66 protein-coding genes, 1 tRNA gene and 3 pseudogenes (2 of these 70 running past the window's edge) are annotated in these 51,085 nt (G+C 68.3%); 30 read left to right on the top strand and 40 right to left on the bottom strand.

The window, feature by feature from the left end:
* The 3 genes from pyrC to aroQ form a co-directional block, all read right to left on the bottom strand.
* Window positions 1–955 carry the 5' portion of a dihydroorotase gene (pyrC, locus tag BLQ49_RS01845; protein WP_091712810.1) on the bottom strand. 125 nt of this gene lie to the left of the window's left edge, so only the first 955 of its 1,080 coding nucleotides appear in the window; its start codon is at window positions 953–955; its stop codon lies beyond the left edge, outside the window.
* 11 nt (window positions 956–966) lie between these two features.
* A complete protein-coding gene (locus BLQ49_RS01850; RefSeq protein ID WP_091712812.1) occupies window positions 967–1,668 on the bottom strand; it encodes an orotate phosphoribosyltransferase in 702 nt (233 codons plus the stop codon).
* A gap of 142 nt (window positions 1,669–1,810) precedes the next feature.
* Window positions 1,811–2,260 (bottom strand): type II 3-dehydroquinate dehydratase, encoded by a 450-nt coding sequence (gene aroQ / locus BLQ49_RS01855; protein ID WP_091712814.1) that lies wholly within the window; start codon window positions 2,258–2,260, stop codon window positions 1,811–1,813.
* 173 nt (window positions 2,261–2,433) lie between these two features.
* Between aroQ and BLQ49_RS01860 the strand changes: the two genes are divergently transcribed.
* Window positions 2,434–3,276 (top strand): 3-oxoadipate:acetyl-CoA acetyltransferase, encoded by an 843-nt coding sequence (locus tag BLQ49_RS01860; protein ID WP_091712816.1) that lies wholly within the window; start codon window positions 2,434–2,436, stop codon window positions 3,274–3,276.
* 44 nt (window positions 3,277–3,320) lie between these two features.
* A tRNA-Gly gene (locus BLQ49_RS01865) sits at window positions 3,321–3,394 on the top strand.
* Window positions 3,395–3,596: 202 nt separating this feature from the next.
* On the opposite strand, the gene BLQ49_RS01870 is transcribed toward BLQ49_RS01865, so the two are convergent.
* The 3 genes from BLQ49_RS01870 to BLQ49_RS01885 all read right to left on the bottom strand — a co-directional run bounded on the left by BLQ49_RS01870 (window position 3,597) and on the right by BLQ49_RS01885 (window position 5,676).
* Window positions 3,597–4,316, bottom strand: coding sequence for a hypothetical protein (locus tag BLQ49_RS01870; protein ID WP_143012188.1), 720 nt, complete (start codon window positions 4,314–4,316; stop codon window positions 3,597–3,599).
* Window positions 4,317–4,626: 310 nt separating this feature from the next.
* Entirely contained in the window at window positions 4,627–5,184 is a 558-nt protein-coding gene (locus BLQ49_RS01880; RefSeq protein ID WP_091712821.1) for a hypothetical protein, read from the bottom strand.
* A gap of 6 nt (window positions 5,185–5,190) precedes the next feature.
* Window positions 5,191–5,676 (bottom strand): hypothetical protein, encoded by a 486-nt coding sequence (locus BLQ49_RS01885; protein ID WP_091712822.1) that lies wholly within the window; start codon window positions 5,674–5,676, stop codon window positions 5,191–5,193.
* 232 nt (window positions 5,677–5,908) lie between these two features.
* Between BLQ49_RS01885 and BLQ49_RS01890 the strand changes: the two genes are divergently transcribed.
* Window positions 5,909–6,292, top strand: a complete 384-nt coding sequence (locus BLQ49_RS01890) for a hypothetical protein (protein ID WP_143012189.1) — start codon at window positions 5,909–5,911, stop codon at window positions 6,290–6,292.
* Between the two features lie 112 nt (window positions 6,293–6,404).
* On the opposite strand, the gene BLQ49_RS01895 is transcribed toward BLQ49_RS01890, so the two are convergent.
* Genes BLQ49_RS01895 through BLQ49_RS01930 form a run of 8 tightly spaced genes read right to left on the bottom strand, consistent with a single transcriptional unit; the run spans window position 6,405 to window position 9,355 of the window.
* A complete protein-coding gene (locus BLQ49_RS01895) occupies window positions 6,405–6,713 on the bottom strand; it encodes a hypothetical protein (protein ID WP_091712825.1) in 309 nt (102 codons plus the stop codon).
* Window positions 6,713–6,907 (bottom strand): hypothetical protein, encoded by a 195-nt coding sequence (locus BLQ49_RS01900; RefSeq protein ID WP_091712827.1) that lies wholly within the window; start codon window positions 6,905–6,907, stop codon window positions 6,713–6,715. The genes BLQ49_RS01895 and BLQ49_RS01900 overlap by 1 nt, the downstream gene beginning before the upstream one ends.
* The gene (locus tag BLQ49_RS01905; RefSeq protein WP_091712829.1) at window positions 6,904–7,275 is read right to left on the bottom strand and encodes a hypothetical protein; all 372 of its coding nucleotides are present in this window, start codon (window positions 7,273–7,275) and stop codon (window positions 6,904–6,906) included. The genes BLQ49_RS01900 and BLQ49_RS01905 overlap by 4 nt, the downstream gene beginning before the upstream one ends.
* Window positions 7,272–7,613, bottom strand: coding sequence for a hypothetical protein (locus tag BLQ49_RS01910; RefSeq protein ID WP_091712830.1), 342 nt, complete (start codon window positions 7,611–7,613; stop codon window positions 7,272–7,274). Before BLQ49_RS01910 ends, BLQ49_RS01905 begins: the two co-directional genes overlap by 4 nt.
* Window positions 7,610–7,924, bottom strand: a complete 315-nt coding sequence (locus tag BLQ49_RS01915) for a hypothetical protein (RefSeq protein WP_091712832.1) — start codon at window positions 7,922–7,924, stop codon at window positions 7,610–7,612. Before BLQ49_RS01915 ends, BLQ49_RS01910 begins: the two co-directional genes overlap by 4 nt.
* Window positions 7,925–7,936: 12 nt before the next feature.
* Window positions 7,937–8,230 carry a hypothetical protein gene (locus BLQ49_RS01920; RefSeq protein ID WP_091712834.1) on the bottom strand — a complete coding sequence of 98 codons (294 nt, stop codon included), beginning with the start codon at window positions 8,228–8,230 and terminating at the stop codon, window positions 7,937–7,939.
* Window positions 8,223–8,915 (bottom strand): hypothetical protein, encoded by a 693-nt coding sequence (locus tag BLQ49_RS01925; protein ID WP_091712836.1) that lies wholly within the window; start codon window positions 8,913–8,915, stop codon window positions 8,223–8,225. Before BLQ49_RS01925 ends, BLQ49_RS01920 begins: the two co-directional genes overlap by 8 nt.
* A gap of 2 nt (window positions 8,916–8,917) precedes the next feature.
* Window positions 8,918–9,355 carry a hypothetical protein gene (locus tag BLQ49_RS01930; RefSeq protein ID WP_091712838.1) on the bottom strand — a complete coding sequence of 146 codons (438 nt, stop codon included), beginning with the start codon at window positions 9,353–9,355 and terminating at the stop codon, window positions 8,918–8,920.
* Between the two features lie 412 nt (window positions 9,356–9,767).
* Between BLQ49_RS01930 and BLQ49_RS29445 the strand changes: the two genes are divergently transcribed.
* From BLQ49_RS29445 to BLQ49_RS01960, 6 genes are all read left to right on the top strand, one after another.
* Window positions 9,768–10,280 (top strand): hypothetical protein, encoded by a 513-nt coding sequence (locus BLQ49_RS29445; protein ID WP_091712839.1) that lies wholly within the window; start codon window positions 9,768–9,770, stop codon window positions 10,278–10,280.
* Window positions 10,281–10,387: 107 nt separating this feature from the next.
* Window positions 10,388–12,040, top strand: coding sequence for an AAA family ATPase (locus BLQ49_RS01940; protein WP_091712841.1), 1,653 nt, complete (start codon window positions 10,388–10,390; stop codon window positions 12,038–12,040).
* A gap of 11 nt (window positions 12,041–12,051) precedes the next feature.
* Entirely contained in the window at window positions 12,052–12,288 is a 237-nt protein-coding gene (locus BLQ49_RS01945; RefSeq protein ID WP_091712842.1) for a hypothetical protein, read from the top strand.
* Window positions 12,285–12,647: a hypothetical protein gene (locus BLQ49_RS01950; protein WP_091712844.1), complete on the top strand. Its 363-nt coding sequence runs from the start codon at window positions 12,285–12,287 to the stop codon at window positions 12,645–12,647. Before BLQ49_RS01945 ends, BLQ49_RS01950 begins: the two co-directional genes overlap by 4 nt.
* Window positions 12,640–13,065 (top strand): hypothetical protein, encoded by a 426-nt coding sequence (locus BLQ49_RS01955; protein ID WP_091712845.1) that lies wholly within the window; start codon window positions 12,640–12,642, stop codon window positions 13,063–13,065. Before BLQ49_RS01950 ends, BLQ49_RS01955 begins: the two co-directional genes overlap by 8 nt.
* A gap of 571 nt (window positions 13,066–13,636) precedes the next feature.
* Entirely contained in the window at window positions 13,637–14,050 is a 414-nt protein-coding gene (locus BLQ49_RS01960; RefSeq protein ID WP_143012191.1) for a Thoeris anti-defense Tad2 family protein, read from the top strand.
* Window positions 14,051–14,238: 188 nt separating this feature from the next.
* Here the strand turns inward: BLQ49_RS01960 and BLQ49_RS30815 are convergent.
* Both BLQ49_RS30815 and BLQ49_RS30820 read right to left on the bottom strand, forming a co-directional pair.
* Window positions 14,239–14,364 (bottom strand): annotated as a pseudogene (locus BLQ49_RS30815) (DUF4113 domain-containing protein); the annotation flags it as partial.
* Between the two features lie 7 nt (window positions 14,365–14,371).
* Entirely contained in the window at window positions 14,372–14,656 is a 285-nt protein-coding gene (locus BLQ49_RS30820) for a DinB/UmuC family translesion DNA polymerase (RefSeq protein ID WP_425283960.1), read from the bottom strand.
* Between the two features lie 50 nt (window positions 14,657–14,706).
* Here BLQ49_RS30820 and BLQ49_RS30085 point away from each other — a divergent pair, with 50 nt between their 5' ends.
* Window positions 14,707–14,919, top strand: coding sequence for a hypothetical protein (locus BLQ49_RS30085; RefSeq protein ID WP_244507407.1), 213 nt, complete (start codon window positions 14,707–14,709; stop codon window positions 14,917–14,919).
* 105 nt (window positions 14,920–15,024) lie between these two features.
* On the opposite strand, the gene BLQ49_RS01975 is transcribed toward BLQ49_RS30085, so the two are convergent.
* The 7 genes from BLQ49_RS01975 to BLQ49_RS02005 form a co-directional block, all read right to left on the bottom strand.
* Window positions 15,025–15,237 (bottom strand): hypothetical protein, encoded by a 213-nt coding sequence (locus BLQ49_RS01975; protein WP_091712849.1) that lies wholly within the window; start codon window positions 15,235–15,237, stop codon window positions 15,025–15,027.
* Between the two features lie 8 nt (window positions 15,238–15,245).
* The gene (gene tetH / locus BLQ49_RS01980) at window positions 15,246–16,016 is read right to left on the bottom strand and encodes a thiosulfate dehydrogenase (protein WP_091712851.1); all 771 of its coding nucleotides are present in this window, start codon (window positions 16,014–16,016) and stop codon (window positions 15,246–15,248) included.
* Window positions 16,017–16,045: 29 nt separating this feature from the next.
* Window positions 16,046–16,978: a c-type cytochrome gene (locus BLQ49_RS01985; protein WP_244507388.1), complete on the bottom strand. Its 933-nt coding sequence runs from the start codon at window positions 16,976–16,978 to the stop codon at window positions 16,046–16,048.
* Complete coding sequence (locus BLQ49_RS01990) at window positions 16,975–17,628, bottom strand: c-type cytochrome (protein WP_244507389.1); 654 nt, start codon at window positions 17,626–17,628, stop codon at window positions 16,975–16,977. Before BLQ49_RS01990 ends, BLQ49_RS01985 begins: the two co-directional genes overlap by 4 nt.
* 437 nt (window positions 17,629–18,065) lie before the next feature.
* Window positions 18,066–18,164, bottom strand: a complete 99-nt coding sequence (locus tag BLQ49_RS01995; RefSeq protein ID WP_091712856.1) for a DUF2474 family protein — start codon at window positions 18,162–18,164, stop codon at window positions 18,066–18,068.
* Entirely contained in the window at window positions 18,164–19,174 is a 1,011-nt protein-coding gene (gene cydB, locus BLQ49_RS02000) for a cytochrome d ubiquinol oxidase subunit II (RefSeq protein ID WP_091712857.1), read from the bottom strand. Before cydB ends, BLQ49_RS01995 begins: the two co-directional genes overlap by 1 nt.
* A 12-nt stretch (window positions 19,175–19,186) precedes the next feature.
* A complete protein-coding gene (locus BLQ49_RS02005; protein WP_091712858.1) occupies window positions 19,187–20,611 on the bottom strand; it encodes a cytochrome ubiquinol oxidase subunit I in 1,425 nt (474 codons plus the stop codon).
* Window positions 20,612–20,840: 229 nt separating this feature from the next.
* Between BLQ49_RS02005 and BLQ49_RS02010 the strand changes: the two genes are divergently transcribed.
* Window positions 20,841–21,500: a peroxiredoxin gene (locus BLQ49_RS02010; RefSeq protein ID WP_091712860.1), complete on the top strand. Its 660-nt coding sequence runs from the start codon at window positions 20,841–20,843 to the stop codon at window positions 21,498–21,500.
* A pseudogene (locus BLQ49_RS02015) lies at window positions 21,500–21,769 on the top strand (ArsR/SmtB family transcription factor); the annotation flags it as partial. The gene BLQ49_RS02010 and the pseudogene BLQ49_RS02015, both read left to right, overlap by 1 nt.
* A gap of 283 nt (window positions 21,770–22,052) precedes the next feature.
* Here the strand turns inward: BLQ49_RS02015 and BLQ49_RS02020 are convergent.
* Entirely contained in the window at window positions 22,053–23,729 is a 1,677-nt protein-coding gene (locus tag BLQ49_RS02020) for a bifunctional protein tyrosine phosphatase family protein/NAD(P)/FAD-dependent oxidoreductase (protein ID WP_091712863.1), read from the bottom strand.
* A gap of 214 nt (window positions 23,730–23,943) precedes the next feature.
* Here BLQ49_RS02020 and BLQ49_RS02025 point away from each other — a divergent pair, with 214 nt between their 5' ends.
* The 4 genes from BLQ49_RS02025 (at window position 23,944) to BLQ49_RS02040 (ending at window position 27,030) form a co-directional block, all read left to right on the top strand.
* The gene (locus BLQ49_RS02025) at window positions 23,944–24,729 is read left to right on the top strand and encodes a sulfite exporter TauE/SafE family protein (RefSeq protein WP_091712865.1); all 786 of its coding nucleotides are present in this window, start codon (window positions 23,944–23,946) and stop codon (window positions 24,727–24,729) included.
* Between the two features lie 74 nt (window positions 24,730–24,803).
* Entirely contained in the window at window positions 24,804–25,016 is a 213-nt protein-coding gene (locus tag BLQ49_RS02030) for a YgaP family membrane protein (RefSeq protein WP_059407847.1), read from the top strand.
* Between the two features lie 37 nt (window positions 25,017–25,053).
* Window positions 25,054–25,953 (top strand): MBL fold metallo-hydrolase, encoded by a 900-nt coding sequence (locus BLQ49_RS02035; RefSeq protein WP_091712866.1) that lies wholly within the window; start codon window positions 25,054–25,056, stop codon window positions 25,951–25,953.
* A 33-nt stretch (window positions 25,954–25,986) separates the two neighbouring features.
* Window positions 25,987–27,030 (top strand): YeeE/YedE family protein, encoded by a 1,044-nt coding sequence (locus BLQ49_RS02040; RefSeq protein WP_091712868.1) that lies wholly within the window; start codon window positions 25,987–25,989, stop codon window positions 27,028–27,030.
* Between the two features lie 13 nt (window positions 27,031–27,043).
* On the opposite strand, the gene BLQ49_RS02045 is transcribed toward BLQ49_RS02040, so the two are convergent.
* Both BLQ49_RS02045 and BLQ49_RS02050 read right to left on the bottom strand, forming a co-directional pair.
* Window positions 27,044–27,400, bottom strand: coding sequence for an ArsR/SmtB family transcription factor (locus tag BLQ49_RS02045; protein WP_425283966.1), 357 nt, complete (start codon window positions 27,398–27,400; stop codon window positions 27,044–27,046).
* A 33-nt stretch (window positions 27,401–27,433) separates the two neighbouring features.
* On the bottom strand, window positions 27,434–27,775 hold the full coding sequence (locus BLQ49_RS02050) for a thioredoxin domain-containing protein (protein WP_208858997.1): 342 nt from the start codon (window positions 27,773–27,775) through the stop codon (window positions 27,434–27,436).
* 241 nt (window positions 27,776–28,016) lie between these two features.
* Here BLQ49_RS02050 and BLQ49_RS02055 point away from each other — a divergent pair, with 241 nt between their 5' ends.
* The 10 genes from BLQ49_RS02055 to BLQ49_RS02100 all read left to right on the top strand — a co-directional run bounded on the left by BLQ49_RS02055 (window position 28,017) and on the right by BLQ49_RS02100 (window position 36,215).
* Entirely contained in the window at window positions 28,017–28,592 is a 576-nt protein-coding gene (locus tag BLQ49_RS02055) for a thioredoxin family protein (RefSeq protein ID WP_059407841.1), read from the top strand.
* Between the two features lie 167 nt (window positions 28,593–28,759).
* The gene (soxX, locus tag BLQ49_RS02060; RefSeq protein WP_059407839.1) at window positions 28,760–29,236 is read left to right on the top strand and encodes a sulfur oxidation c-type cytochrome SoxX; all 477 of its coding nucleotides are present in this window, start codon (window positions 28,760–28,762) and stop codon (window positions 29,234–29,236) included.
* A 27-nt stretch (window positions 29,237–29,263) separates the two neighbouring features.
* Window positions 29,264–29,734: a thiosulfate oxidation carrier protein SoxY gene (soxY, locus tag BLQ49_RS02065; RefSeq protein WP_059407837.1), complete on the top strand. Its 471-nt coding sequence runs from the start codon at window positions 29,264–29,266 to the stop codon at window positions 29,732–29,734.
* A gap of 39 nt (window positions 29,735–29,773) precedes the next feature.
* Window positions 29,774–30,103, top strand: a complete 330-nt coding sequence (gene soxZ, locus BLQ49_RS02070; RefSeq protein WP_010682137.1) for a thiosulfate oxidation carrier complex protein SoxZ — start codon at window positions 29,774–29,776, stop codon at window positions 30,101–30,103.
* A gap of 59 nt (window positions 30,104–30,162) precedes the next feature.
* A complete protein-coding gene (gene soxA / locus BLQ49_RS02075; RefSeq protein ID WP_091712871.1) occupies window positions 30,163–31,026 on the top strand; it encodes a sulfur oxidation c-type cytochrome SoxA in 864 nt (287 codons plus the stop codon).
* A 15-nt stretch (window positions 31,027–31,041) separates the two neighbouring features.
* Entirely contained in the window at window positions 31,042–32,721 is a 1,680-nt protein-coding gene (gene soxB / locus BLQ49_RS02080) for a thiosulfohydrolase SoxB (RefSeq protein WP_091712873.1), read from the top strand.
* A 53-nt stretch (window positions 32,722–32,774) separates the two neighbouring features.
* Window positions 32,775–34,082 (top strand): sulfite dehydrogenase, encoded by a 1,308-nt coding sequence (gene soxC, locus BLQ49_RS02085; RefSeq protein ID WP_091712875.1) that lies wholly within the window; start codon window positions 32,775–32,777, stop codon window positions 34,080–34,082.
* A complete protein-coding gene (locus BLQ49_RS02090; protein ID WP_059407830.1) occupies window positions 34,066–34,743 on the top strand; it encodes a c-type cytochrome in 678 nt (225 codons plus the stop codon). Before soxC ends, BLQ49_RS02090 begins: the two co-directional genes overlap by 17 nt.
* A gap of 47 nt (window positions 34,744–34,790) precedes the next feature.
* Entirely contained in the window at window positions 34,791–35,690 is a 900-nt protein-coding gene (locus BLQ49_RS02095; RefSeq protein WP_244507390.1) for an MBL fold metallo-hydrolase, read from the top strand.
* 63 nt (window positions 35,691–35,753) lie between these two features.
* On the top strand, window positions 35,754–36,215 hold the full coding sequence (locus tag BLQ49_RS02100) for a DsrE family protein (RefSeq protein ID WP_091712878.1): 462 nt from the start codon (window positions 35,754–35,756) through the stop codon (window positions 36,213–36,215).
* Between the two features lie 28 nt (window positions 36,216–36,243).
* On the opposite strand, the gene BLQ49_RS02105 is transcribed toward BLQ49_RS02100, so the two are convergent.
* The 4 genes and pseudogenes from BLQ49_RS02105 to BLQ49_RS02120 form a co-directional block, all read right to left on the bottom strand.
* Entirely contained in the window at window positions 36,244–36,663 is a 420-nt protein-coding gene (locus BLQ49_RS02105; RefSeq protein WP_244507391.1) for a hypothetical protein, read from the bottom strand.
* 176 nt (window positions 36,664–36,839) lie between these two features.
* Window positions 36,840–37,560, bottom strand: a pseudogene (locus BLQ49_RS02110) (cytochrome c biogenesis CcdA family protein).
* Window positions 37,561–37,567: 7 nt separating this feature from the next.
* Window positions 37,568–37,957: a thioredoxin family protein gene (locus BLQ49_RS02115; RefSeq protein ID WP_059407815.1), complete on the bottom strand. Its 390-nt coding sequence runs from the start codon at window positions 37,955–37,957 to the stop codon at window positions 37,568–37,570.
* Window positions 37,958–38,000: 43 nt separating this feature from the next.
* Window positions 38,001–38,801 (bottom strand): pentapeptide repeat-containing protein, encoded by an 801-nt coding sequence (locus BLQ49_RS02120; RefSeq protein ID WP_091712879.1) that lies wholly within the window; start codon window positions 38,799–38,801, stop codon window positions 38,001–38,003.
* A gap of 185 nt (window positions 38,802–38,986) precedes the next feature.
* Here BLQ49_RS02120 and BLQ49_RS02125 point away from each other — a divergent pair, with 185 nt between their 5' ends.
* Window positions 38,987–39,661, top strand: a complete 675-nt coding sequence (locus BLQ49_RS02125; RefSeq protein ID WP_059407811.1) for a Crp/Fnr family transcriptional regulator — start codon at window positions 38,987–38,989, stop codon at window positions 39,659–39,661.
* Between the two features lie 29 nt (window positions 39,662–39,690).
* Here the strand turns inward: BLQ49_RS02125 and BLQ49_RS02130 are convergent, their stop codons facing one another.
* The 9 genes from BLQ49_RS02130 to dsbD form a co-directional block, all read right to left on the bottom strand.
* Window positions 39,691–40,077, bottom strand: a complete 387-nt coding sequence (locus BLQ49_RS02130; protein WP_059407809.1) for a rhodanese-like domain-containing protein — start codon at window positions 40,075–40,077, stop codon at window positions 39,691–39,693.
* Between the two features lie 11 nt (window positions 40,078–40,088).
* Window positions 40,089–41,000 carry an MBL fold metallo-hydrolase gene (locus tag BLQ49_RS02135; protein ID WP_091712881.1) on the bottom strand — a complete coding sequence of 304 codons (912 nt, stop codon included), beginning with the start codon at window positions 40,998–41,000 and terminating at the stop codon, window positions 40,089–40,091.
* Window positions 41,001–41,020: 20 nt separating this feature from the next.
* Entirely contained in the window at window positions 41,021–41,830 is an 810-nt protein-coding gene (locus BLQ49_RS02140; RefSeq protein ID WP_208858998.1) for a sulfite exporter TauE/SafE family protein, read from the bottom strand.
* Window positions 41,827–42,276 (bottom strand): DUF6691 family protein, encoded by a 450-nt coding sequence (locus BLQ49_RS02145; protein ID WP_091712882.1) that lies wholly within the window; start codon window positions 42,274–42,276, stop codon window positions 41,827–41,829. The genes BLQ49_RS02140 and BLQ49_RS02145 overlap by 4 nt, the downstream gene beginning before the upstream one ends.
* Window positions 42,277–42,279: 3 nt before the next feature.
* Window positions 42,280–42,705, bottom strand: coding sequence for a YeeE/YedE family protein (locus BLQ49_RS02150; protein WP_091712884.1), 426 nt, complete (start codon window positions 42,703–42,705; stop codon window positions 42,280–42,282).
* A 206-nt stretch (window positions 42,706–42,911) separates the two neighbouring features.
* Complete coding sequence (locus BLQ49_RS02155; protein WP_091712885.1) at window positions 42,912–43,379, bottom strand: DsrE family protein; 468 nt, start codon at window positions 43,377–43,379, stop codon at window positions 42,912–42,914.
* Window positions 43,363–44,169, bottom strand: coding sequence for a L,D-transpeptidase (locus tag BLQ49_RS02160; protein ID WP_091712887.1), 807 nt, complete (start codon window positions 44,167–44,169; stop codon window positions 43,363–43,365). Before BLQ49_RS02160 ends, BLQ49_RS02155 begins: the two co-directional genes overlap by 17 nt.
* The gene (locus BLQ49_RS02165) at window positions 44,169–44,798 is read right to left on the bottom strand and encodes a DsbA family protein (RefSeq protein ID WP_091712888.1); all 630 of its coding nucleotides are present in this window, start codon (window positions 44,796–44,798) and stop codon (window positions 44,169–44,171) included. Before BLQ49_RS02165 ends, BLQ49_RS02160 begins: the two co-directional genes overlap by 1 nt.
* Window positions 44,799–44,837: 39 nt before the next feature.
* A complete protein-coding gene (dsbD, locus tag BLQ49_RS02170) occupies window positions 44,838–46,619 on the bottom strand; it encodes a protein-disulfide reductase DsbD (protein ID WP_091712890.1) in 1,782 nt (593 codons plus the stop codon).
* A gap of 98 nt (window positions 46,620–46,717) precedes the next feature.
* On the opposite strand from dsbD, the gene BLQ49_RS02175 reads away from it, so the two are divergent.
* Both BLQ49_RS02175 and BLQ49_RS02180 read left to right on the top strand, forming a co-directional pair.
* Entirely contained in the window at window positions 46,718–47,380 is a 663-nt protein-coding gene (locus BLQ49_RS02175; protein WP_091712891.1) for a response regulator, read from the top strand.
* Window positions 47,377–48,693: an ATP-binding protein gene (locus tag BLQ49_RS02180; RefSeq protein WP_091712893.1), complete on the top strand. Its 1,317-nt coding sequence runs from the start codon at window positions 47,377–47,379 to the stop codon at window positions 48,691–48,693. Before BLQ49_RS02175 ends, BLQ49_RS02180 begins: the two co-directional genes overlap by 4 nt.
* 5 nt (window positions 48,694–48,698) lie before the next feature.
* Here BLQ49_RS02180 and BLQ49_RS02185 read toward each other — a convergent pair whose 3' ends face one another.
* Window positions 48,699–49,022, bottom strand: a complete 324-nt coding sequence (locus tag BLQ49_RS02185; protein WP_063111186.1) for an ArsR/SmtB family transcription factor — start codon at window positions 49,020–49,022, stop codon at window positions 48,699–48,701.
* Between the two features lie 597 nt (window positions 49,023–49,619).
* On the opposite strand from BLQ49_RS02185, the gene BLQ49_RS02190 reads away from it, so the two are divergent.
* Window positions 49,620–51,085: the 5' portion of a hypothetical protein gene (locus BLQ49_RS02190; RefSeq protein WP_091712894.1), read on the top strand. It continues 490 nt past the right edge of the window; 1,466 of the gene's 1,956 nt are visible here — the first part of the coding sequence; it begins with the start codon at window positions 49,620–49,622; the stop codon falls past the right edge of the window.

Consider the following 51,085-nt stretch of genomic DNA (forward strand, 5'->3'; position numbering starts at 1 on the left):
CCAGCCCGTGGAACCGCGCGCCGTTGAGCGACGCGAAGGCCTCGAACCGGCCCAGCGCCCCCTCCTCGTCGAAGACCTGCACGTAGGTCTGGAGCGCGGAGGGCCCGCAGAACACGCCGGCGCAGCCGCAGGACGCTTCCTTGGCGCCGCGGACATGCGGGGCCGTGTCGGTGCCGAGATAGAAGCAGGCCTCGCCCGAGGTTGCGGCCTTGCGCAACGCCAGACGGTGCCGTTCGCGCTTGGCCACCGGCAGGCAGTAGAGGTGCGGGCGCAGGCCCCCCTGGAAAATGTGGGTCCGGTTGATCACGAGGTGGTGCGGCGTGATCGTGGCCGCGCACCGGCTCCGGTTCTCGCGGACCACGTCGAGGATCTCCGCCGTTGTGGCGTGCTCCACCGTGACCTTCAGCCCCTGGTGGCGACCGAGCAGCGGAATCAGGCTGCCCTCCATGAAGGCGGCCTCCCGGTCGAAGATGTCGATTTCCGGGTCGGTCGCCTCGCCGTGGATCAGCAGCGGCATGCCGATCCGCTCCATGCGCTCCAGCACGGGGCCCAGACCAATCAGATCGGTGACGCCGGCATGCGAGTTCGTGGTCGCGCCGGCCGGATAGAGCTTGGCGGCGACCCAGACCTTTTCCGCGAATCCGCGCTCGATCTCGTCCGGATCGGTATCGTCCCGCAGGTAGCAGGTCATCAGCGGGGTGAAGTCCATGCCGGCGGGCAGCGCGGCGAGGATGCGCTCGCGATAAGCCTGCGCGGCCGCCACCGTGGTCACCGGCGGCACGAGGTTCGGCATGATGATGCCTCGGGCGAACTGCGCCGCCGTGTAGGGCAGCACCGCCTTCAGCATCGCGCCGTCGCGCAGGTGGATGTGCCAGTCGTCCGGCCGGCGGATCGTGATCCGGTCGACCGGCTTCGCCTCGTGGCGCTCGGCGGGGAAGAGGTCGGCGACGCTCATCGCGAAACCTCTCAGGCCTGGCCGAAGGCGGAGATGCCGCCATGTGCCGCCGACCATTCCGCCGGGGCATTGAGGAAGCGTTCGACCTCTTCCAGCGTCTTCGGATCGAAAGTGCCCATCTCCTTGGCGACTGCGAGCACGTCCCACCACGTGGTAAGGTAGTGGAGCTTGATGCCGATCTCCTGCATCAGCGCGGCGCTGTCGGGGAAGATGTCGTAGTAGAACAGCACGAAGCAGTGATCGACCTGGGCGCCGGAATCGCGCAGGGCCTTGCAGAAGTTGACCTTGCTGCGCCCGTCGGTGGCGAGATCCTCGACCAGCAGGGTCCGGGCGCCCTCGACGATCTCGCCCTCGATCTGCGCGTTGCGGCCAAACCCCTTGGGCTTCTTCCGGATGTACTGCATCGGCAGCATCATCCGGTCGGCGATCCAGGCGGCGAAGGGGATGCCGGCGGTCTCGCCGCCCGCGATGTGGGTGAGCTTCTCGTAGCCGATCTCGCGCACGATGGTGGCGGTGGCGAAATCCATCAGCGTCGAACGCAAGCGCGGAAACGAGATGATCTTCCGGCTGTCGGTGTAGACCGGGCTCGCCCAGCCGGAGGTGAACTTGAACGGCTCATCCTTGTAGAAGAGGACTGCGCCAATTTCCAAAAACATCTTGGCCGCCTCGCGGGCGATGACTTGCCGATCGAGGGGCAGGAAGGGGCTGGTCATGCGGCGTGCGCGCTCCGCTGGAGCGCTCGCCGAGGCCCTGGAGACCAGTCCGGCCGGGACGAGCGCGTGGAAATAGGGCCTGACCGCCCTCCTCCGCCCTGTCTTCGCCAGCGTCAACCCTGCGCGGTGCGCTATCCGCGCTTCACGCCGTCTGGCCGGCCCGCAGATGCGCGAGGTGGCGGATGGCCAGGGCATAGCCGTGCGTACCGAAGCCCGCCAGCACGGCCGTGGCGGCGAGCGACACGTAGGAGTGGTGGCGAAAAGCCTCGCGCCGGTGGACGTTCGAGATGTGGCACTCGATCACCGGCACCTCGCAGGTGTTGAGCGCGTCGAGGATCGCCACGGAGGTGTGGGTGTAGGCGCCCGCGTTGATCACGATGCCGGCCGAGCCGACCCGAAACTCATGGATCGCGTCGATCAGCGCGTGCTCGGCGTTGCTCTGGCGGAAATCCACCCCCAGCCCGAAGCCCGCGGCGGTCTCGCGGCACAGGGCCTCGACGTCGGCCAGCGTCTCGCGCCCGTAGATCTCCGGCTGGCGCTTGCCCAGCAGGTTCAGGTTCGGCCCGTTCAGGACCAGGACGGTGTCGTTCATCGTGTGCCTCGCGGCCGAAGAGGTGCGGCAAGCGCCGGCAAGACACAAGGGCAGGCTGTCATCCGATCGGAGATGTCCCGGATACGGACCTGCCGCCCGCACCCGCCGGTTCAGATCTATGACCCGCGGCGCTATCCCGGACGGCGCGAGGGGATGAGACAGGAGGAAGACGGATGGCAGCATCCCGGAGCGATGCACCCGTGGTGATCGCGGTGGCGATCACAGGCTCGGTGCCGCGCAAGAAGGACAACCCGGCCGTGCCGGTCACGGTGACCGAGCAGATCGAATCCACGCAGCAGGCCTTCGAGGCCGGCGCCACGCTCTGCCACATCCACGTGCGCAACGACGACGAGTCGCCCTCCTCAGATCCGGACAAGTTTGCGGCGGTGCAGGAAGGCCTGAGGAAGCACTGCCCGGGGATGATCGTGCAGTTCTCCACCGGCGGGCGCGGGCGAGACCCGGCCGCCCGCGGCCTGTCGCTCAAGCACCGGCCCGACATGGCCTCCCTGTCCACCGGCTCGGTGAACTTCCCCACGATCGTCTACGAGAACGCCGCGAGCCTCGTGACCGACCTCGCGAGCCAGATGAAGGCGTACGGCGTCCGGCCCGAGATTGAGATCTTCGACCTCTCGCACCTGCACGGCGCCAAGCGGCTGGTGGAGGCCGGCCTGATCGACGCGCAGCCCCACGTGCAGTTCGTGTTGGGCGTCCAGAACGCGATGCCGGCCGAGGAGCACCTGCTCGACATCCTGCTCACCGAGACCCGCCGGATCCTGCCGGAGGCAACCTGGACGGCCGCCGGGATCGGCCGCAATCAAGCAGTGGTGATGGAGTGGGCGCTCGCACGCGGTGCCGACGCGGTCCGCACCGGCCTGGAAGACAATATCCGCGTCACGAAGGACCGGCTGGCCTCAAGCAATGCCGAGTTGGTCGGGCTGGCGGCCGAGGCCGTCGCCCGGCATGGACGTCGGGTCGCCACGCCCGCCGAGGCCCGCGCCGCGCTCAGGCTTGCCTGAGCCACCTTCTCACGCGCGGGCCGGCGTGCTAACGCTCCGCCCGCGCGGGTGTAGCTCAATGGTAGAGCAGCAGCCTTCCAAGCTGAATACCCGGGTTCGATTCCCGGTACCCGCTCCACCGTTTCAAGGCCGGAAAGCGTCCTCGCGACAGAGGCTTAGCTCTCCGGCCTTTTTCATGCCCAGCGTTGGGCCGTCTTAGTGATACCAGCCTGATACCAGTTTAGAGGCGGATTACCCGTCCCCTCACGGTCCGGGGGATTCGGTTGCGATTCCGCTGCTGAGGGATGCCGCGCGGCCGACTGGCATCCGCGGAACCGAGCTTAGAGCGGGACCGCAAGCTTTCGCGCCCATCGTGCCCGCCACGTTCCGCGACGCCATAAGATGGCTTGGACGCGGAGACGAATGATGCCGGACAGAGCCGGGAGGGCGCGCTCCAAGGCAGTAAGCGCGTCTTCGTTGCCAACCGAAGCTGCGTCGACCATCAAGTTCCGCTCTGCCGAGCTTAGCTCGCTCCACGTCTTCTCGATGACGTCGCGTGCCTTCGTGGGAGCGGGTGGACGTTCAACACGCCCGAGAACGCGTTCAAGCAGAGTCTCGGCGGCACTCCAGTCCATATGGAGGAGATCCGCGAGTGGGTCTTCCCTCCGGCTGTCCAACGCAAGCCATTCGAGGACCTTAGGATCGAGAGGCGTGCGATCTTTGTATTCTTCGGGATACCATGCCTCGGACAGCCTATGGCCGACAGGGGTGTCCGAGAGTAACGTCCAAAGATTATGCCGATGGGCGTCGCCCCAATCTGCAGCTTCGATGTTGCCGCCGCGCTCCAGCATCGACGAGCAAGCAACGAACAACCACCCGAACCCCATCTCCTGCCGGCGCTTCCAGTCCAGGCTCATAACAAGAGCCTCGATGTTGCCTTCGGCACTCGTCATGCAGTTGATGATCCTGTCTTGGTCTGCAATCGATAGATCCGTCCAGTCTTTGCGACCGACGTACATCTCGTAGTCTGTCGCGTAGCTAACGAACTCGCGCGTCACCATGAGCACAGGCCCCTTTCGTCCCCGCCTGACCCGTATCATGGGCACGCTGATTGACCGAGCGCCTGACGACCGGCAGTTCTGATGACATGACGGCCCTCACCGACCTCGTGGCCGCGATGCAGGCCCGCGAGGCCGCCCGGGCGGCGCGGGGCGAGCCCCCGGCCTACATCGTAGAGGCTGACGCGACCGGCACGCCCGTCACCTGGTGTCTGCCCGCGCACGGCACAGTCCGTCGCTATCCAGACGGCCGGTGCGTGCGCCTCCGCGATGGCGCAGAGCTTTCGACGACGGGGTGGGGCCACCCCGTCCGTTAAAGGTCCTTCAAGGCCTCGACATCCTCAAGCGTCAAGTTGAGCTCCCTGCGCAACATGGACTGCTCGGCGCGGATGGCCTCCTCGCCCAGCGGCTTGGCAAGCGGCGTGACAAGCCAACTCCATAGGGTTTCTCGGTGCCTGACGGTCACTGCCCTCACGCCACCGTCCTGCAGAAGCACGAGCCTCTGTTTCTGGCTCATCGTCACTCGTCCGGGCTTCCCCCCGCGAGATTCGATGAATGGCCCACCATACGGGAGGGGCGAATCCTCAGACAGGAGGACCGGCACTGGGTCGGCGCGGCGCCAGACCTGAACGACCGTCGCGAAATGATGTCCCCGATGCCGGACTTTCCAGGCCTCGTAGATGCGCCGCTCCAGTTCCTCGCGAGCCCAGTCGGTCACTGGCGCGCGTTGCCAATGCCGGTCGGCTTCCAGCTCGATGCGCGTCGTGAAGCGCCAACTTTCGACCCTGATCCTGTACTGCCGGAGTTCGTCCGTCGCATGGGACGATGGCACCGGCAGTGAGAGGATGTCGCGCGGGAGCCAAATCGGCATGCGGACTTAGCGCTCCCCGCCCATCTCTGCGTCGAGCCCCCCCGCGGCGCGGCGCGAGATGTTTGCCGAATTGACGTTCATGCCGGCGCTGAGGCCGACCAACGCCGACTTCAGGAGCGGCGAGACCAACGCGGCCGGGTGGTCCGCCTCGTCCTCCTCGATGAGCTCCTCGATCCAGTCTGGGTCGAGCTCCAGGCCGGCGAAGCGGCGGACGGCAGCGCAGAACTTCTTCGCCCCCCCGTGGTCCCGGACCTTGGCCCGCAGGATCGGGATGATCTCCTCGTCGGGCATGTCGTGCATCACCTGCACGCTCTGCCGCAGCATGTAGAGGTGCCGGTAGACGAGTTCGAGCGTGTGCTCCGCGGCCTCCCGTTCGTAGATGTCGAACTCGGAGCGGAGGGCGTCGTCGGCCGCGGCCTGCCGCGCCTTGACCTTCCCGATGCGCTCCAGGAAGTCAGTCGTCTGGAATGTAGCGTCGCCGTCTCTCAACATGTGCATCCTCCGTCAATGGAGGGCACCCTGGACGGGCCAAGTTACCTGAAACCGAATCACCGGCGGCCAAGCTGCGCCTTGGTTCGCCCCGGCTGACCGGGTTCGCTAAAATGCCACGGACCCTCGCAACGCGGCGTCCGCCACGCCGGCAATCGGGCGCACCGGCTCAACGAATCCCGAACGGTCGCCTGGCAGGATGGCCGCAGGTTGAGCGAGGGTTCGCATGCACGTCATGGATACGAAGAGCTGGACGTCAGACCAGTGCAAGGAATTCGTCCGGGAGGCGAACGAGACGGTCGAGGATGTGAAGGCGACAGGCGAGCCATGGGATGCGTACATCCGCCGGGTCTCGCCCGAGTACGACCTCATCCAGGTCGTGTGGCCCGACAAGCGAGGCCGCGGCGGATGCAGCTTCGGCGTGGTGAAGGGGCTCGGGCTGCTGATGCTAATCGGCCAAGGGACGAAGCCCGTCACCCTCAGGAAGCTGCGATTCCGGCTGCGCGACTACGACACGGCCTACATGACATGGGCGATGTACGGCGATGGTCGGTCCAAGCATCCCGACGCTGTCGAGTTGGTGGACGCCGCGGCCAAGGGCGCGCCCCGCTCCGCGTAGGCCCGCATCAGGTCGTCGTAGCTCCGGACGCCCCGGCGCCACACGACGGCCTCCCGCATCCCGGCGGGGAACCTCGGCGCCGCGACGCGGACCATCCCGGCCGGCTGCCGGTTCACCCCTCGCATGGGGGTATCGTCGGCGGCTCGGCGAATTGACCATTTACCTTCCGCAGGGCGGCTGGCCAGTAGGACACCCGCACGACGGGGCTGTCCGGACGGAGGTTCTCCATTAGCGTTGCGAGGTAAGGCGTGCGTTGCGCCTTCCAGTTCTGACGCTCGACCCATTCCGCCACAGACACACCCTCGTCGGCCGAGAGCAAGCGGGTGGTCGGCCCGCTCCAGTCGCCCCGCTCCGCGCGAATCCGGGCCGCCCTCGCATCGTCGCGGGCGGTCCAGCCGAAGGTGGTGAGCGGGCGGGTCATCAGTTCAGCGTCCCGACAGGGCCGGCGTACTCGTCCAGTGCGACGGTCTCCCCGCCGGCCGGATGGAGCGCGACGCTCTCGCACCGAGGGCACCTGATCGCGCCGTCGTGCAGGCGGAGCTCGCCGAAGCGCAGCCGGGTCGAGCACGTGAGGCAGCACCAGGTCTGCGCCATCACGTCGTCGTCCTCGTTCATGCCGGTGTCCCTTCTCGCAAGGCAGCCTCGATGGCCTCGGCATGCCGCATCCCGTCGAGCCTCTCTGACTGGCGGGCGCGCCACAGTGAGATCATGCCTGCGAGCTTCCTGTTGGCTTCGGCCGGGGAGAGGCGGTTCCGGTTGCCCTGGCCCGTCAGAATGTTGACGGCCTCGTTGGCGTCGATGCCGCCCCGCTGCATGAGGCGGATCAGGCCCTGTCCATGGTTCGCCCTAGCCTGCTCCCCGTGGGGAAAGATCATGTCCCACGGGATGCCGATGACGACGCTCTCGCAACCTGCGTCCCTGAGCGCGCGGACCGCCTTGGCGTCGATGGATGCCGAATGGATGGGGTAGAGGCTCTCTGTCATGCCGAGCTCCTGTCCTGCCAGTCCGGGTTGACCTCGGCGAGATCGCGCAGCAGGGACCGCCCCTTCGCCGTCGGGGCGACCTGCTCGTAGCAGCGGGCCTGCCGGAACCACGTGCGGATTCCCCGATGCCCGGCGTTCCACGAAGCCAGGACCTCCTCGTAGACGTCGCCGGAAAGCACCCCGTGGCGGACGCACTCGGCGGCCGTGGCGTGGGAGCAGTCCTCCTCCATCAGCGCATCGAGCACCCGGTAGACGAGCCGGCGGTCCGCCTCCGGGACGGCGTGCGCCTCGAACACCGGGGCGAGCCGGCTGAGGGTCAGGGTCTCGCGCTCGGTCATGACGCCCTGCCGTTGAACTGCGCCTGCAGCCGGTCGAGCCCCGCGCTGACATGGCGTCCTAGGTTGAGGAAGGCGAGCGCGACGGCCTCGCCGGCGGCCGCCCCGTTGCGCGCTGCCCGGGCAGCCGTCACGTCACCGCCGAGCATCGCCGCCCGGCGCCTGACGTCCGCCTCGGTGAGCTCGGCGAACGCGGCACCAAAGGCCTGCATGCTGGCCGTGCCCGCCATCCTGCGCGCCATGCGGCGGCGGAGGTGGACCGGCACGCCGGTGCGCTGGAGATCCCGGCGGATGGCGCGTTCCAACCTGGTCATGTCGCCCCCCCCTCACGCTGCCGCGGTGCCGATCAGCGCGCGGATGTCCCCGGCCAGTTCGGCGCGCCCTTCGGTGACGCCGGCGTCCCGGCCCGCCCGCTCGCCGGCGGCGAACGCCGACAGCAGGGCGAGGAGGACCTCCCGCGACGGGGCGTCCCCGGCATGGGCCTTGCCGACCTGGAACAGGCGTCGCCCGCGCTTCACGTCATGGAAGATCCAATAGCGTGGCGAGTGCCACTTCGGGTGGTCCCAGTCGAAGTCGCAGACGACCACATCGTCGCCGAGGCGGGCGTAGGGCTCAGCCATGGAACGACCCGCAGGCTGGCAGATCCGCGTCGGGGATGCGCTTCCGTGCCCGCGCGGCGGCCGCCCGGCGCTGCTGCCGGTTCAGACCCTGCTCCCGGAGACCAGCCAGTATCCCCACGAGAGGGGACCGCTCCTCCGCGACAATGTTGAGTTCACACGTCGTCTCGGTGTGCATGCCGTACTCAGGCAGGCTGACACGTCTCAGAGAGGTATGTTCGCCCGTAACGTCGACCTTACCGTCCGGGCCGTAGACGCTGTCCTTAAGAGCCTGCCACTTCTCAAGCATCGCGGAGCGGGTCGCCTCGGCTTCGAGTGCAACCTGCTCTTGAGCGACGTCCTGCGCGCTGCGCCCCATGCCGGCGATGAGCCGGCCGACGAGGGCGTTCCCGAACGCGTGTAAGGTGCGCTCCTCGGCGAGCATCTCCTTGGCAGTCGAAACCGGTGCGGCCTGGAACGCTGCGGCCTGCTCGGGGGTGGCGACGGACACGGGCAGCCCGCCGAGGCTGGAGCCGCCGAATGCCGGCTCGATCTGCACCCCCTTCTCGCGGGCGCCGGCGAGGAGCGCCCGATAGGCCGCCATGTCCTCGCAGTAGATGCCTGGCGGGATCGCGCCGGGGAGCGCCTCGAACGTGACAGGGTCGAGGTCGGCGCGGTCGTAGGCGCGCTTGTACCAGACTGTCGACATGATCAGGCGTCCCCTTCGATACGGTCGCGGATGGTCTCCAGGGCCTCCTGCATCGCCAGGGCAAAGCGGGGCTGCTCCGCCGCGTCGCCGGGATGCTCGCCGTTCCAGCCTTCGCTGGAGGCCTCGAAGCCAACGCGGTACGCCGCCTCGATGCCGGCGTGACGGACGAAGCCGCCCTCGCGCAGCATCTGCAGGGCGCGGTCCGGGTACGTGTCAGAACCCTGTCCGACGCACTCCCACAGGACCTCCTGCGCGAGATCCCGGTCGGTCATGGTGCGAAGCGTCGCGATGCGCTGCGCATCCGCATTGGCCTTCTCCGCCCGCAACAGGCTGACGGCCCGGTTGAACGCCATGCCTTCGTCGTCGCTCAGGCCGAAGACGGCGCTGGCGAGGGAGGCGATCTTCTCGGTGATGGCGGAATCGGGGAGTGCGTCGGCCATGCGTCGTCCTCGCGGGAAGTGGTGCGAGGAGTGCCGGGACAGCTTTGGCCGTGTGACCCGGCATGACGGGAGTGGACCCCGCCACCGGCAGCCGCGCCCTCTCCATGGGCACGTGGTCCGATTCTATGTGGAAACGCCGATTCGAGAAGACCGGTTCGACTTGACGCGGCGAGCGGCATCCCCAATTCTAAACCGGCCGCTAAGTCGCGGTGTCCTCCCGGTGGGAGGGCGAACCTAAAGCCGATGTCGTACGGCACACGGAACGGTCCTCCTCCCGCATGCGGGAGGGCAAACCCGTAACCGTCGTGGGTTCAAGTATAACTGAGACCTCCTCCCGGCTTCGGGAGGGCAGACAGGCCCCGGCGCGAAGCCGGGGCCTTCTTAGTTTCCGGGGAGCGCGCTATGCCGAGGCATGCGTGTCGTCCTCCGCCCCGTGCCCGAACATCCTGAAGCCGTCGGCACCGTCGATGGCGCCCCGCTGACATACGAGGGCCGCGTCCCGCATGTCGCCGGCCGCCCCGTCGAGCACGCCGTCATCGCCGAGGCGCTCTCCGATGCCGTTGAGGCGGCCGCCGGCGCGGTGTTCGGGGGTGACTACGTGAACCCGATGTCGCGGGCGACCGGCCTGAATCGGAGGACGGTTACGCGAGACCGGGTGCTCCGGAACGGGCTGCCGGGGTGGGCGCTCGCCTTCCTCGGGCGCGCCGCCGCCTACGAGCATCCCCGCGCCATGGGGTACATGCTGCAGGCCGCCGCCGAGATGTCCGAGCGGGGCGGTCTTGCGCAGGGCGACGCGCTCCCCGGCGTGCGCCCGCGGGACCGAGAGGATCTCGCCGTCCTCGCCCGGCTGGGGTTGGAGGAGTCCCTGGAGCTTGTGGCGGTCGCCCGGGACGCCAAGCGCCTGCCGGTTGTCGATAGGGAATAGGGGCGCTCTGCACAGGACCGATTGACGAGTTCTTAACGCCCGGCTGGTAGTGTCCTCTTCATATGCGTCAGTGGCTCCGCCCAGACGCGTGGTGACGGAGACACCCGATGACCGACCGCGTCCCCGCTTTTGGGGTCCCCCCGACTTTGCGCGAACTGCTCTGTGGCGCCGCCCCATATGGCGGTAGCGCTCACCGGGACCTGCTTTGCTACCTCGCCTACACCTGGTCGAGCCTGATCATCCAGGACCAGCGGACGCTCTGCGAAGACGTGGGCGCGTCCATGCCTATGGTCTTTCTGATCGAAGGGCTGTGGAAGTCGTGCATGCGGCTGAGGGACCGCAAGGCGGACGCCTGGGAGCCCGATTACGAGATTTTCCAGCAGAGCCTGACAGCCTTCTGGCTGGATCTCGGGCGGCTGCTCTACAAGCGTCCGGCGGAGGATTTTGAGGTCGACTGGCACGCCGGCGTGTCGAATCCCCTCGATGATCTCCACGGGCGGGTCACCCTCCATCTCGCCATGCTGGGGGACCCCGTCGCCATCGATGCCATGCCGGACCTGCTCTGGATGTACGCACGCCGGGCGCAGCCGGGCGAGGGATACGTCGAGCTCCACGCGGCCGCTATCGGGTGCGAGCTCGACGACGGTTCATACCGGCGGCAGTGGACAAGGGGGTACGACGGCCTCGTCGACATCCTAAGCCAGTGGCGCGAGCGCGGCATGGAGCCCATCGCCAACGCCGCCGCGCTCGCTCGTGGGCAGATCCGCGATGCCGTCGTCGAGGCCATGCAACCGCGACCCAAGCCCATGACGGTGCTCGCTGCGCTCCGCAAGGAGGCCGCCGAGGCCGAGCAAGTCCCTCCGGAGCCGGAAGGCCCTGGGCTTGTCGTCCTCGCGTCCGTTGGGCACCTGCCCGGCAATGTTAAGGACGGCGAGGCTAAGAATTCGAGTTCCCAGACCCCTCGCATCGAGTTCGCACCAATCGCCGGGCGGCGACTTCCCCTCGTCCCCGTACCGGATCTCGCTCGCGTGCAGCGCGTCCTGGCCGGCGAGTTCCCCGACGCCGCCGGCATCGTTGCGAGCATCCTCGCGCCGGTCGCAGGCCGTCCCTATGTGCGCCTGCCACGGATCCTCCTGCGAGGCGGACCCGGCACGGGCAAGTCCAGGCTCGCCCGGCGGTTGGGTGAGGAGCTCGGCCTGGACGTCACGGTCTACGGGTGCGCGTCCGTCTCAGACGGGTCTGTGATCGGGACCAGCAGAATGTGGGGGACGGGCCGAGCATCCGTTCCGCTGCAAGCCATCAAGCGCGCCGGTGCAGCCTCGGTGCTCGTCGTCCTCGACGAGATTTCGCGGGCGGGGACGAGGGCGGACAACGGGCGGCTGACGGACGGAATTTTGGCCCTCGCCGAGCCCGAGACCGCGCGAGCATATCACGATCCCTACCTGGAGTGCGCCGTCGACCTTTCGGCGGTCTCCTACATCGCCACGGCTAACTCGACAGATGGCCTGGACCCGGCCCTCCTGTCCCGATTCCGAGCCGTGGACATGCCTGCGCCGACGCTGGCCTCGCTGCCTGTGCTCGCGCGCGGTCTCGTCGCCGAGCTCCGTCGCGAGCGTGGCCTCGATGCCCGTTGGCTGCCCGACCTGACGCCCGAGGAGCTCGACCTCGTCGGGGAGCACTGGCGCGGCGGTTCCGTCCGGACGCTACAGGCCCTCGTCGAGTGCGCCCTGGACGGCCGCCATGCCGGCCCGGCGAACTGATGTAGGCGAGCATGAAGAAGCACGCCCCCGTCTTCGACTTCTTCCGGGATGCTCTTAAGGGCTACCGACTCTCCGGTGCCGTCGACTACCGCGTCGGCCCGGTCCTGGACGAGTACCTCGGCCACCTTGCCCGCTGCGTCGCCGACGGCGAGGTGACGGTCGCCGAGGGCCTCGTCCTCGGCAACCTCGTCGTGAAGTTCGCCAGCCGGTGCGCATCCCTCCCGGAAGCGCGCCGGGAGCGCCGGTGACGGACGTCTACCGGTGCCTCAGCCGGCGGACGACGCCCTGGTCGATCCGCGAGGGCGGCCGCGTCGTCGGGCATCGGGACAGCCTCGCGCTCCGGGACGTGTCGTTCCGCGTCTCGGCCGCCGGCGTCGCCCGCATCAGGCGGCGCTACCAGCGTGAGGTCGTAGCTCATGCCCAGGGCGCCCTCGCTGAATCTGGGCCCGTCCCCGACGACGCGGTGAGGGTCCGGTTCAACCCCTACGCCGCCGCGTCCTTCACCCTCCCCGACGGCAGCCCCATCAGCGCGGCCGCCGTCGTCCTGTTCCTCGCCGACGGCTCGTGCTGGGCCGTCCCCGTCCCCTCGGAGAGTCCCCATGCGTAGCGTCCTTATCGCCCTCGCGCTGATCAGCGCGGCAACCCCGGCCGCGGCTGAGCTCTGGCCAACCGCGTCGACGGGGTGGCGATTCGCGATGACGGTCCCGTCCGGGCCCGGCCGCCAACGCTACGGCTACGTCGACGCCGAGGCGCACCCGCCGGGCGGGTGGATCGTCACCGTCACCTGCGGCGAGGAGAGCACCACCGACGGGCGGGTCCTGTCCCGCTACGTCGGGAAGGGCACCAGCACGAGGGGAGCCTCGCCCGGCTTCGGCGGGCAGTGGGACTGGCGGGGCGGTCGGCTGGCCGGGTCGTTCGTGATCACCCAGTCCATGAAGCATCCCCACGAGCTTCGCTTGCCCGGCGAGTTCACGGCGCCGGAGTGCCCACGCAGGGGGATGGGCGACCTGTCGACGGGCGACTGACGCCCCGAACGAGAAGGGCCGGCTCCTCCTCGGGGCCGGCCCTGAAACGTAGCGAAGCGGGGTTCGCTACAGATTAGGTGTAGCGGTCACAGGCCCGGCAGGAGCGCCTGCGACGGCGGGCGGACGCAGTCGCAGGCGTAATGCACTATGCCTTGCCGTTGGTCTTGGTCATTGGGCGCGGCTTCCCATCGAACTGCCGCGGCGAGACGCCTTGGGCTGTCGACTTGGGAAATAAAGCTCTCGGCGGGGGGCATGATGAGGAAGCCCGAGGGCAATACTCGGCCTTCGCTTTCCCGTAGGCTCGGCAAGTGAGCCGTCGGGCGACCCAGGCGACGACATTGGCGATGACCGCGTCCGCCCGGACCTGCTTCACCGCCGAGAGGCCGCTCCGGTGGAAGTCAATCTGTTCCGCGATGTAGAGCGGTCTCAGCGTCAGCTCGAATGCGCGCAACTCCCTGGGGATCGCCACGGGTCTTATTAACCGAGAGGCCTATTGGGACTCGGGCGAGCGCCGTGACGCGTGCAGTGTTTCCTCGACGACCGCTTGGGTGGCCTGACCGAGGAGAGCGCAATGACCGACGATAAGCCGGATGACTGGCCATGGCCCGAACTAGTGAACTACGAACCAGACACGGGATCGCGCCCGCCGGCTGAGGGCTCTTTCGAGACCGTTTCTGAATGGATACGAATGGGCTTCCGGGCCCGGCGCAAAGGGTGGGCCCCTGGAATCTACGTGCGGGCCGTGCACTCAGAAGGCACTTTCGAGCACGAACCGCCGGACGTCATACACATCTGGGCTTACAAGCAATTTCCTGGCGGCGGCGTCATTCTGAAGCCGCGCGAATGGGTTTGGGCGCACCACGACGTCCTAGAGATGGATTGGGAGCGGATACTGCCCAGACCTGAACACGAGGAGGTTATTGAGGAGCGACGCCGCGAAAACGACATTGGATTCGCAATCTTTCGCATTAGCAACCGAGTTTGACGAGCGTCCTAAGTGAAGCTTCAAATCGTGTCGCCCTCTTTGTTTTTCCCCCTTGGTCGAGAGCCTGCCGCTCGGCTACGGCACCCTGTTATGGCCAACCTGCTAAAGTACCAGGTAGGTTGCTTGGAGCTGGCCGGCGGAATGGCGACGACCGTAGGGAGGCCGGCCGAGTTCAGAAGGTGGTCGATCTAGGCTGCCACGGTCGGAAGTTCATCGATCCGGGCAGTACAGCGCGGCGCGCGCAGGTCGAATTTGGTTGACCACTGCCGCTCCGGGACGAACCTAGCGCTGCCCGGGACGACGGCTCCCCGCCCAAACCGGCTATTGCGGGCAAAGAGAGCCCATCAGAGCAGCTCCGTGCTCTCGGTCGAGTTGCCCCAGCCCCGGGAACGCCCGCTGCGTACCCGCTAGGGCCAGCAGGTCCGTAGCGACGACCCCGGCCTTGAAATAGCGGTAGCCGTCCCTCCAGGTCTTCCGAACCCCGTGCAGGCAGGCCTTCACGAGCACGAGAGTGTCGTTTGATGCTTCCGGGAGGGTGACCATCGACGAGACCGACCGCTGCGGCCGGTCTCTGTCATGCTCGGAGGTATGGAAGAACACCGTCACGTGGTTGGTCCCGAAGCCGCTGACGCGAAGCTCTCGACGAGCCTCGCGACGTGGGAGGCGACCGCCTGCTCCACGGTCGCGAGGTCCCCGACGCGGTCGGAGAAGCTGCGGGTCACGGCACAGCCCTTCCGGGTCGGGGCGGCCAAGAGCAGGTTGGATTGCCGACCGAGCGCATCGACATCCCGGACGAGCAGAGCGCCACCGGCATCTATGCTGGAGCGGTCGTGAAGGAGGCCGCGCATCCGGCCGAGGCTAAGCTCTAATTGAATTTCCTGGGTGACGACGCGCGAGCGGTCTTCGCCCGCTATGGTTTCGGCCAATACCGGCCATGAGGACCGCGCACCATCGTTACGCTGGGCCGGTTCGCCTCATCGGCGGACCGGCGAGGCCTTCGGGCTGCGGGACAGGGCGCGGTTGAGCTTGCGCAAGGCGCGGTCGTCGCGAGTGCAGAGATCGTGGGCGAAGGCCTCCTCAAGATAGGCCGCCTCCGCCGACCGTTTCGTCCGGTCGGCGGCCTCGACCTCCGTTACCGCGCCGAGGACGAGGATTCCGACGAGACATCCGACACTCAGCCCCTGCACTGTCGGCCTCACTTCGCATAATGAAAGCCGGCCTGCTGCAACTCGGGCAGCGTGCCGACGGCGCCGGGGGTCAGGACGACGCCCGGAATGAGATGGTTCGTCAGCTCCGCCGCCAGCGCATCGTGCGAGAGCTTGTCCGGGTTCAGATCGCGCCGGATGAGCGTCCCCGCCTGTTCCCAGATTGCGTTGTGACACGAGAGGAACACGATGCCCCGGGCCATCAGCGCCGGGATAGTGTTGTTCTCCGGCGAGAACATCCCCGCCGGGTCTTGGTAGTTCGCGGCCTCCGTCTGAGCCGCTTTCTTCGGCACGATCAGCGTGTTGGTCTTAAACGCCTCGCCCGCGAGCTTGGTGAGTTGGTACTTGTCCCACATCGCTTGGTCGTAGAGAGCGACATTCGCCGATCCGTGGGTCGCCGAGGCGGCCAGAAAATTGGGATGCTTGAATGACCAGACCTGATTGTTCAGGGCATTGCGCATCAGGTTAAGCCAGGGCCCGCCGATGTCGGTGTTGTCCCAGACCTGGCGGGGGCCTCCCTTGTAGGCGATCACCTCCGAGAGGGCCTCCTGGTCCCAGAGATCCGGCCGGTCGAGGATCATCGGCACGGTCTTGAAATCCCGCCGACGCGGAGCCTTCGCCAAACGGTCTATGAGGTCCCGCAGGGTTCGGCTGCCATCGGGTAGGTCGGCGGTGGTGGCTGCCCCGGCGGGGCGCGCCTCCGCCAAGCCAGCGGCGAGGCCGGCGCCCAGGGCGAGCAGGCTGCGGCGTTCGAGGGTCATGATCGTGCTCCCAGGGGGCCAGTTGCGGTTCAGTGTGGCACGGTCCCGGCAGGAGGTGCCGCCGCACCGAGCGTCACGCCGTCCACGGCCTGACCGTAGAAATCGTAAGGGCTGTCGTGATGGGCCTTGCGGGTCGCCGCGAGATCGCCCGCGAAGCGCGGGTCCTGGGGACGCTCGCGGCTGTCGATATAGGCGGCAACGTCCCAGGCTTCGGCATCGGTGAGGCTGTTGCCCTGGCTCAGCGGCATGTTAGCCTTGATGAAACCCGCCGCGTTGACGACCGAACTCATCCCCGCGCCCCAATTGTAGGAGCGGCCCCCCCACAGTGGCGGGAACACAATCGTCCCGTCCGGGCTCGCCTGCCCGGCGCCGTCGCCACCGTGACAGAGGGCGCATTTCGCGGCGTAGACGTCTCGCCCATGGGCCAGATCGAGGCGCTTAGGCTTTGTGAGCTTCAGGTACCCCTGCCCGGGAAGCTTCACCCCTACGGGAGCCCCGTGGGCGAGAAAGGCGGCATAGGTCTCCAGCGCGACCAGGATGGGATCGCCCAGCGGGGGCTCCTTGCCATTCATGCTGTAGCGGAAGCAGCCCTGAAGCCGCTCGGCGAAGGTATTCACGTGTCCATTCTTCGCCCGGTAGGCCGGGTAGACGAGATAGGCCGCCCAGAGGGGAGCGGAATGACCGAGGCGGCCCCGGTCGAGGTGACAGTTCGCGCAGCGCAGATCGTTGCCGACGAAGGCCCGCGCCTCGGCGCCCGTGTCGCGAAAGATGCGCTCGCCCAGGCGAATGACCTTGCCGAAGTCGTCGTCGGGGATGGCGGAATCGGCCTGTGGCACGAAGGGCGGGGCGGTAGTCTCAGCCCCTACGAAACCGAGGGGCGTCAGGACCGCGAGGCCCCCCATCGCCGTTGCCAGCGCGAGACAGGCTGCGGACCGTCCGGTGAAGCGCGTCATAAGGTTCATCGGGCGCCTCCGATCGCCGTGGCAGGGAGAGCGGCGTAGTAAGCGGCGACGGCAGTGGCGTCGTCATCGCTTAGCCGGTCGGCGATCCCCTTCATCAGCCCAAGGGGATCGTTGCGGCGTGTCCCGGCTTTCCAGGCGGAGAGCTGCGCCGCGATATAGGCGGCCGGCTGGCCGGCCAGCGGCGGGAAGGCGGCGCCGACGCCCTGCCCAGCCGGGCCGTGGCATTGTGCGCAAGCGGGCAGTGCCTTCGTCCACTCACCAGTCTGCGCCAGCATTCGGCCGCGGTCGGATGCCGTGTCGTCTGGCTGGGGTGTCCCGTCGGGCGGCGGGGCGCGGAGCCCGGCATAAAAGACGGTCAACGCCCGCCGCTCCTCCGGTGCCAGGCCTTGGGCGATCGGACCCATTATCTCATTGTCCCGACTGCCGTCGGCGAAGCTGTCGAGTTCGTGTGCGAGGTAGCCCTCCGCGAGGCCTGAAAGGCGGGGAAACCCGCCCTCGGCATTTCCGCCCCAGGCATCCCCGTGGCACGAGGCACAGGCCGGCACGCCGGCCTGCGTTCCGTTCCGGGCGATTTCGCCACCGTCCATGGCGTGTGCCGGGCAGACAGCAGTACAGATCAACAGTCCGCCGAATGCGATGCGGACACTCATGCTCGCCGTCAGAGCCAACCTACGACTCATCGGAAGCACAGCGACGAGCGCAGAAAAGGCAAGGTGAGAAACTTTGAACGGCGGTGCACACATGCTGCCATCCTCGCCGTCCTGCTTAAGCCAAGCTTAAGGCGGCTGCCCCCGCCGAACAAGGAATAGTCACTCAGCACAACTTGACCTAATCACGGCGGTGCGCTGGCACCCCGGGCCGGAAGATGCACTCCGAGAACAACGGCACGAACATTCCTCTGGTCGAACGCGCCAACTTCCGCTCGACCTTCTCCGGAAGCGCGACAGCTGCCAAACCGGCAGAGGCTTCGGCCTCGCTATGGCAAAGGTAGGACTCGGCCCAATCGCGCAAGCGTGCCAACCAAGGGCCGAAGCGTCCTGAGGGGTGGCGTGCAGGATCACGGTTGCAATTGACCGACCGACACCCTTCACACCCCCTTGAGCAGCCACCGCAGCGGCAGGGCGACGGCGGTGAGGCTAACCACGCTCGTTGCCCAGATCAGGACGAACCAGCCTAGCTTGCGCATCAGTGGTACCCCGCTTCCGCCGTGACCTTGCCGCGGAACAGCCAGTACACGTAGGCCGTGTAGGCCAGGACCAAGGGCACCAGCACCGCCGCGCCGTAGAGCAGGAATGCCTGCGACTTCGGGTGCGTCGCCGCCTGCCAGATCGTGACGCTCGGCGGCACGATGTACGGCCACATGCTGATGCCGAGCCCGATATAGGACAGCAGGAAGAAACCCAGCGCGCAGAGGAAGGGCGTGACCTCCTCCCGTCGCTCCAGGGCATGGGCGAAGCGCCACGCCAGCAGCCCGACCAGGATCGGCACCGGCGCGCCGACGAACAGGCCGGGCAGGCCGAGCCAGCGGTCGCGGAAGGGCGCGCTGATCGCCAGCATCGTCGTTGAGACCACGGCGATGAGAACGAGCGTCGCCACCGCCAGGGGCTTCGCGAGGTTGTAGGCGCGGATCTGCAATTCGCCGGTGGTCTTCCCAATCAGCCAGCACGCCCCGAGCAGGCCGTAGCCCACGACGAGGGCGATCCCGGTCAGCACCGAGAACGGCGTCAGCCAGTCCCACCAGCCGCCCGCATAGGCGCGGCCGTCGATCCTGATGCCCTGGACGAAGGCCCCCAGCGCGATGCCCTGGAAGAAGGCGGCGACGTAGCTGCCCCAGGAGAAGGCCCGGTCCCACCAGAGCTGCCCGCGCGGCGTCGCCATGCGGAAGCGCATCTCGAAGGCCACGCCCCGGAACACCAGGGCGAGCAGCATCAGGATCAGCGGCATGTACAACGCCGGCAGGATCGTGGCGTAGGCCAGCGGAAACACCGCGAAGAGCCCGCCGCCGCCCAGCACCAGCCAAGTCTCGTTGCCGTCCCAGACGGGGGCGACGGAGTTCACCATCACGTCCCGCTCGGCCTTGCCGCGCACCGCCGGGAACAGGATGCCGAGGCCGAGGTCGAAACCGTCCATCGCCACGTAGAGGAACACGGCGGTGGCGATGAGGATCGCCCAGATGAGGGTGAGATCGAGGTCCATCGCGGGCTCTCCTCACTCGGCCGGCTGCAGGTGCGCGTCCCCCGCCAGGGCGGGCGCCGGGGTGATGCCCGCCGTGCGCACCGGCTGGCCGACGGGCGGGCCAGATTCGTGCGGGCGCGGCGTCTGGTTGAACAGGTGGAACAGGTACCAGATGCCCGCCCCGAACACCGCGAAGTACACCACCGCGAAGGCCGCCAGCGAGGCCGCCACGGCGGGCGCGGCGATGGGCGAGACGCTGTCGGCCGTGCGCAGCAGGCCGTAGACCGGGAAGGGCTGGCGGCCGGATTCCGTCACCACCCAGCCCGCCGTCACGGCGATCAGGCCGGACGGCCCCATCGCCACGGCGCAGCGGTGCAGCCAGGGCGTCTCGAACAGGCGGCCCTTGTACCGCAGGACGAGGGACCACAGGCCGAGGCCGATCATCAGCATTCCGAGCCCAACCATCACCCGGAAGGCCCAAAACACCAGCGGCAGGTTGGTCGGCCACGTGTCGCGCGGCAGGTCCTTCAGGCCGGTGACCTTCGCGTTCAGATCGTGCGCGAGATAGAGGCTCGCGAGGCCCGGAATGCCGATCTCGTACTTCGTCTCGGCGGCCTGCGCGTCCGGCCAGCCGAACAGGATCGAGGGCGCGCGGGTGACGCTGTCGAAGTGGCCCTCCATCGCCGCCACCTTGGCGGGCTGGTAGTGGTAGGTGTTGCCGCCGTGCAGGTCGCCGAGCACCAGTTGCACCGGGGCGACGATCGCCGCCATCCACATCGCCATGGAGAACATCAGCCGGGCGCGGGGATTGGTCCGGTCGCGCAGCAGGTGCCACGCGCCGACCGCGCCGACGATCATCGCCGTCGTCAGGTAGGCCGCCGTCACGGTGTGGGCGAAGCGGTAGGGGAAGGACGGGTTGAAGATCAAAGCCGTCCAGCTCTCCGGCACGAACCGGCCGTCACCGTCGAGCGAGTAGCCCGCGGGCGTCTGCATCCACGAGTTGGCCGAGAGGATCCAGAAGGCCGAGAGCAGCGTGCCGCCCGCGACGAGGCAGGTCGCCAGGAAGTGCAAGCGGGGGTCCACCCGCTCCATGCCGAACAGCATGACCCCGAGGAAGCCCGCCTCCAGGAAGAAGGCGGTCAGCACCTCGTAGCCGAGCAGCGGCCCGAGCACGGGAGCGGTCTTGTCCGAGAAGACCGACCAGTTGGTGCCGAACTGGTAGCTCATCACCAGCCCCGACACGACGCCCATGGCGAAGGCTACGGCGAAGACCTTCAGCCAGTAGCGGTAGGTGTCAAGATAGACTGGCTTGTCGGTGGCGAGCCAGAAGGCTTCCAGCACCGCGAGATAGCTCGCCAGCCCGATGGTGAAAGCCGGGAACAGGAAGTGCCAGACGACCGTGAAGGCGAACTGACTGCGGGCGAGGTCGAGCGCGCTCGGGAGATGGTTGGCCAGCATCCGTGGGCCCTGCCTTTGGCGGGAATGGGGACATCCGGGAGGCCCGCCATGGACCGTACCGAACCAAGCATGCCGCCGGAACGTCGCCCCGCCTTCATATGCCGCAGCTCGGGCGTGTCAATACAAATTTATGATGCGAAGACCTACTCGATATGAATTTGCATATTGACCGGCATCGTAGCGAGGTCCACGGTGCTAACGACACTGTTTAAACGACGAGCGTTGTTCCATGAGTATCGAAACCGACACCGATCCGCCCGTGCCGCCGCCCGCCTGCCCGCCGATCATCGGCGACGTCGCCCCGAACTTTCGCGCGCGGACGACGATGGGCCCGCGGACGCTCGCCTCGTATCGCGGACGCTGGCTGGTGTTCTTCTCCCACCCGGCCGACTTCACCCCCGTCTGCACCAGCGAGTTCGTCGCGTTCGCCCAGGCCTACGAGGCCTTTCGGGACATCGACTGCGACCTGCTCGCCCTGTCCGTCGACAGCCTTTCCTCCCACCTGGCCTGGAAGCACAGCATCGAGCAGCGTTTCGGCGTGCGGGTGCCATTCCCTATCGTCGAAGATCCCGCCATGGGCATTGCCCGGGCCTACGGCATGCTGCCGGCTGGCTCGACGTCGAGCGCCACCGTCCGGACCACGTTCGTCATCGATCCTGAAGGCATCGTGCGGGCGCTGGTCGCCTACCCGCTGACGGTGGGCCGCAGCATCGCCGAGATCCTTCGGCTGGTGCAGGCGCTCCAAGCCTGCGACGCATCGGACGTCTCGACGCCGGAGGGATGGCGACCCGGCGACCAGGTGCTCGTGAACCCGCCTCTGACGAGCGACGAGGTCGCCCAGCCAGGCGCTGCGGGGCAGGACTGGTACTATCGCTTGGGAAGCCTGTGATGGCCTCCGGCACGGACGAGGCGACGGCGATCCTGATCGCCGACCTGCTCAAGGTCGCCGCCAACCCGAACCGGCTGCGCATCCTGTATCTCCTGGCGGAGGGAGAGCGATCCGTCTCTGAGATCGAGCAGCAGCTCGGCATCCGCCAACCAACGCTGTCGCAGCAGCTCGGGGAGCTGCGCAACGCTGAGGTCGTGGCCACGCGGCGCGAGCACAAGGTGGTGTTCTACAGCCTGAGCGACGCCCGCATGCAGGCCCTCCTCGACGCGTTCGACGACATCCTGATCGCGGGCCGACTGCGGAGAAGCTTGCCCGCGCGAAGCCCCGATGCGCGAGCGCGGGCGCTCGGCCAAGCGGCGATGTTTGGTCAGGTCGGAGAACCTTGACGGGCGCTGTCGCTCCGTTCCTCGCGCCGCTCGCCGGCGCTGGCGCGCCGCTCCGAACACGTGCCTCACGGTCCGGAACCCTAGCTGTCGGCTGAGGGCATGCGATTGAGCCCGCATCGTCGACGCACAGCGAGCGGCGCCGGGACAAAGCCGGCGTCGCTTAGCTTCAGGCGGCTGCCTTCTCCGGCTTAGCCATCCATTCGCGTCCCTTGAGCATGGCCTTCCAGTAGATTGGAGGCAGCATCCGCTCCTTCAGGAGCCATGCGAGGTGGCTCGGCTTCGTCCCGTCGATCAGCCATGCGGGGAAGCTCGGCATGAGCTTGCCGCCGTAGCCGAACTCCGCGAGCAGGATCTTACCTCGCTCGACCGTGAGCGGACACGAGCCGTAGCCGTCGTAGGCGACCTCGGCCCCGCGCAGGTGGCCCATCTCGACGAGGAGGTTGTGGGCCACCACGGGCGCCTGCTTGCGCGCGGCGGCGGCGGTCTTGGCGTTGGGCGCGTTGCAGGCGTCGCCGAGCGCGTAGACCTCGGGGAAGCGACGGTGTCGCAGGCTCCCGGGGTCCACATCGACCCAGCCGGCGGCATCGGCCAGGGGCGAGACGCGGACGAAGTCGGGCGCCTGCTGCGGCGGGACGACGTGGATCATGTCGAAGCCGGTCTCAACCGTCTCGCTGCCGCCCTCCTCCGTCTTGCGCGAGAACCACGCGCGCCGGGCCGGACCGTCGATCCGGGTCAGGGTGTGATTGAAATTCAGGTTCGCGTCGTAGCGCTTCACGTAATTCATCAGGGCCGGGACGTATTCCTTCACGCCGAACAGGACTGGACCGGCATTGTAGAGCTCGACCGCGATGTCCCCGAGCCGCCCCTGCCGCAGCCAGTGGTCGGCGGAAAGGTACATCGCCTTCTGCGGGGCGCCGGCGCACTTGATCGGCATCGGCGGCTGCGTGAAGACGGCGCGGCCCGCCCGCAGGTTCCGCACGAGGTCCCAGGTGTAGGGGGCGAGGTCGTAGCGGTAGTTCGAGGTGACCCCGTTCCGCCCGAGGGTTTCGGCGAGCCCCTCGATGCCGGCCCAGTTCAGCTTGAGGCCGGGCGCGACCACGAGGCGGTCGTAGCGCACCACCCGGCACCCTTCCAAGATTACCGCCTTGCGCTCGGGCTCGAAGGCCGCAACCGCCGCCTTGATCCAGCGCACGCCGTTCGGGATCAGGGAAGCCATGGTCCTGGCCGTGGCGGCGGGCTCGAACACTCCGCCGCCGACCATCGTCCAGCCCGGCTGGTAATAGTGCACGTCCGCCGGATCGATGACGGCGATGTCGAGGTCGGGTTTGCGCGCCTTCAGGCTCGCCGCGACGGCGATGCCGCCGGCCCCGCCGCCGACGACGACCACACTGTGGAACTGGTCGGCGTGCTCAGTAGGAACCCGGCCGCCTGCCGCGATGCGCCGGACGACGCCGCTCAGATCGTATCCGGCCGCCTTGGTGGCAGCCAGGATGTCCGGAAGCGGCCGCGCAGCTGCCGCCTCGCCGAGCGCCCACAGCGTCGCGGAGCGGGTCCCGGTGCGGCAGAAGGCGAGCACCGGCTTCGGCAGGGCCGCGAGCTCGCCGCGGAAGGCCATCATATCCCCATCCGTCACCTTGCCCGACGTGACGGGTAGGTACCGCGCCTCCAGGCCGGCCGCACGCGCGGCGGCCTCCAACTCCGAGAAGCCCGGCTGGTCGCCGCCCTCGCCATCGGGGCGGTTGCAGATCACCGCCCGGAAGCCCGACTCGGCCGCCGCCGCGAGATCGGAGGGAGCGAGCTGACCCGTCACCGACAGGTCCGGGGAGAGGCGTTTGACGTCCATGGCTGGATCCTCATCTGATAGATTTATATTATGAGTTGCGATTTCTATAAATCATACGTTGACGTCCACTGCAAGAAGGTCCATCAGTGACGAAAGCGACGGTCTTTCATTTTGTTTTTTTATTAAATGAATGACAGTCGAGATCGGGGCTTGCCGGCCGCCGACCGGCTCGACCGGTCGTCGACAAGGCCCCTGGACGCGGAGGTCACCGCCGATGAATGCGCTTCCCGCCATCCTGTCCGGCTCAGGGGTCGGCTTCACGCTCGGACTCATCGGCGGCGGCGGCTCGATCCTGGCGACGCCGCTTCTGCTGTACGTGGTCGGCATGGCCCAGCCGCACCTCGCCATTGGAACCGGCGCGCTGGCGGTCGCGGCCAACGCGTTCCTGACCCTCGTCGGGCACGCCAGGTCCGGCAACGTGCGTTGGCGCTGCGCCGTCGTGTTCGCCGGAGTCGGCATCCTTGGCGCCCTCGTCGGCTCGACGTTCGGCAAGGCGGTCGACGGCCAGCGCCTGCTCTTCCTCTTCGCGATGCTGATGGTCGTCGTGGGCATCCACATGCTGCGGGGTCGCAAGGTTCAGAGTGGAACCTCGGAGCCTGTCGGATGCGGTCCGGTACCGAGTTGGAAGGTCGTGGCCGTCGCCTTCGCGGTCGGGGTCCTGTCGGGCTTCTTCGGGATCGGCGGCGGGTTCCTGATCGTGCCGGGCCTCGTCTTCGCCACCGGCATGCCGCTGATCACTGCGGTCGGCACCTCGCTGCTCGCCGTTGGTGCCTTCGGCCTCGCCACAGCAACGAATTACGCCCTGTCCGGAATGGTCGATTGGGCCGTCGCCGGGGAATTCATCGCCGGCGGCCTCGTCGGCGGTTTCTTGGGTATGCGGCTGGCCAACCGGCTCTCTGGCTACAAGGGCGCGCTCAACACGGTATTCGCCACCGTCATCTTCGGTGTCGCCGGCTACATGCTCTACCGCAACGCCGGCGCTTTCGCCGCGACGCCTTGACCGTCGCCGAGGCGGGCGCCCGGTGCCGCACCCGCTTCGGTGACCACCGGACGGCACCTTTCAGGAAAACCGCCATGACCCCCAATGTCGGTAGCATCGATCGCATCCTGCGCCTCGTCGTCGGCCTTCTGATCGCAGGCCTGGGCTACACGATGCTCGCCGGAGTCTGGGCCCTTGCCGCCGTCGGCATCGGCGCCGTGATGGCGTTGACCGCCCTCGTCGGGTTCTGCCCAGCCTACACGATCCTAGGGATCAACACCTGCCGACGCCGGCTTCCCGGCGCGTGACCCCACCCGTCCAAGGACGACCGACAGGAGACAAGCAATGACCGAAGCCCGTGGCCCCGAACCCGTCATCCAAGCCTTCTTCGACGAGCCCACCAACACGGTGAGCTACATCGTGGCCGATCCCGAGACGAAGCAGGCGGCCTTCATCGATCCGGTGCTCGACTACGATCACAACGGCGGCAGCGTCGACACTCGCTCCGTTGAGGCGATGCTGACGGCCGCCGACGAGGCGGGCTACACGGTGGTATGGACGCTGGAAACCCACGCGCACGCCGACCACCTCTCCGGCTCGCCCTACGTGAAGGCCAAGACCGGCGCAAAGATCGGCATCGGCGAGCACATCAAGGAGGTCCAGAAGATCTTTCGCCCGGTCTTCAACGCCACCGACTTGAGGACCGACGGCAGCGATTTCGACCACCTCTTCGTGGACGGCGAGACGTTCCGGATCGGCGACCTCACCGTCGAGGTGCTGTACACGCCGGGCCATACGCCCGCCGACATCTGCTACCGCATCGGCGGCCACGTCTTCGTCGGCGACACGCTGTTCATGCCCGATTTCGGTACCGCGCGGGCCGACTTCCCCGGCGGCGACGTGCGCACCCTCTATCACTCGATCCGCAAGCTACTGGCCCTGCCGCCGGAAACGGTGCTTCACCTCTGCCACGACTACAAGGCGCCTGGCCGCGACGTGTACGCCTGGGAGACCACGGTCGGCGAGCAGCGCGAGCGCAACGTCCACGTGAAGGAGGGCGTGAGCGAGGAGGAGTTCACCGCCATGCGCACCGCCCGGGACGCGACCCTGGCCGCGCCGCGCCTTCTGCTGCCGTCGATCCAGGTCAATATCCGCGCCGGCAAGTTCCCCCCGGCCGAGGCGAATGGCGTTCGTTACCTGACCATTCCGGTCAAACTGAAAGGCGGAGCGGAACTGGGTGTTTGACAGGGCTCATCGGTACTGGGCGTACCTGAGCCGATGATGGACCTCCTGCCTGCGCATCTCGTCCGGGCGGCCCTCGGCCTCGTGCTGGGTGCCGTGCTCGGGATGGTCGCGCGCCGGGGGCGGTTCTGTACGCTGGGCGCCATCGAAGATGCCGTCTATGCGCGCGACACGCGCCGCGCCCGGGCATGGCTGCTGGCGACCGGCATCGCCGTGCTGGGCACGCAGCTTCTGGAATCAGAATTCGGTCTCGACCTCGCCCGGTCGATCTATGCGGGGCCGCGCTTCGAATGGGGCGCGATGATCCTCGGCGGGACGATGTTCGGCTTTGGCATGGCGCTCGTCGGCACCTGCAGTTTCGGCGCGTTGTTGCGGCTCGGCGGGGGAGATCTGCGCGCTCTCCTCGTCCTCCTCGTGCTCGGCCTGTCGGCCTATATGGCGATCAGCGGCGTCACCGCTCTGCTGCGCGTGACGATCACCGAACCGCTGAGCCTCGATCTCGGCAGCCAGCGACTCGGGGCCTTGTTGAGGCTGGATCGGACCGGCCGCGTGACCTTCAGCGTCATTGCAGGCATCGGCCTCTGCCTCGTGGCACTGACGGGCAAAGACTTCCGTCGGACTCAGCGGCTCCTCATCGGCGCCATCGCCATCGGGGTAGTCATCGTCGCCGGGTGGTGGACGAACGGGAGCGCGGGCTTCGACGAGTTCGAAACCCGAGCAGTCGGCTCCTTCAGCTTCGCACGGCCTGTCGGCGATACCCTCCTCTATGCCATGCTCGCGAGCGGCACGCGGATCGATTTCGGCGTGGCCTCGGTCCTCGGCGTCGTGCTCGGGTCCTTCGCGGCGGCGCGCGCTGCGGGGGAATTTCACTGGGAGGCGCCCGATGATGCCCGCGAGGTAAAGCGCCACCTGCTCGGCGCCTTCCTGATGGGCACCGGCGGCGTCACGGCGCTGGGCTGCACCATCGGCCAGGGATTGAGCGGGCTTTCGACGCTGTCGGTCGGCTCGATACTCGCCCTCGGCGCGATCCTCGTCGGGGCTCGCGCGGGGCTCTACTACCTCGTGGACCGACACACCTGAGAGGCTTCGATGGTTACGGTGTCCGTCCGTTGCAGAATGCGCGGTGCAGGGCGGCGATGATCTCGCGAACCTCCGGCCGGGCCAGCGCATAATAGATGTTCTTGCCGTCGCGGCGGGCCTCGACGAGATCGTCGGCCCGTAGCCGCGCCAGTTGCTGGGACACGGCCGGTTGCCGCAGGTTCAGCAATTGCTCCAGTTCCGAGACCGAGCGCTCGCCCTCGACCAGCAGGCAGAGGATGACGAGGCGCGCCTCGTGCCCGAGGGCTTTGAGCAGCTCGCTGGCATCGCGGGCATTGGCCAGCAACAGATCCAGGTCGAGGCTGCTTGGGGCCTCGACGCTCGTCACCGGTTGCGCCTGTTGCAACGGCATCATCTCACCCTTTTCCTCGCCGCCCGAAGCCCGTCACGGGGATCCGGGGAGCCGTTCGAGCAACCGCTCGGCCCGCCCCCAGAAGAAATCCTCACCCGGATAGCCCTCGATCCGGTCGAGCTCGGACCCGTCTTCGACGAGGACGAATGTCGGTGTGTAGCGGATCGGGCGCTTGAGTGTGAGTCCGGGAGGAAGGCCTGCGTCGAGATCGACACGGCGCAACGGCGCCCGCTTCCCGACATCCGTCTTCGGGTAGATCGGTCCGATCTCCTTGTCCCAGGCCTTGCACCACGGGCAGCCGCGCCGCTCGAACTTGATCAGCTCCGCGGCCTCAACGATGCCGGGCCATAGGGCGAACCCCCACGCCCCCGCCATGACGGCTCGCCTCGTTCCCCGCATCGGTCTTCCCAAGCCCAGGACCACTGATCCTGATATAGCAAAAGACGAATGTGTTCGAGGGGCATCGGCGCAGCCGCCGGGATCGTGATCGCCCTCGGCGCGGAGCCGCCGTCGTCCGCGCGGCTTCAATGGCAGCCGGATGTCAGGAGGACTGGATTGCCAGGGGCAGGACAATCGCTCTACACATGCAGAAACTAGAATATTTGGAGGGGACGCCATGTCGACCCGGCGCCGGTTCCTGGCGGGTGCCCTCGCGCTCGGCCTGCCCTCCAGGGCCATGGCCCAAGCGATCCAGGGCGATGACGGCCTCTACCGAGAGCCCTGGTTCCTCGAAAGCTTCCTCGATCTCCCCGACGATCTGAAGTCCGCGCGGGAGCACGGCAAGCGCCTCGCCATCCTGTGGGAGCTGAAGGGCTGTCCCTTCTGCAAACAGATCCACCTCGTGAACTTCGCAGATCCGGCGACGAGCGCCTTCATCCGCGAGCGTTTCGAGATCCTGCAACTGAACTTCATCGGTTCGCGAGAGGTCACCGATTTCGACGGTCAGATCCTTCCCGAGAAGGCTTTCGCGGAGAAGTACGGCATCCGGTCCACGCCGACCATTCAGTTCTTTCCGGTGGAGGAGACGGCACTCGCGGGCAAGACGCCCCAGCAGCGCGAGGTCCTGCGAGTGCGGGGCTACGTGCCGCCGGAGGAGTTCCGCCGGACTTTCGCCTTCGTGGCCGAGCGTGCCGACGAGCGGACGACCCTGCAGGATTACCTCCGCTCGCCGGAGGCGGCGCAGCGGGGCTGACAGTCCCGCCGCGATAGTCAGCGGCCTCGCAATTCCAGCTTGACTTGAGAGCGATCCAGGTCAAACTTGCAATAATTCGCATATGTCGATGGGTTTGCCCGCCGGCAGAGCGAGCGGTTCGAGACGACCGCACCCGCCGCAAAGACGGCGCACCGAGGAAACGCCAGATGCGCAGGCCGATCACAGCCTTTGCGCTCGCGGGGCTTTGCGTCCTCGCGACCGCCGCCGGAGCCGAGACGGCTTCCACCGGGCTCGCCCCGTTCAAGATCGTCGCTATCGATGGCAGCGACTCAATCCCCGAGCCGCTCACCGACAAGCCGGGGGATGCGGCGGCCGGCGCGAAGGTCGTCGTGAACCGGCGCCAGGGCAATTGCCTCGGCTGCCATCAGGTCTCGTCGCTCAAGGGCGAATCTTTCCACGGCGAGGTCGGGCCCTCCCTCGATGGCGTCGCGGGCCGGTGGGACGCGGCCCACCTGCGGATGATCGTCGTCAACCCGAAGCACGTCTTCACCGAGGCGACCGTGATGCCGGCCTTCTACCGGATCGACGGCCTCAACCGCGTGCGCGCCGAATTTCAGGGCAAGCCGATCCTGACCGCGCAGCAGGTCGAGGACGTCGTCGCCTACCTCACGACCTTGAAGTGATCTCGCGGGCTGAAGGAGCCGCTTGCCATGACCTCTGCCAAGATCCCCGCAATGAGCCGCCGCCAAGCCCTGGCCTTCGGCACCGGCGCCATGGTGGCCACCGCCTTCGCTTTCCGCGCCGGCCCGGCCCTCGCGGCGAAGCCCGCGACCGATGAGGCCATCAAGGCCTTCACCCGCGGCAAGGAGCCGGTGAAGGGCAGGGTCAAGCTCGAACTCCCCGAGATCGCCGAGAACGGCAACACGGTGCCGATGACGGTGAGCGTCGACGGGCCGATGACGGCGGAAAGCTACGTCGAGGAGGTGATGATCGTCGCCGAGGGCAATCCGAACCCCGGCGTCATCAGCTTCCACTTCACGCCGTCGAGTGTCGCGGAGGCGAACACCCGGATCCGTCTCGCAGAGACCCAGAACGTCATCGCGGTCGCCCGCATGAACGACGGCTCGGTGTTCAGCGACGTCCGCCAGGTGAAGGTCACCATCGGCGGCTGCGGCGGCTAACCCATACGCGACAGCATCGAACGAGGACGGGAGGACCACATGGCCGACGTGAAGCCGCGGATCAAACTGGACAAGAAGGAGGTCGCCAAGGGCGGCATCATCGAGGTGAAGACGCTCGTCTCCCACACGATGGAGTCCGGCCAGCGCAAGGACAAGGACGGGAAGACGATCCCGCGCAAGATCCTGAACAAGTTCACCTGTGACCTGAACGGCAAGACGATCTTCAGCGCCGATATCGAGAGCGCAGTCTCCGCCAATCCCTACTTCCAGTTCAAGATCAAGCCCGAAGAATCCGGAGCGCTGACTTTTACCTGGGTCGATGACGACGGGTCGAAGATCCAGGCCACCGAGCAGATCAAGGTCGCCTGACGCGCGCCCGGGGCCGTTCGCCCCGGAGCGCCTCTCCCCGCCGCGCCGGAGCCCTCACCATGGTCCGCCCAACTCTCGCCCTTACAGCGCTCGCGCTCGTCGCGTTGGCCGTCGCGCCGCACGCGCAGGACATGCCGTCGGCGCCCGCCGCGAAGGAGCCGTCCGAGCGCCCGGCGTGGCAGGCGCACGGCATGAAGCCCCAGAACCCGGATTCTCCGTTCGAGGAAGTCGTCTCGGGCCTGTATTTCCGTTCCAAGGAAACGCAGGAGATGCAGGCCGACGACTTCAACAATCCGGGCTTCCTCGCCGTCGAGCAGGGCGAGGAACTCTGGTCGAAGGTCGATGGCACGGCCGGCAAGTCCTGCGCGAGCTGCCACAACGAGGCCTCGACCTCGATGAAGGGCGTCGCGGCTGCCTATCCGAAGTGGAACGAGAAGCTCGGGAAGCCAATCAATCTGGAGCAGCGGATCAACATCTGCCGCAGCGGCGCCCTGAAGGCCGAGCCTTACGTCTTCGGCTCGCCCGAACTCACGGCCATGACCACCTACATCCGCAACCAGTCCCGGGGGATGCCGGTCGCCGTGAAGGTGGACGGGCCGATGACGCCCTGGTTCGAGCGCGGTAAATCGCTGTACTACCAGCGGAACGGCCAGCTCGATCTCGCCTGCGCGAGCTGCCACGAAAAGAACCACGGCAAGTATCTCCGGGCCGATTTCCTCAGCCAGGGGCAGAGCAACGGCTTCCCCGTCTACCGCCTACGCGACCAGCGGCTGGTGCCGCTGCACGAGCGCATGGAGGGCTGCATGCAGGACGTCCGGGCCACGCCGTTCAAGCCGCTCTCCGACGAGTTCCTCGCCCTGGAGACCTACGTCGCGTGGCGCGGCCTCGGCCTTCCGGTCGAGACGCCCGCCGTGCGCAACTGAGGGTCGGATCGTCCCATGACCTCACGCCGCGACTTCCTGCAGATCGCCGCCGCCACCGCGGCCCTGGTGCCGACGGGCTGGACCCGCGCCTTCGCCCAGCAGCGCCTGACCCAGGACGACCTCCTGGCCTTCGAGCCGATGGGCAACGTCACCCTGGTCCATCTGACCGACATCCACGCGCAGTTGCGGCCCGTGCTGTTCCGCGAGCCCTCGACCAATCTCGGGGTGGGCGAGGCGCGCGGTCAGGTCCCCCACGTCACCGGACGCGCCTACCTCGACCTCTACGGCATCCCCGGCGGCTCGCCGCTGGCCTATGCGCTGACGCCGGAGGACTACGTCGCACTCGCCCGCAGCTACGGCCGGATGGGCGGCCTCGACCGGATCGCCACGGTGCTCGACGCGATCCGCGCCGAGCGCGGCGACAAGGTGCTGTTCCTCGACGGCGGCGACACTTGGCAGAACAGCTACACCTCGATGGTGAGCAAGGGCCAGGACATGGTCGACTGCATGGCGCTCATGAAGCCCGACGCCATGACCGGCCACTGGGAGTTCACCCTCGGCACCGAGCGGGTGAAGGAGATCGTGGACGGGCTCGGCTGCCCGTTCCTCGGCCAGAACGTCCGCGACGCCGAGTGGAACGAGCCGGCTTTCGAATCCACGAAGATGTTCGAGCGCGGCGGCGCGAAGGTCGCGGTGATCGGGCAAGCCTTCCCCTACACGCCCATCGCCAACCCGCGTTGGATGATTCCGAACTGGTCCTTCGGCATTCGTGAGGAGGATGTCCAGGCGAGCGTCGACAAGGCCCGGAAAGAGGGCGCCGACCTTGTCGTGCTGCTCTCCCACAACGGCTTCGACGTCGACCGCAAACTCGCCTCGCGAGTTAAGGGAATCGACGTCGTCCTGACCGGCCACACGCACGATGCGCTGCCGCAGGCGGTGAAAATCGGCAACACCCTGCTCATCGCCTCGGGCAGCCACGGCAAGTTCCTCACCCGTGTCGACCTCGACGTGCGGGACGGCGCCGTGAAGGGCTACCGCTCGAAGCTCATCCCGATCTTCTCCGATGTCATCGCCCCGCAGAAGGCGATGGCGGCCAAGATCCAGGCGATCCGTGCACCCCACGAGACGATGCTGAGCCAGGAACTCGGGCGGACCGAGGCCTTGCTCTACCGGCGCGGCAACTTCAACGGCACCCTCGATGACCTGATTTGCGATGCGCTCCTGTCCGAGCGCGAGGCCGACATCGCCCTCTCGCCCGGCTTCCGCTGGGGCACGACCCTCCTGCCCGGACAAGCGATCACCCACGAGGACGTCTACAACGCCACCGCCATCACCTACCCGGCGGCCTACCGGATGCCCATGACCGGCGCCCGGCTAAAGGAGGTGCTGGAGGACGTGGCCGACAACCTCTTCAACGCAGACCCGTACTACCAGCAGGGGGGCGACATGGTTCGGGTGGGGGGCGTGTCCTACGCCATCGACGTCGCCCGTCCGGCCGGCAGCCGCATCTCCGACCTCGCCCTGCTGCGCACCGGCAAACCCATCGAGGCCGGCAGTAGCTACACCGTGGCAGGCTGGGCGAGCGTCAACGAGGGGACCGAGGGTCCGCCGATCTGGGACGTCGTCGCCTCGCACATCAAGGCCAAGAAGACGGTGAACCCGACGCCCGCGCAGGTCACCGTCCGTGGCGCCTAGTAGTCTTCAAGATATTCACACATTGCCATACTTGAAACAGTTCGGAGAGACCGATGTCTGAACCGAAGCCGCGCCCCGATCCGTCCGGGCCGACCTCCCGCCGATCCTTCCTGCGCACCGGCCTCGCCTTGGGCGGAGCGGTCGGCGCCGGGGTGGGAACCGGCGCTTTCGCGGGCCGTGCGGCCGCCGCCGCGCCGGAGGCCAAGAACCTGCCGCCGAACGTGCCGGAATGGTCGCAATCCCTCGGTGACGGTGTCGTGAGCCGGCCCTATGGCCGCCCCTCGAAGTTCGAGGCGGACGTGATCCGCCGCGACGTTGAATGGCTGACCGCCTCTCGCCAGAGCTCGGTGAGCTTCACGCCGCTGCACCAGCTTGAGGGGATCATCACCCCCAACGGCCTCGGCTTCGAGCGCCACCATGGCGGCATCGCCGAGATCGACCCGGCCGAGCACCGGTTGATGATCCACGGCCTCGTTGAGAAGCCGCTGATGCTGACGCTGGAGGACATCAAGCGCTTCCCCCGCGTCAACCGGATCGCCTTCCTCGAATGCGCGGCCAATTCCGGCATGGAGTGGAAGGGTGCGCAGCTCAACGGCTGCCAGTTCACCCACGGCATGATCCACTGCGTCATGTACACGGGCGTGTCGCTCAAGCGCCTCCTCGAAGAGGCGGGTCTCAAGACGAGCGCCAAGTGGCTGCTGCCGGAGGGGGCGGACGCCGCGGCGATGACCCGCTCGGTGCCGATCGAGAAGGCGCTAGACGACGCCATCGTCGCCTACGCCATGAACGGCGAGGCGCTCTATCCCGAGCACGGCTACCCGCTGCGCCTCGTCCTGCCCGGCTGGCAGGGCAATATGTGGGTGAAGTGGCTGCGCCGGATCAAGGTCGGCGACGAGCCCTGGCACACCCGCGAGGAGACCTCGAAGTACACGGCCCTCATGCCGGACGGACAGGCGCGGCGCTTCACATGGGCCATGGACGCGAAGTCCGTGATCACCAATCCAAGCCCGCAGGCGCCGATCCACGGCAAGGGCTTCACCGTGCTCTCGGGCCTCGCTTGGTCGGGACGCGGGGCGATCAAGGGCGTGGACGTCTCCCTCGATGGCGGCCGCAACTGGCGCGCCGCCCGCCTCGACGGTCCGGTCCTCGATAAGGCGCTGACGCGCTTTTATTACGAGTTCGACTGGAACGGTGAGCCGCTGCTGCTCCAGTCCCGCGCCAGGGACGAGACCGGCTATGTGCAGCCGACCAAGGCGGCTTTGCGCCAGCATCGCGGCCTGAACTCGATCTACCACAACAACGGCATCCAGACCTGGCACGTGCTGCCCAGCGGGGAGATCGAGAATGTCGAGGTCGCGTAACCTCATTCCGGCCGCGCTCGCAGCCGCCCTCCTGGCCGCGACGCCGGTGGCGGCCGAGCGCCTCAATATCGGCCGCGCGGCAACGCCCGAGGAAATCAAGGGCTGGGACATCGACGTGCGGCCGGACGGCCAGGGGCTTCCGGTCGGCAAGGGCACGGCGGCGCTGGGCGAGACCATATTCCAGGAGCGTTGCGCCAGCTGCCACGGCGAGTTCGGCGAAGGCGCGGGCCGGTGGCCGGAACTCGCGGGCGGATCCGGGACCTTGAAGTCGGAAAACCCGGTCAAGACCATCGGGTCCTACTGGCCCTATGTCTCGACGGTCTTCGACTTCGTGCACCGGGCGATGCCGTTCGGCGCGGCCCAGACCCTGACGCCGGATGAGACCTACTCGGTCACGGCCTATCTCCTCTATCTCAACGACATCCTGAAGGATCAGGATTTCGAGGTGAACGAGAAGAACCTCGCCAGCATCCGCCTGCCGAACGAGAAGAACTTCTTCATGGACGATCGCCAGACGGCGGAGAAGGAGTTCTGGACGGCCAAGCCCTGCATGACGAACTGCCTGCCCAAAGAGGCGACGATTACGAGCCATGCGCGCATCCTCGACGTGACGCCCGACAAGGCCCCCGACTCCGCGAAGAAGGCGCCGCCAGTCCAATGACGACTGGCGCCGCCGTCCCCGGATCGCGCTGCGACAGGCGTCTCTTCATGGCGGGACTCGCGGCGGGTCTCGCGGGCGCGTGGCCGACCGGCCGCGCGTCCGCCAACCCGGCGGCGGCGTTGACGGTCGGCGGCGCCTCCGTGGAGACGGCGAGCGACGGCACGCTGTCCTCCTCCCTCGCCTTCATGCTGCCCGATACGCCGCGCGACGAGATGCAGGCCGTCTTCAGGGCCGAGGGCCAGCGCGCGGAGGCCGCGCCGATCCCGACGAACGCGAGCCTCGTGCGGATCGGCTCTGAGATCATCCTGATCGATGCCGGCTCGGGCAACTCCTTCCAGCCGACGGCGGGCAAGCTCGGAGAGACATTGGAGAGCCGGAATATTTCGCGCGAGGCGATCACCCAGGTCGTGTTCACGCACGCGCATCCCGATCATCTCTGGGGCGCGATCGACGATTTCGACGACAGCGAACGGTTTCCCAATGCCCGCTACGTGGTGCCGGCGGCGGAATGGGATTTTTGGACCCGCGACGACGTCGAGACCCTGGTGCCCGACTGGCTGAAGGGTCTCTCCGTGGGCTCGCGACGGACCCTGCGCCGCCTTGAGGCGAAGGTGGAGCGCCGCAGGCCCGGCGAGAGCATCGCCCCCGGCCTCACTTACGTCGCGACGCCGGGGCATACACCCGGCCACGCCTCCGTACTCGTCGAAGCGGGACGGGATCAGGTACTGATCGGCGGAGATGCCCTGAGCCATGCAGTTCTGTCGTTCCGGCGTCCCGCCTGGGCGTTCGGAAGCGATCTCGACCGCGACCTCGCTTCCCGCACCCGCCTGACCCTGCTGGACCGGTTGGCGAACGAGCGGATGACGCTCGTTGGCTTTCATCTCCCGGGCTCGGGCGTCGGACATGTCGAGCGTGCCGGCGACAGCTATCGATTCCTGCAGACCTGACGAGACGGCTCCAAGAGGAGCGCGCGTCTCGGATCAGGATCGTTCGACAACGGAGGCGACGAGATGATGCTGTCGCGCAGGGGCGTGTCCGGATTGGCCGCGCTGCTGGCTGGGCTCGGAGCGAGCAGGGCCACGGCGGCTCCGGCAACCGGCCCGAAGACCCACCGGGTCGCGATGCAGGTCAGTTCCCGCGAGGGCGGCGTGTTCGATCTCGCCCTCAACAATGCGGTCAACCTCGCGCGCGAATACAGCGAGCAGGCCGAGGAACTGGAAGTCGAGATCGTCGCCTATGGCCCAGGCCTGCACATGCTGCGGGCCGACACATCGCCCGTGACGGCGAGGATCCATTCCATCAGCGAGAGCGTGCCGGGGATCGTCCTCTCGGCCTGCGGCAACACCATCAAGGCCATGGAGAAGGCCGAGGGGCATTCGCTGGAATTGCTGCCCCACGTCGGCATCGTTCCGGCGGGGGCGGTCCGTCTCGTGACCCTTCAGGAAGCAGGATGGAGCTACCTGCGCGTTTAACTGGGTCCGGTGGGGCGACGAACTCGTCTCAGCGGATGACGAGCGCCTCGATCCAGCGGGCGCCTGGAACAATGTCCGCACGGGCAGCCTGATCGAACGGGGGCACGGAGGGATCCTGAGGCGGGGCCGCGATGTCGTTGAGATCCACCGCCATCGGCCTTCCAACCAGCCCGTCCTCCGTTTTCTGAAGAGCGTAGTAGAGGCCGTTGCTCAACTTGGCTCCGTAGTCGGCCGGCGCCTTGTAGAGGAAGAGCAGGGCGTGCTCCAGCCACGCATAATCGCCCGGCCGGACCGTTCCCGGGTTCGCGTAGGGATAGGGAACGTGGCACTGGACCTCGGGCCCCTCGACGCATTTGAACTCGCGCATCGACAGGAAGAAGTCCTTGAACTTCGTCCGGTCGAGGGTGACGACGAACCGCGTGGCGTCCGGCCCTGGGGTGAACGTCACGGTGCCGATTGGAATGGACGTACCGTCGCGAGTGCGTAGCTCAAGCTGCTTCGTGCCGACCAATTCCCAAGCCTGCGCCGGACCTGCAATCCCGAGAAGGATGGCAGCGTAGAGCAGGCAGGTTCGAAGACGGTAGGGTCGCATGGGGCGGGCTTTGGAGGCAGACGCTATCGAGGTCACAGGCGGGTCGTCAGGTTGGTGAGCCAAGCCGGCGAAGCGTTGACCAGGACGGTCTCCGCGGCCTTGTCGTAGCCCGTGGCGATCATCAGGCCGGTGGCCACGAGGATGGCGCCCAGGGCGACCTTCAGCCCCTTGCCGAGCCCCATCATCCGGTCGCGCCAGCGTATCAGCAGCTCGCGGGACAGCGTGCCGAGGAGCAGGAGTGGCAGGGCGGCGCCGAGGCCGAACAGAAGCATCGTCGTTGCCACCGAACCCAGGTCTCGCCCCTGCGAGGCGAGGAGGGACGCGGCCCCGAGGGTCGGCCCGACGCAGGGGCTCCAGACCGCGCCGAGCAGCAAGCCCGACGCCGAACTGTCCCAGAAGCCCGGTGGTCGAGAAGCCACCGAACCGGCTCTCGGTCCAGTTGCTCACCGGGCCGGCGGCCACAGCAAGCCGGGTCTGGGCGGCCGGAACCATCAGGACGAGCCCGATCAGGACCAGCATGATGGCCGCCACGGTGCGGAAGACATCGGCGTCGAGGCCGAGGGCGAACCCTACGGTCGCTACGAACAGCCCGATGGCCACGAAGGACACCGCGAGGCCGGCGGCCAGGGCAGCGGGGCCGAGCCTGTGTTTCGATGCCGCCGCGCCCAGGACCAGCGGCAGCAAGGGCAACACGCAGGGCGACATCACCGAGAGGATGCCGGCGAGGAACGCGAGGCCGAACGTCGTGGCCATGGCCGACCTACAAAGCCTTCTCGACGGCGCCCTCGATCCACTCCGGCTGGGTGTCGCCGACCGAGCGCCCCGTCTCCTTCTCACCCTTGAAGGTGATCAGGGTGCTCTGCGTCGTCACACCGAACCGCTTCAGCACGTCTTTGCGGCTGTCGAAATCGACGTCGAACACCTGCAGGTCCTTGAACCGGGGTTGGGCTTCCAGCTTAGCGAGGATCGGCTTCTGCGACGCGCAGACGGTGCACCAGGGCGCGGTGACATGGACGAGGATCGGCTTGCCCGCCTTCTGGGCCGCCTCAAAGGCTTCAGGGGTGAAGACGGCCTCGGCGGCATTCGCAGCGGTACCGAACAGAAGGGGAGCGGCGGCCAGGGCGCCGAGCAGGAAGCGACGGGTGGTCATGGGCTGTCTGGGTCCTTGTGATGGGTCGAGGCTTACGGGCGGCTCAATTGGTTGCCTGGGTGACGGCGCGGTCGACGTTCACGCGCTCGGCCCAGTCCTTGGCCTCGGACTGACCCTTGAGGTCGATCAGCCGGGCACCGCTGACGTCGACGTTCTTAAAGTCTGCTCCTGTGACCGTGGCGCCGGTCAGGTTGGCCCCGGACAGGTCCGAGCCCATCAACACCACGTCGGTGAGATCAGCATCCTTCAAGTTGGCGTATTCGAGCCGCGACCGGCCGAGGTTGGCACCCTTCAGGTTGGCGCCGGAGAGGTTCACCGACACGAACACGGCCCGCATCAGGCCCATGGACTGGTTCTTGATGTCGGCGCCGCCCCTCAGGTCGACCAGTGTGGCGCCGCTCATGTTGGCGCCCTTGAAGTCGCCAATGGGCATGGACCGGCTGAGGTCCGCGCCGCTGAGGTTGGCGTCGCGGGCGGTGATGCCGAACATTTTCGTGTCCACGAGCTTGGCGCCGGACAGGTCGGCCTTCAGCAGCCATGCCTGTTCGAGGTTCGCGCCGCTGAGGTCGGCGCCGCGCAAATTGACCTTGTTCAGGCGGGCGGTCCGCAGGTTTGCGCCCCGGAGGTTCAGCCCGGAGAGGTCGAGGCCAGACAGGGACTTGTCGTGCAGGTCGACCGGCTTGCCGTCCGCGGCCTTGATCAGCGCCTCGACGTCGGCGCGGCTCATCTCGGCCTTGGTCATGGCAGGCGAGGACATGTCGGCCCCGAGCAGGAGGTCCTGTTCGGCCGCGGCGGGGCCGGCGGCGAGTACGGCGAGCATGAAGCTCAGGGCGAGGCGGCGCATCGGTTCACTCCCGGTGGGCGCCGCGCATGGCGGATGCCCTTATCGTGTTCTTTGTGATGCGATGCTATGCCGGGCCGCTGCACCCGGTCGGTGACCCAGGTCACACAAGTCCGGCGCGGCGGGAGAAAAACGCAACGCGAGCCGGACGATCAGCCCGTCGTCATGGCCGGGGGGACTACGCCGCCATGACGGATGCCCAGAAGGTCGAGCGATGGATCGACCGGTTTCCGCTCCTGCAGGCGCTCAGCCCAGCGCACCTCCAGATCGCCCGGGGAACTGTGCATTTTCCGGTACTGGACGCGGGCGCCATCGCCTACGAACTCGATGGCGAGTGCGCCAACTACCTGATGTGTCTGGAGGGCCGTACGCGCATCTTCCGGATGTCTGAAGGCGGGCGCGAGGTGCTGATCTACAAAGTCGGGCCGGGCGGCACCTGCGCCCTGACCACACAGTGCCTCCTCTCCGGCGGCAACTTTCCGGCGCAAAGCATCGCCGAGGAGCGGACCGAACTGGCGGCTCTGCCGGTGAGCACGTTCCAACACCTGATGGGCGAGAGCGCCGCGTTCCGCAGCTTCGTCATGGATGACTATACGCGGTTGATGTCCGGCCTATTCACGCTGATCGACGAGGTCGCGTTTGCCCCGCTCAAGCAGCGCCTCGCGCAACGGCTTCTGGCCGAGGCGGACCCGCGTGGGGTGGCCTCGGTAACCCATCAGAAGCTCGCGGATGACATCGGCAGCGTGCGCGAGGTCGTGAGCCGCATCCTGGGGCAATGGGCCGAGGCCGGCCTGATCGAGGTCCGGCGCGGCGCGGTCGAGATCGTCGACCGCCCAAACTTGGAGGCCGCCGGTCGCAAGTGACCTGCGGCCTGTCGGCTTGCCAGTCCCGATCAGGCTGGCTCGACGGTGCCGCCGGCCTTCGCCATCGCGGGGAAGCCGCCCGCGACATGGGCGACCGGTCCGAGGCCCATGTCGTTCAGGGTCTTGGCTGCCAGGGCCGAACGGTTGCCGGAGCCGCAGTAGAGCACCAGGCACTTGCCTTCGCCGAGCTCGGCCCGGTGGGTCGGGCTCGCGGGGTCGGCCTGGAACTCCAGGAAGCCGCGGGGCACGTGGACGGCGCCGGCGATCCTGCCGGTCTTGGCCAACTCCTCGCCCTCGCGCACGTCGACGAGCACCGAGCCCGGCTGGCCCAGGCGCGCCAGCGCCTCCGCGGCCGACAGGGTCTCCACCTCCCGGTTGGCCTGCGCCACCAGGTCCTTCGCGCTGATCGTGGTCATGGTCACCTCCGTCAATCGCCCCACGCCGCACCGTCGAGGGCGTCGAGGGGGATCTTCAGGTATCGGCGGCCGTTCGCCTCGGGCTCGGGCAGGCGCCCGCCGCGGATGTTCACCTGCAGGGAATGCAGGATGAGCTTCGGCATCGGCAGTTCGCGGTCGCGGGCCTCGCGCATCGCCACGAATGCGTCCTCGGTCGGTGTCTCGACGAGGTGCGGGTTCTCGCTCCGCTGCCGGGCGACCGTGCTCTCCCAGGCCGCCGCCCGGCCGCCCGGGCGGTAGTCGTGCCCGGTGAACAGCCGCGTGTCGTCCGGCAGGGCCATGATGCGCCGGATGCTGCGCCACAGCGCGTGCGCGTTGCCGCCGGGGAAGTCGGCCCGCGCCGAGCCGCTGTCGGGCATGAACAGGGTGTCGTGAATGAAGGCGGCGGCGCCGATCCGATAGGCGATGGAGGCCAGGGTGTGGCCCGGCGTGAACATCACCTCGACGTCGAGGTCGCCGATCCGGAAGCGCTCGCCGTCGGCGAAGAGCCGGGACCACTGCGAACCGTCCGTCCGGAACGTGTCCGGCAGGTTGTACAGCCCCTTCCAGAGCCGCTGCACGTCGATGACCTTCTCGCCGATGGCGGTCGGGACGCCCGTCCGGTCGTGGAGGTAACCTGCCGCCGAGAAGTGGTCGGCGTGCGGGTGCGTGTCGAGGATCCACTCCAACTCGTAGCCCTCCCGCTCGATATGGGCGAGCAGGGCATCGGCGGAGCGGGTCGCGGTCGCGCCGGACTTCGGGTCGAAGTCGAGGACCGGGTCGATGATCGCGCAGCGCTTCGTCGCGGGGTCCGCGACGACGTACTGGATGCTCCCGGTCGGCTCGTCGTGGAAGCCGGTCACGATGGGATGCCCGCGCAGGGCTCCGGCGGTCTGGTTCGACATGGATCTCCTCCTGTCCGGGATCAGGCGCTCAGGCCGAGGAGCGGCAGGGCCCCGCGGGCGACGACGCACAGGCCGACCAGGATGACGAGGCCGGCGAAGGTGACGGTCAGGGCGCGCTTGCGCCCGGCGAGGCGCTGGCCGAGCCTCGATCCGACGAGGCCCCCGAGCACGCCCCCCAGGATGAACAGCCCGGCGAGCGGCCAGTCGATCAGGCCGGAGGCGGCGTAGCTCGCTGCGGTCGCCGCCCCGAAGGCGCTGACCGCGACCAGCGAGGTGCCGATGGCCATGGGCAGCGGCATCGCCGTCGCCAGCATCAGGCCCGGCACGATCAGGAATCCCCCGCCGATGCCGAAGAAGCCGGAGAACAGGCCGACCGCGAGGCCGATGCCGAGCAGCCAGGGCAGGAGCACCGGCGCGCTGGCCTTGGTCAGGCGCACGTCCGGGTCGCCCTCGCCGCGTCGCTTGCGCAGCATCAGGCCGCCGACCACGAGCATGACGACCCCGAACAGGGCGAGCAGGCTCTTCCCGTCGACCGCCTTGGCGGCCGCCGAGCCGACGAGCGCGCCAAGGACCCCGGCGAGCGAGAACGCCGCCGCGCAACGCCACTTCACGTTCCCGGCCCGCCATTGCGGGACCAGGTTGCCCGCCGCGCTGACCGAGACCGCCAGGGCGCTGGTCCCGATGGCGACGTGGGGCGAGGACACGCCGACCACGTAGGTCAGCAGTGGGACCGCGAGGATCGAGCCGCCCCCGCCGACGAGGCCGAGGATCACGCCCACGACCCCGCCCGAGCCGGCGGCGAGGCCGGATGTGAGGGGGCCGGGCATCATGTGTCGGCTCCCAGCGCGGCGGTCGGCTTCAGGCGCGCCGCCGGTACCAGGCGGAACAGCAGCATGCCGGCGACCATCGCCGCCACGAAGGTCACGGCCTCGGCCGGGGCCAGCGTCAGGATGGTGAGGGCGGGCCCGGGGCAGAGGCCGGCCAAGCCCCATCCGAGGCCGAAGATCGCGGCCCCGGCGAACAGGCGTCCGTCGAGGTCGCGCCGGGTCGGGACGTCGAGCCTGGGCGCGAGCAAAGGCCGTCCGCGCCGCCTCGCCAAGCGGTAGCCGGCGGCCGAGATTGCGACGGCGCCCGCCATGACGAGGGCGAGGCTCGGGTCCCAGCGTCCGGTCACGTCGAGGAAGGCGAGGACCTTGGCCGGGTCGGCCATGCCCGAGACGAGGAGGCCGAGGCCGAACAGGAGGCCGACGGCGAAGGCGGAGGCGGTCTTGGCCATGGCTCAGGCTCCGACGAGATGGCGCATGACGAGGACGGTCAGGACGGCGACGGTCATGAAGATGCCGGTCGCGGCCAGCGAGCGGGGCGAGCCGCGGCCGATGCCGCAGACTCCGTGGCCGCTGGTGCAGCCTGAGCCGAGGCGCGCGCCGAACCCGACCAGCAGGCCCGCGAGGATCAGCAGCGGGAATGACGCCTCGACCGTCACCGGCGGAAGGCTGCCTTCCAGGCCGGCATAGGCGAGTGGTGCGAGGACGAGGCCTGCCACGAAGGCCGCCCGCCAAGCGGTCTCACGCGAGGGCGGGGCCAGGATGCCGCCGAGGATGCCGCTGATGCCGGCGATGCGTCCGTTGAGGATGAGCAGCAGCGAGGCGGACCCGCCGATCATCGCTCCGCCGAGAATTGCGCTGACGGGGGTGAAGCCTTCCATCTCAATCTGTCCCGGAGTGCGGTCCGGGGAGCGCCCGGTCCGGCCGCGGGGACCACTGCCCCACGCAAAACATTAGATGACACTCAATTAGCACTTTCTAATGTAATGACAAGTGGAAAGATGGTCCGGCGGACAAGCGCCTCAGAGTCAGGTGCGGCGGCACACGATCAGGTCTTCGCGGTCGATTGCCGAAGCGGTGTAAGGCCTCAGGGGTGGATGTATGCGAACCCCATGGCCTGCAGGCGCGCCAGTTCGGCGACGCCGCTCGGCACGAGGTCGTCCTCGCCGACGCCGTACAGGGTGGTGCGGTCTATCTTCCGCTCGCGCAGGGTGTTGGCGCAGACCAGGAACCGCACACCCATCCCCTTGAGGGCGTCGATGCGGCCGGCGAGTTCTTTGTCGTTCGCGGCCGACTGGAAGAGGCCGACGCCGTCACCGAGGCTCACCACGCGGATCTCGACATGCGCCTTGCCCACGGCCTCGACGTGGTTGCGCAGGTTGGCGAGCAGGCGCTTGAAGTAGGCTGCTTCGTCCGGACCGCTTCCGCCATTGTGGTAGACCACCTTCTGGTCGGCGTAGTAGCCGGCCGGCGCCTCCGAGCCGGCACGAACCGTTCCGATGCCCATCGTCGCGAGGACGACCGCCAGCGCCAGGCTCCTAAAGACCGTCGTCATCCGCCACTCCGTCGTCCGTCAGGGGTTCGGGCGCCTCCGAGGCGCCGCGGGATAGGTCGTCGAGGCGCGCACGGTCGAGGCTGCCGGTCGTCTCCGGCGCCGCCGGCCGCGCGGCCTGGGCGGTGCCGTGCGACCCAAGCACGACGACCTTCGTGCCCGTAGGTACGCGGCGGTGCAGGTCGATCACGTCCTGGTTGAGCATGCGGATGCACCCCGAGGACACCGCCTCGCCGATGCTCCAGGGCTCGGTGGTGCCGTGGATGCGGTAGAGCGTATCCTTGCCGTCCTTGAACAGGTAGAGCGCGCGGGCCCCGAGGGGATTGCGTGCGCCACCTGGCATCCCGCCGGCCCAGCGCCCGTTCCGCTCCGGGTCACGCCTGAGCATGTCGGGGGTCGGCGTCCAGCGCGGCCAGGACGCCTTGCGGGCGACAGTCGCCTCCCCGGTGAACTCGAAGCCGGCCTTGCCCACGCCGACCCCGTAGCGCATGGCCTTGCCGCCCTCCATGACGAGGTAGAGGAAGCGCCGATAGGGGTCGATCACCAGGGTGCCGGGCGGCTGTCGGGTCGGATAGTCCACGACCTGGCGGACGTTGCGGGCCCTGAGGTCGCGCGGCTCGACCGCATCGACCGGGAACGGCTCGTCCGTGATGGCCGCGTAGCGGCGGACGGCATCGGACGGGAGGCGCGCCCCCGCCCCGGCGACCGGGCCGGGGGCGCCCATCGAGGCCGAGCAGGCTCCGACCCCCGCGGCGAGCGCGAGGAGCGCCGTTAGGCGCATCACCCGCCGCATCACGAGCGGCCCTTGGCGCGTGCCTGGGCCACCGCCTGCTTGAAGCCGTCGTAGTCGAGGGCGGCCGCGACCTTGAGCGGGCCGATCAGGAAGACCGGCGTCCCCTGCAGGCCGAGGGCGTCCGCCTGGTCGAGGTTGCGCTGGAGCAGGGCGGCGATCTCGCCCTGGTGGGACGACCGGTCCGCCTCCAGCCGGGCCATGTCGACGCCCGAGGCGGAGACCGCCTCCAGCATCCGCTCCTTCGGGATCTTGCGGCCGGGGATGCCCATCAGCGCGCGATGCACGTCGTCGTAGCGGCCCTGGTACCGCGCCGCGAGGGCGAGCTGGGCGCCGTAGACGGAGGCGTCGCCGAGAATCGGCCAATCCTTGTGGACGAGGCGGATGCGCCCGTCCGACTTCACCAGCCGGAGAAGGTCGGGCTCGGCCTTCTTGCAGAAGGGGCAGTTGTAATCGAGGAAGGCGACGATGGTCAGGTCGCCCTTCGGGTTGCCCGAGACCGGCGCCTCCGGGTCATTGAGGATGGCGTTCGGGTCGATGCCCTGGGCGAAGGCCTCTTCCGTGTGCGGCGATAGCAGGGCGGGCGCGAGGGCGACGGCGGGGATTAGGGCGAGCAGGGTCCGGCGGTGCATGACGGTCTCCGTGGGTATGGGTGGCTCGGAAGAGGCAGTTCAGGCTCCGACGAGGGCGAGGCGGCGCTTCAGGTCCTCGACCGTGAGTTCGCCCTCGGTGCGGGCCTCCCGGACCTCGCCGCCGTCGGGACGCATCAGGATGAGGGTCGGCGGGCCGACCACCTCGAAGCGACGCATCAGGGCGCGGGTGGCGTCGTCGTCACGGGTGACGTCGGCCCGGATGACCGAGACGGCCTTGAGCCTCTCCCGGATGCCGGCGTCCGCCAGGACCGTCCGCTCGTTCGTCTTGCAGACGGTGCACCAGTCGGCGGCGAACTCGACAAGCACCGGCTTGCCCTCAGCTCGGGCCGCCAGGAGGGCCGCCTCGAAGGCGGTGAGCGTGGAGACCGTCCGCGCCTCGGCGATGTGGCCCGGATGCGACGGGGCGAGGCCGGCAAGCGGCCGCAGCGGGTCGTCCGCGCCCGTGGCAGCCCCGAGGAGGAGGAGGCCGCCATAGGCGACGGCGACCAGGCCCGCCGCGCGACCGGCGGGTGACGGGCGACCGTTCGTGGTCAGCACCGCGAGCGCCATGCCGGTGCCGATGGCGAGCGCCGCCCAAATCAGGAGGGACAACACGTCCGGCAGCAGGCGTGTCACGAGCGAGGCCGCGAGAGCCAGGAACACGAGGCCGAATACTTGCTTCGCCCGCACCAGCCAGGGGCCGGACCGGGGCAGGATGCCGGCGCCGAACGCGCCTACGAGCACCAGCGGCGCACCCATCCCGAGGCCGAGGGCGAAGAGGGCCAGCGCCCCGCGCAGGACATCCCCCGTCTGGGCGACGTAGAGCAGGGCGGCGGCAAGGGGCGGCGTCACGCAGGGCCCGACGACGAGGGCCGAGCTGAAGCCGAGGAACGCGGCCCCGGCGACCGACCCACCTTCCGCCGCCGGGGCGCCGGAGCGGTCCCGCCACCAGCGCGGTGCCTGCAGGTCGAAGAGGCCGAACATCGACACGGCGAGCGCGACGAAGGCGGTGGCCATCAGGCCGAGGGCGAGCGGGGTCTGGAGGGCGACCTGCAGGTTGCGGCCGAGCCACGCCGCCGCGACGCCGAGGCTGGCATAGGCCGCCGCCATGGCGAGGACGTAGCTTCCCGAAAGCGCCAGGCCCCGCCCCGGCGTGAGGTCCCGACCCGAGCGGACGATCATGCCCGACAGGATCGGCACCATCGGCAGCACGCAGGGGGTAAACGCCAGCAGGAGGCCGAGCCCGAACATGCCTGCCAGGACGCCGACGATGTTGCCGACGAGGAGGGCGGCCGGCCCGGCGGGGAAGACGTCCTGGCGGGGGGCGACGGCGACCGTCGCGTCTGCCGGCTCGGCGGCGGAGGCGGCTCCGCCGGCCGGTGATGCGCCGGCGCTCGCCAGGGAGGCGAGGTCGAGTCGCTTCGTGACCGGGGGGTAGCAGATGCCCCGCTCGGCGCAGCCCTGGTAGGTCACCCGGACCTCCCGCAGGCTGGCCAGCGCCGCGCCGGGCACGATGGCCTCCAAGGAGTCGTGGTAGACCTCGGTCGGCCCGAAGTTCGGGTCGTCCTTGGTCTGCGCGGGCGGCGTGCTGACGGGAAGCTCCGCGCCGGCACCGGCCTCGGCGCGGATCCTGTCCCGGTAGAGGTAGGTGCCGGGCGCGATGGTCCAGCGCAGGTGGAGCGAGAGGTTCGCGTCGCGGGTCGCGACGAGGGTGAAAGGCGTCTGCCGCGCGGGGGCGTCCTGGGACCATCCCGGCGACCAGGGCGCGGCGCCAGCCCAGACCAGGGCGGCGATGATGAGGTGGACGAGGGGTGTCGGCATGGGCGGGGTCCGGATCGGCCCGCCGCGGGTCCGAAACGCAGCTTAAGCCAGGCTTAAGCCAGGCCCGCAGGATGAGGGACGGTCAGGGGGAGACACGCATGCGCATCCTCGTCGTCGAGGACGATCCCATCCTCTCGGACGGGCTCAGGGCGGGGCTCGGCCTCGGCGGGGCGACGGTCGATTGCGTCGGGACCTGCGCCGATGCCGAGGCGGCGCTGGCCACGAGCGCGTTCTCGGCCATCGTGCTCGACCTGATGCTGCCCGACGGCTCCGGCCTCGACGTGCTGCGCGGCCTGCGCCGCCGGAAGGACCGCACGCCCGTCGTCCTGCTCACCGCCCTCGACGCGGTGGCCGACCGGATCGCCGGCCTCGACGGCGGCGCCGACGACTACCTCGGCAAGCCCTTCGACCTCGACGAACTCTCGGCCCGCATCCGCGCGGTGGTCCGGCGCGCCTCGGGGCGGGCCGCCGCGCTCCTAGAGCACGGCGGCATCCGGCTCGATCCCGGGAGCCTCTCTGTGACGGTCGACGACGTGCCGGTCGGCCTGTCCCGGCGCGAGGTCATGGTGCTGGCGGCGCTGATGGAACGCCCGGACGTGCTCCGTTCCAAGGCCGAGCTGGAGGAGCGCCTCTACGGTTGGCAGGAGGAGGTCGAGAGCAATGCCGTCGAGGTCCACGTGCACAACCTGCGCGCCAAGATCGGCAAGCACGCCATCGAGACGGTGCGCGGCCTCGGCTACCGGATGAGGGCGCCGGCATGACATCCCTGCGTGTCAGGCTCTTCGCGATCCTGCTCCTCGCGACTGGGCTGATCTGGCTCAGCGCGGTCGCCTGGATCTACCTCGGCTCGAAGCGCGAGGTGGAGCAGGTGCTGGACACCCGCCTGCAGGAGGCCGCGCGCATGGTCGGCTCCCTGGTGGGCGCGGTCGGCGGGACGACCCCCGCCGGGACGCCGGCTACCATCCCGGCGCCGACGGCTTACGAGCGGCAGCTGTCCTGCCAGATCTGGTCCCTGGACGGGCGCATGGTCGCGCGGTCGAGCGGGGCCCCGGAGCGGCGCCTGACCGACGCGCCGGCCGGCTTCTCCGAGCGCGAGGTCGACGGCGAGACGTGGCGGGTGTTCACCGTCGAGGACACCGAGAAGGGCCTGCGCGTCATGGTCGGCGACCGCCTGGGCCTGCGCGAGCGCCTCGTCACCGATCTCATCATGGGCCTCGTCACCCCCGCGCTGCTCGTCGTCCCGTTCCTCGGGATGCTGATCTGGGCAAGCCTGGGTCGGGGACTGCGCCCCTTGCGCCTGATGGCACGCGACCTCGCGGGCCGCGACGCCGACGACATGAGCGCCATCGACGCCGGCCGGGCACCCGCCGAGGTCCGGCCGTTGGCCGACGCCCTCAACGGGCTGTTCCTCAAGGTCGAGGCGGCCCGTCGGCATGAGCGGGAGGTGACGGCCTTCGCGGCGCACGAGCTGCGCACGCCATTGGCCGGACTGAAGACCCAGGCCCAGGTCGCCATGGCCACCACCGACCCGGACGTGGCGAGGGCGGCGCTGCGCCAGATCCTGGCGGCCGTGGACCGCACTACCCGCCTCGTCCGGCAATTGCTCGACGCGGCCCGGCTCGACGCCGCCGGGGAGGCGCCGGCCCTGGCGGAGGTCGACGTGGGCGCGCTGGTGGCCGAGACCATCGACGGGATGCGGGTGCCGCCGGGGGTTCGCACCCTGATCGACCCGGGGCTGCGCGGCTACACCCTGCGGGCCGATCCCGAGAGCCTGCGCCTGGCAGTCCGCAACCTGCACGAGAACGCCGTGCAGCACATGGAAGCCGGCACGGTGGAATGGCTCGCGCGTCCCGGTGGAGAGGGTATCCTCGTGCGCGACGAGGGGCCGGGGATTCCCGCCGAGGAACTGCCCCATGTGACCACGAGGTTCTTCCGCGGGCGCCACAAGAGCGCGACCGGGAGCGGTCTCGGCCTCGCCATCGCCGAGATCGCGTCCCGGAGGAGCGGATTGAGCCTGCGGCTGCGCAATCGGCCGGACCGCCCGGGGCTTGAGGCGGAGATCGTCCGCGCCTGATCCTGTCAGCCGAGTTCCGGGCAGAAGATGTCTTTGAGCGTCGCCAGCACGCGGGCGGCGCGGGGGTCCTCAAGCCGGTAATAGAGCGTCTGACTCTCGCGACGATAGGCGACGAGCCCGTCCTCGCGGAGCTTGGCGAGATGCTGGGACAGGGCCGATTGGCTTAGCTCCACCGCCTCGGCGAGGCTCGTCACGTCCATCTCACCGCGGGCGACGAGCAGGCACAGGATCATCAGGCGCTTCTCGTTGGCGAGGAGGCGGAGCAGACGTGCCGCGTCGCCGGCCTTGTCCTGAAGGCGCAGTAGTTCGTTCGGCGTGATGGCGTCCATCGGCCCCGCCCCAGAAACGGTCGTCCCAGCTTTTTTAGCTAACCCTAATATAGCTTATGCGCCCCGTATCACCAGATCGGCACTTGCCGGTGAGATTACCCGTCCGACTAGGGTCTCGAAGTGCGATGAAAGTCCTCCCCTGGGCATAGCGAAGCCCTTCCTCGTATGCTGCCGAAGAGCGGCCTTTCGAGACCATGGATTGGGCTCCTAGGGCAGCCACGAGGGGGCGTACTAACCGTGATGCACGCATCGCATCTGTTGAAGCAAAGCTCCACACCCTGGCAGATTGCCCTATTCACAAGCATGTTTCCCTAGATGCGCTTTTGTCGCACCCGGCTGGAGGGCACCTGAGGGCTGATCTCTTTGGATCGGACGGCCTGAATGATGCCGAGGGCGCCTTTTTAAAGTGAGAGGCCCTGGCGGGCCTCCCTGGTACCGTCTGGCTGGGTGATTTCCTCTCGCGCCAGGATCGAAGAAAGCGTTCTTTGTGGCGCGCTAAGCGCCTCTGGATATTAGCGAAAGCGCGGCGGACGATAGGGGTTCGCCGCGTCTTCGGGTCAGAGGTGCCCCGGGGCAGCGGTCCACCGCGAGAGCCCCATGCGAGAGCAGGACCATGAATCGGCGCAGGCACGCGCCTTGAGTTTCGTCTTCCAGGTGCCGAGCGACTTCATCGCCGCCGTCGGTCTGCCCAAGGCCCACACCAAGAAGCTCGGTCGCGCCACGGAGAGCATGCTCGCCGCGCTCGCCATCGCCGCGGACTGCGACAACCGCTGGATCAGCTACTCGCGGTCACGCGACTTCTACGCCGCCGCCGGTCGCTACGAAGGCACCGACTACACTTACGCCAGCGTCCTTGGCGCGGTGGCGACCCTGATCCAAATGGGCATGATCGAGGAGCGGCGGTCCAAGCCCGGCTCACACCTGAGCCACGGGCTCCAGTCTCGCATCCGCCCGTCCGACCGCCTCATCGACCTGATCGGCCACGCGCCGGTCTCGTACCTCGGCCGGCGCTCGCCCATCGTCATGAAGGGCGAGGACGGCAAGCTACTGGACTTCCAGGACACGGCCGAGACGGAGCGCCTCGTGGCGGAGGTCGCCGAGGTCAACGCGTTCCTCGCTGGCGTGCACGTCGAGGTCTCGCCCGACGCCTCGGATTCCGACTGGCGGCACACCCGGCACCACATACACGCCCGCAAGGTCCGCGATGGCCGGGAGACCTGGACTTGCGTCCAGCTAACGCCGACGCCCGAGGTCTACAGGGTCTATGGCCGAGGCTCATGGGACATGCACGGCCGCTGGTACGGGTGGTGGCAGAACCTACCCAAGGAGCGGCGCGCTGAGCTCCTCATAAACGGTGAGTTCGTCATCGAGCCGGATTTTGCGGCGCTGCATCCCACGCTGCTCTACGCCCTCCGCGGCCACGTGCTCCAGCACGACCCCTACGCCCTGCGTGGCTACGAGCGCTCCGTCGGCAAGGCCGTCCTGAACCGGGCCATCAACGCCAAGACCATCCCCCTGGCCATCGGTTCGCTCATGGAGAAGCGGCACGTCCTGAAGTCGGACGGAAGCCCGGAGTGGGTCTACGGGTACAAGGAGACCGCGCACATCGTCGAGAAGGTCCTGGATGCGAACCCGGCCATCCGGGACGACATCGGGTCTGACGCCGGTGTGCGGCTCATGGGCATCGACGCCGGCATGATGCACCGGGTCATGAAGGCATGCTCCGTGGCAGGCATCCCGGTCCTGCCCGTGCACGACTCGGTCATCGCCCCCAACTCGAAGGAGGGGCAGGTCACCGCCATCATGTCCGAGGTCCTGTCCGTGACCGTGTCGGAACTGTCGAAGATGGGGTCAGATGAGGTGTCGATAAAAAACGTCCGATATATGGGGGGCCGGGGTCGGATGGAGGTCTCCGTGGGGACCGTGCTGACCCCCAAGGCGGAGCCGGCGGCGCCCTCCTCCGGACCCGTGGCCTCCTCTTCCGAACCGGGGCTCTCCCCCTCCGGTACCGAGGTCCGCTTCCATCCTGTCGTGAGGCCTCTCCCGCCCCGTCCGGGTTCTCC

It is taken from the genome of Methylobacterium phyllostachyos, assembly GCF_900103445.1.
In the GTDB taxonomy this organism is placed as follows: Bacteria; Pseudomonadota; Alphaproteobacteria; order Rhizobiales; family Beijerinckiaceae; genus Methylobacterium; species Methylobacterium phyllostachyos.

Excerpts from the sequence above, each read along its gene's own strand:
- BLQ49_RS01850 (WP_091712812.1), bottom strand. The coding sequence starts at position 1,668 with ATGACCAGCCCCTTCCTGCCCCTCGATCGGCAAGTCATCGCCCGCGAG.
- aroQ (WP_091712814.1), bottom strand. The coding sequence starts at position 2,260 with ATGAACGACACCGTCCTGGTCCTGAACGGGCCGAACCTGAACCTGCTG.
- BLQ49_RS01860 (WP_091712816.1), top strand. The coding sequence starts at position 2,434 with ATGGCAGCATCCCGGAGCGATGCACCCGTGGTGATCGCGGTGGCGATC.
- BLQ49_RS01870 (WP_143012188.1), bottom strand. The coding sequence starts at position 4,316 with ATGGTGACGCGCGAGTTCGTTAGCTACGCGACAGACTACGAGATGTAC.
- BLQ49_RS01880 (WP_091712821.1), bottom strand. The coding sequence starts at position 5,184 with ATGCCGATTTGGCTCCCGCGCGACATCCTCTCACTGCCGGTGCCATCG.
- BLQ49_RS01885 (WP_091712822.1), bottom strand. The coding sequence starts at position 5,676 with ATGTTGAGAGACGGCGACGCTACATTCCAGACGACTGACTTCCTGGAG.
- BLQ49_RS01890 (WP_143012189.1), top strand. The coding sequence starts at position 5,909 with ATGGATACGAAGAGCTGGACGTCAGACCAGTGCAAGGAATTCGTCCGG.
- BLQ49_RS01895 (WP_091712825.1), bottom strand. The coding sequence starts at position 6,713 with ATGACCCGCCCGCTCACCACCTTCGGCTGGACCGCCCGCGACGATGCG.
- BLQ49_RS01900 (WP_091712827.1), bottom strand. The coding sequence starts at position 6,907 with ATGAACGAGGACGACGACGTGATGGCGCAGACCTGGTGCTGCCTCACG.
- BLQ49_RS01905 (WP_091712829.1), bottom strand. The coding sequence starts at position 7,275 with ATGACAGAGAGCCTCTACCCCATCCATTCGGCATCCATCGACGCCAAG.
- BLQ49_RS01910 (WP_091712830.1), bottom strand. The coding sequence starts at position 7,613 with ATGACCGAGCGCGAGACCCTGACCCTCAGCCGGCTCGCCCCGGTGTTC.
- BLQ49_RS01915 (WP_091712832.1), bottom strand. The coding sequence starts at position 7,924 with ATGACCAGGTTGGAACGCGCCATCCGCCGGGATCTCCAGCGCACCGGC.
- BLQ49_RS01920 (WP_091712834.1), bottom strand. The coding sequence starts at position 8,230 with ATGGCTGAGCCCTACGCCCGCCTCGGCGACGATGTGGTCGTCTGCGAC.
- BLQ49_RS01925 (WP_091712836.1), bottom strand. The coding sequence starts at position 8,915 with ATGTCGACAGTCTGGTACAAGCGCGCCTACGACCGCGCCGACCTCGAC.
- BLQ49_RS01930 (WP_091712838.1), bottom strand. The coding sequence starts at position 9,355 with ATGGCCGACGCACTCCCCGATTCCGCCATCACCGAGAAGATCGCCTCC.
- BLQ49_RS29445 (WP_091712839.1), top strand. The coding sequence starts at position 9,768 with ATGCGTGTCGTCCTCCGCCCCGTGCCCGAACATCCTGAAGCCGTCGGC.
- BLQ49_RS01940 (WP_091712841.1), top strand. The coding sequence starts at position 10,388 with ATGACCGACCGCGTCCCCGCTTTTGGGGTCCCCCCGACTTTGCGCGAA.
- BLQ49_RS01945 (WP_091712842.1), top strand. The coding sequence starts at position 12,052 with ATGAAGAAGCACGCCCCCGTCTTCGACTTCTTCCGGGATGCTCTTAAG.
- BLQ49_RS01955 (WP_091712845.1), top strand. The coding sequence starts at position 12,640 with ATGCGTAGCGTCCTTATCGCCCTCGCGCTGATCAGCGCGGCAACCCCG.
- BLQ49_RS01960 (WP_143012191.1), top strand. The coding sequence starts at position 13,637 with ATGACCGACGATAAGCCGGATGACTGGCCATGGCCCGAACTAGTGAAC.
- tetH (WP_091712851.1), bottom strand. The coding sequence starts at position 16,016 with ATGACCCTCGAACGCCGCAGCCTGCTCGCCCTGGGCGCCGGCCTCGCC.
- BLQ49_RS01985 (WP_244507388.1), bottom strand. The coding sequence starts at position 16,978 with ATGAACCTTATGACGCGCTTCACCGGACGGTCCGCAGCCTGTCTCGCG.
- BLQ49_RS01990 (WP_244507389.1), bottom strand. The coding sequence starts at position 17,628 with ATGAGTGTCCGCATCGCATTCGGCGGACTGTTGATCTGTACTGCTGTC.
- BLQ49_RS01995 (WP_091712856.1), bottom strand. The coding sequence starts at position 18,164 with ATGCGCAAGCTAGGCTGGTTCGTCCTGATCTGGGCAACGAGCGTGGTT.
- cydB (WP_091712857.1), bottom strand. The coding sequence starts at position 19,174 with ATGGACCTCGATCTCACCCTCATCTGGGCGATCCTCATCGCCACCGCC.
- BLQ49_RS02005 (WP_091712858.1), bottom strand. The coding sequence starts at position 20,611 with ATGCTGGCCAACCATCTCCCGAGCGCGCTCGACCTCGCCCGCAGTCAG.
- BLQ49_RS02010 (WP_091712860.1), top strand. The coding sequence starts at position 20,841 with ATGAGTATCGAAACCGACACCGATCCGCCCGTGCCGCCGCCCGCCTGC.
- BLQ49_RS02020 (WP_091712863.1), bottom strand. The coding sequence starts at position 23,729 with ATGGACGTCAAACGCCTCTCCCCGGACCTGTCGGTGACGGGTCAGCTC.
- BLQ49_RS02025 (WP_091712865.1), top strand. The coding sequence starts at position 23,944 with ATGAATGCGCTTCCCGCCATCCTGTCCGGCTCAGGGGTCGGCTTCACG.
- BLQ49_RS02030 (WP_059407847.1), top strand. The coding sequence starts at position 24,804 with ATGACCCCCAATGTCGGTAGCATCGATCGCATCCTGCGCCTCGTCGTC.
- BLQ49_RS02035 (WP_091712866.1), top strand. The coding sequence starts at position 25,054 with ATGACCGAAGCCCGTGGCCCCGAACCCGTCATCCAAGCCTTCTTCGAC.
- BLQ49_RS02040 (WP_091712868.1), top strand. The coding sequence starts at position 25,987 with ATGATGGACCTCCTGCCTGCGCATCTCGTCCGGGCGGCCCTCGGCCTC.
- BLQ49_RS02045 (WP_425283966.1), bottom strand. The coding sequence starts at position 27,400 with ATGCCGTTGCAACAGGCGCAACCGGTGACGAGCGTCGAGGCCCCAAGC.
- BLQ49_RS02050 (WP_208858997.1), bottom strand. The coding sequence starts at position 27,775 with ATGGCGGGGGCGTGGGGGTTCGCCCTATGGCCCGGCATCGTTGAGGCC.
- BLQ49_RS02055 (WP_059407841.1), top strand. The coding sequence starts at position 28,017 with ATGTCGACCCGGCGCCGGTTCCTGGCGGGTGCCCTCGCGCTCGGCCTG.
- soxX (WP_059407839.1), top strand. The coding sequence starts at position 28,760 with ATGCGCAGGCCGATCACAGCCTTTGCGCTCGCGGGGCTTTGCGTCCTC.
- soxY (WP_059407837.1), top strand. The coding sequence starts at position 29,264 with ATGACCTCTGCCAAGATCCCCGCAATGAGCCGCCGCCAAGCCCTGGCC.
- soxZ (WP_010682137.1), top strand. The coding sequence starts at position 29,774 with ATGGCCGACGTGAAGCCGCGGATCAAACTGGACAAGAAGGAGGTCGCC.
- soxA (WP_091712871.1), top strand. The coding sequence starts at position 30,163 with ATGGTCCGCCCAACTCTCGCCCTTACAGCGCTCGCGCTCGTCGCGTTG.
- soxB (WP_091712873.1), top strand. The coding sequence starts at position 31,042 with ATGACCTCACGCCGCGACTTCCTGCAGATCGCCGCCGCCACCGCGGCC.
- soxC (WP_091712875.1), top strand. The coding sequence starts at position 32,775 with ATGTCTGAACCGAAGCCGCGCCCCGATCCGTCCGGGCCGACCTCCCGC.
- BLQ49_RS02090 (WP_059407830.1), top strand. The coding sequence starts at position 34,066 with ATGTCGAGGTCGCGTAACCTCATTCCGGCCGCGCTCGCAGCCGCCCTC.
- BLQ49_RS02095 (WP_244507390.1), top strand. The coding sequence starts at position 34,791 with ATGGCGGGACTCGCGGCGGGTCTCGCGGGCGCGTGGCCGACCGGCCGC.
- BLQ49_RS02100 (WP_091712878.1), top strand. The coding sequence starts at position 35,754 with ATGATGCTGTCGCGCAGGGGCGTGTCCGGATTGGCCGCGCTGCTGGCT.
- BLQ49_RS02115 (WP_059407815.1), bottom strand. The coding sequence starts at position 37,957 with ATGACCACCCGTCGCTTCCTGCTCGGCGCCCTGGCCGCCGCTCCCCTT.
- BLQ49_RS02120 (WP_091712879.1), bottom strand. The coding sequence starts at position 38,801 with ATGCGCCGCCTCGCCCTGAGCTTCATGCTCGCCGTACTCGCCGCCGGC.
- BLQ49_RS02125 (WP_059407811.1), top strand. The coding sequence starts at position 38,987 with ATGACGGATGCCCAGAAGGTCGAGCGATGGATCGACCGGTTTCCGCTC.
- BLQ49_RS02130 (WP_059407809.1), bottom strand. The coding sequence starts at position 40,077 with ATGACCACGATCAGCGCGAAGGACCTGGTGGCGCAGGCCAACCGGGAG.
- BLQ49_RS02135 (WP_091712881.1), bottom strand. The coding sequence starts at position 41,000 with ATGTCGAACCAGACCGCCGGAGCCCTGCGCGGGCATCCCATCGTGACC.
- BLQ49_RS02140 (WP_208858998.1), bottom strand. The coding sequence starts at position 41,830 with ATGATGCCCGGCCCCCTCACATCCGGCCTCGCCGCCGGCTCGGGCGGG.
- BLQ49_RS02145 (WP_091712882.1), bottom strand. The coding sequence starts at position 42,276 with ATGGCCAAGACCGCCTCCGCCTTCGCCGTCGGCCTCCTGTTCGGCCTC.
- BLQ49_RS02150 (WP_091712884.1), bottom strand. The coding sequence starts at position 42,705 with ATGGAAGGCTTCACCCCCGTCAGCGCAATTCTCGGCGGAGCGATGATC.
- BLQ49_RS02155 (WP_091712885.1), bottom strand. The coding sequence starts at position 43,379 with ATGACGACGGTCTTTAGGAGCCTGGCGCTGGCGGTCGTCCTCGCGACG.
- BLQ49_RS02160 (WP_091712887.1), bottom strand. The coding sequence starts at position 44,169 with ATGCGGCGGGTGATGCGCCTAACGGCGCTCCTCGCGCTCGCCGCGGGG.
- BLQ49_RS02165 (WP_091712888.1), bottom strand. The coding sequence starts at position 44,798 with ATGCACCGCCGGACCCTGCTCGCCCTAATCCCCGCCGTCGCCCTCGCG.
- dsbD (WP_091712890.1), bottom strand. The coding sequence starts at position 46,619 with ATGCCGACACCCCTCGTCCACCTCATCATCGCCGCCCTGGTCTGGGCT.
- BLQ49_RS02175 (WP_091712891.1), top strand. The coding sequence starts at position 46,718 with ATGCGCATCCTCGTCGTCGAGGACGATCCCATCCTCTCGGACGGGCTC.
- BLQ49_RS02180 (WP_091712893.1), top strand. The coding sequence starts at position 47,377 with ATGACATCCCTGCGTGTCAGGCTCTTCGCGATCCTGCTCCTCGCGACT.
- BLQ49_RS02185 (WP_063111186.1), bottom strand. The coding sequence starts at position 49,022 with ATGGACGCCATCACGCCGAACGAACTACTGCGCCTTCAGGACAAGGCC.